Below are 55632 nucleotides of genomic sequence, written 5' to 3' on the forward strand. Positions count from 1 at the left end.
GCATTCGCCCGACCGTCAAGACCACCTGCACCGGCGTGGAAATGTTCCGCAAGCTGCTGGACCAAGGCCAAGCTGGCGACAACGTCGGCGTGCTGCTGCGCGGCACCAAGCGCGAAGAAGTCGAGCGCGGCCAAGTGCTGTGCAAGCCCGGCTCGATCAAGCCGCACACGCACTTCACCGCCGAGGTGTATGTGCTGTCCAAGGACGAAGGTGGCCGTCACACGCCGTTCTTCAACAACTACCGTCCGCAGTTCTACTTCCGCACGACGGACGTGACCGGCGCGATCGAGCTGCCCAAGGACAAGGAAATGGTCATGCCTGGCGATAACGTCAGCATCACCGTCAAGCTGATCAACCCGATCGCGATGGAAGAAGGCCTGCGCTTCGCCATCCGTGAAGGCGGCCGTACCGTGGGTTCGGGCGTCGTGGCAAAGATCCTCGACATCTAAGCCGGACAAAAGGAATCACCATGGCAACCAAGCAAAAAATCCGCATCCGCCTGAAGGCGTTCGACTACAAGCTGATCGACCAATCGGCTGCCGAAATCGTTGACACCGCCAAGCGCACCGGCGCGATCGTCAAGGGCCCCGTGCCCCTGCCGACCCGCATGAAGCGTTTCGACATCCTGCGTTCGCCGCACGTCAACAAGACGTCGCGCGACCAGCTCGAGATCCGCACGCACCAGCGCCTGATGGACATCGTCGACCCGACCGACAAGACCGTGGACGCGCTGATGAAGCTCGACCTGCCGGCCGGCGTGGACGTCGAGATCAAGCTGCAGTAAGCAGTAAGAATTCCTCGCGTCGCGTTTTGACAAAGCCCGCCTGCAGAAATGCAGGCGGGCTTTGTTTTTTGTGGTGCGGCTATGGCATCCTCACGCAGCGCTAATTCTTTCAAGCATCGGCCGCGGCTGAAACGAGGGCAGCACAAGCTATGAGTCACAAGTTCTCTTTTGCGTTGGGCGCGGCGTGCATTGCCGCGGTACTGCTGGCGGGCTGCGGCGGTGGTGGGGGTGGAGGCGGCGGAGGGGGATTCCCGATCCTGCCGCCGCCGGGAAGTTCGGTCACCCTGACCGGCACGGCCACCTATGACTCCGTTCCGAACACGAACGGCCCCCTCGTCTATGCCGCAACAACGGCCAAGCCGGTGCGCGGCGCGATGCTCGAAGTGCTCGACGCGACCTCCTCCGCGCAACTCGCGGTGAGCACCACCGACGACAGCGGTGCGTACTCGGTGTCCGTGCCTGCAAACACGTCGATCGTCGTGCGCGTCAGAGCGCAACTCACGCGTACTGGCGCCGGACCGACCTGGGACGTGAGCGTGCGCGACAACACCCAGAGCAGCGCCTTGTATTCCATGCAGTCATCTGCTTTCTCGTCTGGCGCCGCCGCGTTGACGCGCGATCTGCGCGCCGGGTCCGGATGGGGCGGCTCCAGCTACACCAGCCAGCGCGTGGCCGCGCCCTTCGCGGTGCTCGATACCGTCTATACGGCGATGCAGAAAGTGCTGTCGGTTGCTCCGGCGACGGCGTTCCCCGTCCTGCGGGTGTTCTGGAGTCCCAACAACGTTCCGGCCGGAGGCACCGTCGCCGCGGGCCAGATCGGCAGTACGTTCTTCATCAACCGGAGCACCGGCCGCGAAATTTACGTGCTGGGCAAGGAGAACGTCGACACGGACGAATACGATTCGCCCGTGATCGCGCATGAATGGGGCCACTACTACCAGTCGGCCTTCAGCCGCGACGACTCGCCGGGTGGCTCCCATTCGCTGGACGAGCGGATCGACCGGCGGCTCGCATTCTCGGAGGGCTGGGGCAATGGCTGGTCGGGCATTGCGCTCGGGCGGAACAACTATGTGGATTCGGTCGGCCCCCAGCAGTCGAGGGGCGGCAACGTGAATCTCTCGGCGGGGCCGACGACCAATCCAGGGTGGTATCGGGAGGGGTCAATCCAGACGATCTTCTGGAATCTCAATCAACAGGTCGGCTTCAAGCCCATCCACGACGCGATGACGGGCATCCTGTTTCGCAGTGGCGCTCCGGTCTCGTCGATCCACCCCTTCACCGCGGCCTTCAATACGACTGCGCCGGGGAGTGCTTCCGCGCTGGCCGGCCTGCTCTCGGGCCAGAACATCAGCACGACCGCCAACGATCCCTACGGCGACACCGAGACGAACAGCGGCGGGCTGCCAACGGTTCCGAATGTGGTGCAACCGATGTACCGGCCCGCCGCCGTGGGTGCGACGACCCAGGCATGCGTCTCCAATGTCGAGGGGGACGACAACAAGCTCGGCAGCTTCGCCTACCTTCGCTTCAACGCACCTGCCAATCGCGATTACCAGTTCACGGTCAACGGCGGCCCCGCGGGCGCCAATCCCGACTTCGATATCTTCCGGGGCGGCCTCGTCCCCCGGTCGAGCAACAAGGTCAGCCTGGGTGCCGGCGACTATGTTCTGGCCGTGAGCGATCTCAACAATTCCGGATCACCGACGTGCTTCAACGTCACCATTCAATAGGGAAGGCCGTCATGAACATCCGATCAGGCTCGATGATCTCCATGGCATGCCTCGCCCTGGCTGCGTTGCCGGTACCGGCCATGGCCGACGGCGTACCAAGTGCACGCCATGGCAAATCCACTGCGCACCGTGAGGCGCCCATGACGACTGCCACGCGCAAGCCGAATGACTCCGGCGTGACGCTGAAATTCCGGCTCGATGCCGTGCCGCAGGTGGGCCGCGGCACGCCCGTCGTGCTGCAGTTCGGCGGCGTGACCGATCCGGACGGTGCCACGGTGCGCTTCAGCGCCGACGCCGGCCTGACGATTTCGGGTAGCGACACCCTGTCGCTGCCGACGGCAAGGCGCACTTCCGCGACCGTCACCGTGGTGAGCGAGCGCGAAGGCCTCGCCTACCTGAATGTCTTCATCACGCAGAAGGGCGCCATGAGCGCCATTTCCATTCCCATCCAGACCGGGGCGGCGGCCCCGGCCCTGAAGTCCTCCGGCGAGCTGAAATCCACGCCGGACGGGGAAAACATCATCACGATGCCTGCCAAATAGCCAGAAAAACAGGCGAAAAGGGCCGGAACGCCTCCGAAAATCCGGCCCGCAACACCGCTTGCACGGCGCCCGCATCGCGGGCTATAATCGCTGGCTCTGCCCTTGGTGCGTCCATTCGGGTGTAGTTCGAGCAGAGATTTATCAACCTCCTTCCGCAGGCTGGGAAACCAGCCAAACGCTGTCGCCAATTGAAGTGGCAGCGGCGAAGGGAGCTTCCATTTTTGGAGAAAACAAATGAGTCTGAGCAACTCCCTCGGGTTGCTGGGCCGCAAGGTGGGGATGATGCGTCTCTTCACCGATGACGGGGACGCAGTTCCTGTCACGGTGGTGGATGTGTCCAACAACCGTGTGACCCAGATCAAGTCCCAAGAGACCGATGGCTACGTCGCCCTGCAGGTGACGTTCGGTTCGCGCAAAGCGTCGCGCGTGACCAAGCCCGAAGCCGGCCACCTTGCCAAGGCAGGTGTCGAAGCAGGCGAAATCATCCAGGAATTCCGCGTTACCGCAGAAACCGCAGGTCAGCACAAGGCTGGCGGCGTGATCGCAGCGGGCAGCGTGTTTTCCGTGGGCCAGAAGGTGGACGTGCAAGGCACCTCCATCGGCAAGGGTTTCGCAGGCACGATCAAGCGCCACAACATGAGCTCGCAACGCGCGTCGCACGGTAACAGCCGTTCGCACAACGTTCCCGGCTCGATCGGCATGGCACAAGACCCCGGTCGCGTGTTCCCCGGCAAGCGCATGACGGGTCACCTCGGCGATGTGACCAAGACCACGCAAAACCTCGACGTGTTCCGCATCGACGAAGCGCGTCAACTGCTGCTCATCAAGGGCGCGATCCCGGGTTCGAAGGGTGGCTTCGTCACCGTGCGTCCCGCCATCAAGGCCAAGCCGCAAGCGGCTGAAGGAGCGAAGTAATGCAACTCGAACTCCTGAACGAACAAGGCCAAGCTGCGTCGAAGTACGACGCCCCCGAGACCGTGTTCGGCCGTGACTACAACGAAGACCTGGTCCACCAGATCGTCGTTGCATTCCAGGCCAACGCCCGCCAAGGCACGCGCGCCCAGAAGGACCGCGAACAGGTCAAGCACTCGACCAAGAAGCCTTTCAAGCAAAAGGGAACGGGCCGCGCCCGTGCCGGTATGACGTCCTCGCCGCTGTGGCGCGGGGGTGGCCGGATCTTCCCGAACATGCCTGACGAAAACTTCTCGCAGAAGATCAACAAGAAGATGTACCGCGCCGGCATGGCCGCCATCTTCTCGCAGCTCGCTCGCGAAGGCCGTCTGGCCGTGGTGGATTCGCTGACCGTGGATTCGCCCAAGACGAAGCCGCTGGCAGCCCGTTTCAAGGCAATGAATCTCGAGTCCGTGCTCGTGATCGCCGAAGAAGTCGACGAAAATCTGTACCTTGCCTCGCGCAATCTGGTCAACATCCTCGTGGTCGAACCCCGTTACGCCGATCCGGTGTCGCTGGTTCACTACAAGAAGGTGCTGGTCACCAAGGGTGCCGTCGACAAGCTCAAGGAGATGTTCGCATGAGCCGCGTGAACCCTACCGCCGCTGAACGTACGTTCGAAGAAGGCCGCCTGATGGCGGTGCTGGTCGCCCCGATCGTGTCCGAAAAGGCAACGATGGTCGGCGAGAAGTCGAACGCTGTCACTTTCAAGGTGCTGCAAGACGCCACCAAGCCCGAGATCAAGGCCGCTGTCGAACTGATGTTCAAGGTCGAAGTCCAGGGCGTGTCGGTGCTCAACACCAAGGGCAAGACCAAGCGCTTTGGCAAGTCCATCGGCCGCCGCGACAACGTTCGCAAGGCCTATGTGACCCTGAAGCCCGGTCAAGAGCTCAACCTCGTCGGGGAAGGCGCTTAATCATGGCCGTCATCAAGATGAAACCCACTTCGCCGGGCCAACGCGGCGCGGTGAAGATTTCGCGTGACCACCTGCACAAGGGTGCCCCTCACGCAGCCCTGCTGGAACCCCAGTTCCAGAAGGCCGGCCGTAACAACAACGGCCACATCACGATCCGTCATCGTGGCGGCGGTGCCAAGCACCACTACCGCGTTGTCGACTTCGTGCGCAACAAGGACGGCATCCCGGCCAAGGTCGAACGCATCGAATACGACCCGAACCGCACCGCCCACATCGCTCTGGTCTGCTACGCCGACGGCGAGCGCCGCTACATCATCGCCCCGCGCGGTCTGGAAGCCGGTGCAACGCTGCTGTCGGGCGCCGAAGCCCCGATCCGCGCCGGCAACACCCTGCCGATCCGCAACATCCCGGTCGGCTCGACGATCCACTGCATCGAACTGCAACCCGGCAAGGGCGCGCAGATCGCGCGTTCGGCCGGCACGTCGGCCACGCTGCTGGCTCGCGAAGGCGTCTACGCCCAGGTCCGCATGCGTTCGGGTGAGGTGCGTCGCATCCACATCGAATGCCGCGCGACCATCGGCGAAGTGGCCAACGAAGAGCACAGCCTGCGCCAACTCGGCAAGGCCGGTGCGAAGCGTCACATGGGTATCCGCCCGACCGTTCGCGGCGTGGTGATGAACCCGGTCGACCACCCGCACGGTGGTGGCGAAGGCAAGACTGGCGAAGGCCGCCACCCTGTCGACCCATGGGGCAACCTGACCAAGGGCTATCGCACCCGTAACAACAAGCGCACGCAGGTCTTCATCGTGTCGCGTCGCAAGAAGTAAGGGATAGCCCATGACTCGCTCTCTCAAAAAGGGTCCTTTCGTCGACCACCATCTGGTGGCCAAGGCCGACAAGGCCGTGACGACCAAGGACAAGAAGCCGATCAAGACCTGGTCGCGTCGTTCGATGGTTCTGCCCGAGTTCATCGGTCTGACCATCGCCGTGCACAACGGCAAGCAACACGTGCCTGTGTACATCACCGACCAGATGGTCGGCCACAAGCTCGGCGAATTTGCGCTCACGCGCACGTTCAAGGGGCACCCCGCGGACAAAAAAGTCCAGAAGAAGTAAGGAACGACCATGTCTGAAACACGTGCAGTCCTCCGCGGTGTCCGCCTCTCGGTCGACAAGGGCCGTCTGGTCGCGGACCTCATCCGCGGCAAGAAGGTCGATCAAGCGCTCAACGTTCTGCAGTTCACGCAGAAAAAGGCCGCTGTGATCATCAAGAAGGTGCTCGAGTCGGCGATTGCCAACGCCGAGCACAACGACGGTGCCGACATCGACGAGCTGAAGGTCAAGACCATCTACGTCGAGCAAGGTGCAACGCTCAAGCGCTTCACGGCGCGGGCCAAGGGTCGCGGCAATCGCATCAGCAAGCCCACGTGCCATGTGTACGTGACGGTTGGCAACTAAGAAGGCCTGGAAGAAATATGGGACAGAAAATCCACCCAACCGGGTTCCGCCTTGCGGTCACCCGTAACTGGTCCAGCCGCTGGTACGCAAGCGACCGCGATTTCGCGGGCATGCTGGCCGAAGACATCAAGGTTCGCGAATACCTCAAGAAGAAGCTGAAGAACGCTTCGGTCTCGCGCGTCATGATCGAACGTCCCGCCAAGAACGCTCGCATCACGATCTACTCGGCACGTCCGGGCGTCGTGATCGGCAAGAAGGGCGAAGACATCGAGAACCTCAAGCGCGAACTGGGCAAGCAGCTCGGCGTGCCGGTTGCGGTCAACATCGAAGAAGTGCGCAAGCCCGAAATCGATGCGCAGCTGATCGCCGACAGCATCACGCAGCAGCTCGAGAAGCGGATCATGTTCCGCCGTGCCATGAAGCGCGCCATGCAAAACGCCATGCGTCTGGGTGCCCTGGGCATCAAGATCATGTCGTCGGGCCGCCTGAACGGCATCGAAATCGCTCGTTGCGAGTGGTACCGCGAAGGTCGCGTGCCGCTTCACACCCTGCGCGCCGACATCGACTACGGCACCTCGGAAGCCAAGACCACGTACGGCGTCATCGGCGTCAAGGTCTGGGTCTACAAGGGCGACACGCTGGGTCGCAACGACCTGCCGGCCGTCGAAACGCCGCGTCCGGACGAAGAGCGCCGCCCGCGTGGTCCCCGCCGTGATGGTCGCCCTGGCGACCGTCCGGGTGGCGACCGTCGTGGTCCCGGCCCCCGCGCCGGTGGCCGTGGCCCGATCGGTGGCAACACCGCGCCGGCCGATGGCAGCGACAAGCCCGCAGAAGCCACCGGCGCAGCTCCCGCTGCCCCGGGTGCAGACTCGAAACCCGCCGTTAAGCGCGTCCGCAAAGCCGCGCCAGCTGCAGCAGCTGACGGTGCCAAGACCGAGTGATCGGTCTTAGAACTACGGAGTATTAAAAATGCTGCAACCTGCACGCAGAAAGTTCCGCAAGGAACAAAAGGGCCGCAACACCGGCATCGCAACCCGGGGTAACTCGGTTGCCTTCGGTGACTTCGGTCTCAAATGCACCGACCGCGGCCGCCTCACGGCGCGCCAGATCGAAGCCGCTCGTCGCGCGATCTCGCGTCACGTGAAGCGCGGTGGCCGTATCTGGATCCGCGTGTTCCCGGACAAGCCGATCTCTACCAAGCCCGCCGAAGTGCGGATGGGTAACGGTAAGGGCAACCCCGAGTACTACGTCGCTGAAATCCAGCCTGGCAAGATCGTGTTCGAGATCGTCGGCGTGCCCGAAGAACTCGCCCGCGAAGCGTTCCGCCTGGCCGCCGCCAAGCTTCCGCTGCGCACGACGTTCGTCGCTCGCCAGCTCGGCGCCTGAGAGGAGAACATCCATGGCAACACGTAAGAAAAAAGAAACCGCGGCTCCGGCCAAGGTGACCAAGGCTGCAACCCTTCGCACGAAGGACACCGCAGGCCTGGAAGCCGAAATCAAGGACCTGCAGAAGGCCCATTTCGGTCTGCGCATGCAGAAAGCCACGCAACAGCTGTCGAACACCTCGACGCTGCGCGTGACGCGCCGCGACATCGCGCGCGCCAAGACCATTCTTGCGCAGAAGCAGCAAGAAACCCAAGCCGCCAAGTAAGGAGTGAACATGACGGAAGCTAAAAAATCCCTCAAGCGCACCTTGATCGGCAAGGTGGTCAGCGACAAGCGTGCCAAGACCGTGACCGTGCTGGTCGAGCGCCGTGTGAAGCACGAGCTCTACGGCAAGATCGTGGCCAAGACGAGCAAGTACCACGCCCATGACGAAAAGGGCGAGTACAAGTTGGGCGACACCATCGAGATCACGGAAAGCCGTCCGATCTCCAAGACCAAGAACTGGGTCGTGACCCGCTTGGTCGAGAAGGCCGTGCTGGTCTGATCTTCGAGTCCGACGACTCAACCGGAAACGGCCCACAATGTGGGCCGTTTTTCTTTTTCAGGAGCATTCAATGATCAAAGTCGGTGACACCCTTCCTTCAGCAACCCTGCAGGAATATTCCGAAGTGGAAGGCGAAGGCTGCAGCATCGGCCCGAACGCCGTGGATGTGGCCAAGGCCTCGGCCGGCAAGACCATCGCGCTGTTCGCGCTGCCGGGCGCTTTCACGCCCACCTGCTCGGCCAAGCACGTGCCGGGCTATGTGCAGCACTTCGACGACTTCAAGGCCGCCGGCGTGGACGAGATCTGGTGCGTGAGCGTGAACGACGCCTTCGTGATGGGCGCCTGGGCGCGCGACCAGAAGACCGGCGCCAAGGTGCGCATGCTGGCTGACGGCAGCGCCGATTTCGCCAAGGCCACCGGCCTCACGCTCGACCTCGCGGGCCGCGGCATGGGCCTGCGCAGCAACCGCTATTCGATGCTCGTGAAGGACGGCAAGGTCGCCACGCTCAACGTCGAGGCACCGGGCAAGTTCGAAGTCAGCGACGCGGACACGCTGCTCGCGCAAGCTCGCGGCTGACCGATCAAAGATCGGCCTTGAGGTAGTGAGCCCCGGCTATGGGGTTGTGATAGTAGGGCGGCACTTCCACGAAGCCCAGGTCTTCGTAGAGTGCCCGCGCCGATTCCATGTCGTCGAGCGTATCGAGCAGCACGCAGCCGTAGCCCGCGGCGCGCGCGGCGTCCAGGATCGCTTCGGCGAGCTGCCGGCCCAGCCCGAGGCCCCGGAAACCGGGCCGCACGAACAGCCGCTTCATTTCCGCCGCATTCACATAGTCCGCGTTGTCCAGGGGCCGCAGGGCGCAGCAGCCTGCCACGTGCGCCACCGTGCCATCGGCGCGCTGCAGCGTCGGAGCCTGCCGGCCCGCTTCTTCCTTGATGTTCGCCGGGTCCACGAGCGCCAGCACCAGCGTGCCGCGCGGTTCGGCGTATTCACCCGGCAGGTCGGCCAGTTCGCCGTCGAAATTCTGGAAGTCCAGGTCGATGTTCAGCGAGGCGGCATAGTCGCGAAAGATCGCGCGCGTCGCATCGATCTCGTGGGCTTCATCGGGCGTGAGCAGCACGACGACCGGCGTGTCCGCCAGCGGCAGGGGGCGTGAAACCGAGGAGCTCATATCCGCAACGACGCCACCCAGTACGCCACGCCCGCACACAGCGCGAACAGCACCAGCGCCAGCCCGCGCGAAGCCGCGTCGTCACGGCTCTCGGCGACCTGGCCATTCGCGCTGGAGACCAGCTTGTCGCCCGAGACCATCGGCCGCACCAGGCGGTGGCGCTTGACCAGCACATAGAACAGAACCGCCAGCACATGCAGGCTCACGAGCGTGATCACGATCCACTTGCCCTGCGCCTTGTGCCAGCCGGTGGCGAAACTCACGACCGTGCCCGAGACGAAGCTGGTGAGCGGGCCGGAGGCTGAGATCTCGTCGTCGGCCATCAGCCCGGTGGCGACCTGGAACGCCAGGATCGCCAGCACCGCGAACACCGAGAGTGCCCCGAGCGGCGTGTGCCCGATCAGGTGGTCCGGATGCGCCCGCCCGCGCAGGTAGTTGACGACCGAACCCGGCGCGTAGATGAACGCCGCGAAGCGCGACCAGCGCCCGCCCACGAAGCCCCAGAGCAGCCGGAACAGCAGCAGTGCAAGCACCGTGTACCCGAGGCGGAAATGCCATTCCATGATGCCGCCCAGGCCCGTTCCGATCAGGCCCAGCACGGCGACGGCCAGCGCCCAGTGAAAAAGACGCGTCGGCAGGTCCCAGACGCGCGTGCGGGCCGCGGTGCTGGCGGTCGCCGGGAGGGCGGCCACGGAGGTGTCGGTCATCGATGGGGGCGCGGATGCGCGAGGCTGCGGAAGGCGCAGATTAGCAAAGTCCGGGCGCAAGGCTGCTTCGGGTTGTTGCTATGCGCCCGGCATGGGCTGCCCCTACACTCGGCCGCAGCGCTGCGTTCGACGGCGTTGCCCACCCACAAGGACCCACGATGATCCGACTCGCCTCGTTCGCCCTTGCAGCCGCCTGCGCTGCGATGTCCCTGCCCGCCGCCGCCCAGTTCGCCAAGCCCGAGGACGCCATCAAGTACCGCCAGAGCGCGCTGTTCGTGATGAGCCAGCATTTCGGCCGCCTGGGCGCCATGGCCAACGGCCGGGTGCCCTACGACGCAGCGGCGGCCGCAGCCAACGCCGAAGTCGTCGCCGAGATGGCCAAGTTGCCCTGGGCCGCCTTCGGCCCCGGTACCGAGGGCGGCAAGGCCAAGCCCGAAGTCTGGAAGGAAGACGCCAAGTTCAAGGAACGCCAGCAAAAGCTGATCGAGGAAACCGGCAAGCTGGTGGTCGCCGCCAAGGCCGGCAACATTGATGCCCTCAAGGCCCAGTTCGGCCCGACCGGCGCGAGCTGCAAGGCCTGCCACGACAGCTTCCGCAACCAGTAAGGGCGGCTGCAGAAAGCAAAAAGGCGCTACCTGGTAGCGCCTTTTTTTATAAGGGTTGAAGAAGCTTCAGGCTTCGGCGAGCAGCTTCTCGATGAGCTTGTGCAACTCGGCGAAGTCGGGCTCGCCCACGTAGCGCTTCACGATCTCGCCCTGCTTGTTGACCAGGTAGGTGGTCGGCGTGAGCTTCACGTCGCCCCAGGCCTGGGCGACGCTGCCGGTGTTGTCGATCGCCACCTTGAACGGGAGCTTGCGGGTTTCGGCGAAGTTGACGACGTAGCTGGGCGGGTCGTAGCTCATGGCCACCGCCAGCGTGTCGTAGCCCTTGGACTTGTACTTGTCGTAGGTCGCGATGACCTTGGGCATCTCCCCGACGCAGGTCACGCAGCTCGTGGCCCAGAAGTTGACCAGGGTGACCTTGCCCTTCAGGTCGGCGGTGGTCTTCTGGCTGCCGTCCAGCAGCACGAAGGTGGAGGCCGGGGCCGCCGTGTTGCCGGAGCCGAGGTACACGCCCACGCCGACGGCCAATGCAAGAGCGACGGCGGCGGCAGCGATGTATTTTTTCATGGCAGCGACTGGGAGAGGGAAGCGGTGAGAGGGGGCGGCGCGATTCTAGTTCCGCCTGCGCGACCGTGCTGGCGAGGGCCCATCGGGTATTTTGTGGCTCGATAATCGCCCTCCCATGCCATCGTTCGCTCCCCGCCCCTGGCTTGCACTGACAGCCACGGCCGCCCTTCTCGCCGCCTGCAGCCCGACTTTCAACTGGCGCGAGGTGCCGATCGCCGATGCGGGCCTTGTCGCGCTCCTGCCCTGCAAGCCCGACCGCGCGAACCGCGCGCTGCCGCTGGGCGCCGAATCCGTGCAGGTCGACATGGCCGGCTGCGAGACCGGCGGCGCGACCTTCGCCATTGCCCACGCCTCCGCCGACGGTCCGGCGCAGGCCGAGGCCTGGCTCAACGCCTGGCGCACGGCCACGCGCAATCAATTGGGTGAGGCGAAAGTGACGGAAGCCCCCGCGACCCTGCAGCGCGCGACCGCGACGCCTGCACCGGTGCGGCTCGATGCACAACCGGCGCAGCAAGGCGCCGCGCCCGTCCAGGTCCTCTGGTTCGCCCAATCGCAGAAAAACGGCACCGTGGCGCTCTACCAGGCCACCGTGCTCGGCAAGCCGTCGTCCCCCGAGGCGCCGAAGACTTTTTTTGAGGGCTTGCGCCTTCCATGACCCCGCTCCCGCCAGCCGCAACGGCGGCGGTTGCTACTGTTCTGATAGCTGTGGCGCCGGAGGAACCCCGTGCCGCACTGTCCGTCTTTTCAGGCTGCCGCGTTGTTGTCGTATCGCTACTTCCCCTGGGCGCCCCCGCATAATCGAAGCGTCGTCCTCAGAGCCGCATGAACAGCATCCTCATCATCGCCCACTCACCGTTCGCGCAGGCGCTGCGGCAGTGCGCGCTGCATGTGTTTCCCGATTGCGAGCAGGCCGTCGTCGCGCTCGACGTGCTGCCCAACGTGTCGCCCGAGGAAACGCTGGCTGCCGCACGCATCACGCTCCAGCAGCAACTGCATGCCCCCCGCTCGCAGGTGCTGGTGCTGGCCGACGTGTTCGGCGCCACGCCCTGCAACGTGGCGCAGAAGCTGGTGGACGGCGTTCATTCCAAGCTGGTGGCGGGCGTCAACCTGCCGATGCTGTTGCGCGCCGTCACCTACCGCCATGAACCGCTCGATACGCTCGTGCAGCGCGCCATCGCGGGTGGCACCGCGGGCGTCATGCAGGTGGCGGTGGCGGCTCCCCAGAACCAGGCAAAAAGAAAGCACAGTGATCAAGAAATCCGTGACCATCAGCAATAAGCTGGGCCTGCACGCACGCGCATCGGCCAAGCTGACCAAGCTCGCGGGCAGCTACCCCTGCGAGGTGTGGCTCTCGCGCGGCGACCGCCGCATCAATGCCAAGAGCATCATGGGCGTCATGATGCTGGCCGCGGGCCTGGGCTCCACCGTCGAGCTCGAGACCAACGGCCAGCAGGAAGAAGAAGCGATGAACGCCATCGTCCAATTGATGGACGACAAGTTCGGCGAAGGCGAATGAATGTGGCCCCCACGCTCCGCACTGCGTGTCGTCGCTGCCCCCCGAGGGGGCTCGGCCGCCTTGGGGCGGCCCGGCGGCGACCGATGACCTTCGGTCCACGTCCATGACCTTCGCAGTCCACGGCCTCCCTGTCGCCCGTGGCATTGCCATCGGCCGTGCGGTGCTGGTGGTGTCCAGCCGCATCGACGTCGCCCACTACTTCATCAAGCCCGAGGAAATCGAGACCGAGATCGACCGCGTGCGCACCGCGCGCAACGCCGTCGCCGACGAGCTCGCCAAGCTGCAGACCAGCGTCGCGCAGATGGGCCCGAACGACGCGCCGCACGAGCTCGCCGCGCTGCTCGAAGTGCACCAGATGCTGCTGCAGGACGAGGCCCTCACCGGCGGCGTCAAGCACTGGATCACCGACCGGCTCTACAACGCCGAATGGGCGCTGACCACGCAGCTGGAGATCATCGCGCGCCAGTTCGACGAGATGGAGGACGAGTACCTGCGCGAGCGCAAGGCCGACCTCGAACAGGTGGTCGAGCGCCTCCTGCACCGCATGAAGGGCACGGCCGCCGTTCTCGCGCCCAGCCCGCCGCGCCGAAAGCGCGCCGCCAGCCACGACGAGGACGACGACCCCACCGCGGGCGACGGCATCGACGTGCCGCTGGTGCTGATCGCGCACGATCTTTCGCCGGCCGACATGCTCCAGTTCAAGAAGAGCGTGTTCGCGGGTTTCGTGACCGACGTGGGCGGGCGCACCTCGCACACCGCCATCGTCGCGCGCAGCATGGACATCCCGGCCATCGTCGGCGCGCGCACCGCGAGCCAGCTGGTGCGCCAGGACGACTGGGTCATCATCGACGGCGATGCCGGCGTGATGATCATCGACCCTTCGCCGATCATCCTGGCCGAGTACGGCTTCAAGCAGCGCCAGGGCGACCTCGAACGCGGCCGGCTCGCGCGGCTGCGCCACAAGCCCGCGGTCACGCTCGACGGCCAGCGCGTCGAGTTGCTCGCCAACATCGAGATGCCCGAGGACACCGTGGGCGCCGTCAAGGCCGGTGCGGTGGGCGTGGGCCTCTTTCGCAGCGAATTCCTCTTCATGGGCCGCGAATCGTCGGCGCGCCAGACGCGCCTGCCCGACGAGGAAGAGCAGTACCAGGCCTACAAGCGCGCGGTCGAGGGCATGCAGGGCATGCCGGTCACGATCCGCACCATCGACGTGGGCGCCGACAAGCAGCTGGAGAACAAGTCCGGCAGCAAGCAGGAGCACCTGAACCCCGCGCTCGGCCTGCGCGCCATCCGCTGGAGCCTGGCCGATCCGGCGATGTTCCTTACGCAGCTGCGCGCCATCCTGCGAGCCGCCGCGCACGGCGAGATCCACCTGCTGATCCCCATGCTCGCGCACGCGAGCGAGATCCGCCAGACGCTCTCGCTCATCGATTTCGCGCGCACCGAGCTGGACAACCGCGGTGCCGTGCACGGCACCGTGAAGCTGGGCGCCATGATCGAGATTCCGGCCGCCGCGCTCACGCTCAAGACGTTCCTCAAGCACTTCGACTTCCTGTCGATCGGCACCAACGACCTGATCCAGTACACGCTGGCCATCGACCGCGCCGACGAGTCGGTCGCCCACCTCTACGACCCCGCGCACCCCGCGGTGCTCAAGCTCGTCGCCGACACCATCGCCGAGTGCCGCCGCCAGGGCAAGGGCGTGGCCGTGTGCGGCGAAATGGCGGGCGACGTGGCCTTCACCCGCCTGCTGCTCGGCCTGGGCCTGCGCAGCTTCTCGATGCACCCGTCGCGCATCCTGGCCGTGAAGCAGGAAGTGCTGCGCGCGGACACCAGCAAGCTGGAGCCCTGGGCACGCGGCGTGCTCGAGTCGGACGACCCCTCGGCCGCGCTCACGGGCTGACGGCCGCGGCGGCGCAGCGCAGCGAGTCCGCCACTTCGCGAAACACCGAGGAACCGGCTTTGCCGGGCCTCAGGTGTTGCCCCCGGTAGGGGGTTGGCGAAGCGACACGAAGTGCGCGAAGACTGGGGGCGAGCGAGAAGCCTCGTTGCAATAAAACGAAACACGCCGAAACCGCGGCGAAAGGACTTGCTGCGCCTGCGCAAGCACGATCAGGGCTCCTCAACAACCCCTGAAAGGCCTGCATCATGAAGTCCCTCTCCCTGACCCAAGTCATCACCGTCGGCTCGTTCGTCATGCTCGCCGCCGCCGGCGCCAAGGCCGAGAGCTACAACGGCGTGCAGTCGGCCGTGTCGGCCAAGAGCCGCGCCGAGGTCAGCGCGGAAGCCGTGAACACCGCATCGGCCCCGAACCAGAACGTCGTACGCGGCTCGCGCGGCGCCGAAACCATGGCCGCGTCGACCGATCGCGCCCGCGTCGTGGCCGAAGCCGTGCGCACCGCCGCAGCGCCCGACCAGAACGTGTCCTCCGGCTCGCGCGTGAACAGCAAGGTCATCTCGACCATGCAGAACCCCGTCGACGCACGCGCCGAAGCCGCGCGCAGCAACAGCAGCAAGCTCTGAGCGACAAGGCGACCACATCTCGCGTTGTTGCCTCGCCCGTCGCAATCAAACGAAACACACCGAAACCGCGGTGAGAAGACTTCGGAGCGCGCGAATCGCACCATCGAGTTTCCTCTTCTTCAGACAACACAAGGATCTCCAATGAAACACTGGATCAAGCGCACTCTCTTCGGTTTCGCCGGCGCGGCGATGGTGGCCGGCAGCATCGCCGGCTGTGCAGGGCAACGTCATGGCTGGGGCGGCGACAGCGCCGAGTTCCGCAGCAAGATGGTCGAGCGCGTGGGCAGCAAGCTCGAGCTCGACGCTTCGCAAAAGCAGAAGCTCACCGCGCTCGCCGAGAAGCTGCAGGCGCAGCGTGAAGCCATGCGCGGCGCGGGCGGCTCGGGCGATCCGCGCTCGCAGTTCAAGGCGCTGTTCGCGGGCAACAAGCTCGACCAGGCCGGCGCCACGCGCCTCATCGACGAGAAGACCACGGCGGTGCGCAACGGCAGCCCTGAAATCATCGCGGCCGCTGCCGATTTCTTCGACAGCCTGAACGCCGCGCAGCAACAGAAGGTCCGCGACTTCATGGACCGCGGCGGCCGCCGCTGGAGCCACCGTGGCTGAGTCGGTCTCCGCGCACGGGCTCGTGGCGCAGCGTGCGCCGGCCGCCGTGCCATGGGCGACGCGCATCGCGCCCGCGGCTGACGCGCCGAGCGCGGCCGCAGGCGGCGTTCGCATGCTGCTGCGGCTCGAAGGCGCGTTCGTGCTGGCCGCGGCGCTGGCCGCCTACACGCAGTTCGGCCTCGGCTGGGGCGTGTTCGCGCTCTGGCTGCTGGTGCCCGACCTGTCGCTGCTCGGCTACCTCGCGGGCCCGCGCGTGGGCGCGGCGCTCTACAACGCGGCGCATTCGTACATCGGCCCCGTCGCGCTGCTCGTGCTCGGCGTGCTCGCGGCGATGCCGTGGGCCGTGGCCGGCGCGCTGATCTGGTTCACCCACATCGGGCTGGACCGCGCCCTGGGCTACGGCCTGAAGTACGCCACGGGTTTCGGCCTCACGCACCTGGGCCGCATCGGCCGCGCCGATCCATGGTGACGATGCGCAACCACACCCTCGCGGCGGCTGCGTGCGCCCGGACAGCGATGCCGAAGCCGGCAGTGGCGGTGCGATGCCGACCGGTCTGATGGCCAGCGAAGTCATTCGCCACATGTTTGCCAGGAGGCACAATCCCGCCATGCCGCGCATCCTGCTGATCGACGACGACGAACACCTCGCCGCGCCGCTGACCACCTACTTCGCACGCTTCGGCTGCACGCTGGAGAGCGCCGTGCGCCCGAGCGAGGGCCTGGCCAAGCTGCGCGCCGGCCAGTACGACGCGGCCATCCTCGATGTGATGCTGCCCGAGATGGACGGCTTCGCGCTGTGCCGCGAGATCCGCAAGGAAAGCGACATCCCCATCGTCATGCTCACCGCGCGCGGCGAGGTGATGGACCGCGTGGTGGGTCTCGAACTGGGCGCCGACGACTACGTGCCCAAGCCCTTCGAGCCGCGCGAACTGGTGGCGCGGGTGCAGACCATCCTGCGGCGCCAGCGCAGCACGCCGGCGGTGGCGGCGGCGAATGGTCATGGCAACAGCACGCAACTGCGCGTGTTCGACGGCCTCTCGATCGACCTCGACCGGCGCCAGGTGCTGCGCCAGGGGGAGCGCATCGAGCTCACCGGCACCGAGTTCGAACTGCTCGCGCTGCTGGCGGCCGAGCCGGGCAAGGTCTTCAGCCGCGACGACATCCTGAACCGCCTGCGCGGCCACGAGGCCGAGCTCTACACGCGCGCGGTCGACATCGTGGTGAGCCGCCTGCGCAAGAAGCTGGAGCCGCTGGACTGCATCAAGACGCTGCGCAACGCGGGCTACGCGCTGGCCGTCGCACGCAGCGAGCCTGCATGAGGTTCGGCGGACGGGACCACCGCGAGGCGTGGCGCGAGATGGCCTGCCGCCGCGCCGAAATGCGCAAGCAGTGGCACGCCCAGTGGCACGAAAAGGTGCAGGGCAAGCGCCGCTGGCGCCGGTCGCTGCGCATCCGTCTCGTGATGATGTTCGTGCTGCTCGCGCTGGTGATGGCCGGCGTTTTCATGGGCGGCATGAAGAAGGCGTTTTCCACCGGCTGGGCCGAGGCCGCCAAGCCGATGCTGGTGGACTACGCCGACCGGCTCGTCGCCGAAATCGGCACACCGCCCGACGTGACGCGCGCGCAGGCGCTGGTGGCGCGGCTGCCGATCACCATTCGCATCGTCGGCCCCACGGTCAACTGGGACTCCAACCCCGGCGGCTCGAACAGCCCCGGTGGCTGGATGCACGACCGCGAAGACGTGTTCGGCGGCGAGAAGTGGTTCATCCGCCCCACGCCCGACGGCCACCGCGTGATCTTCGGCTGGGCGCCCAAGCTCTGGCAGCTCGCGCCGCGCGCGACCGGCTGGGCCACGCTCGGCCTGCTGCTGTCGTGCGTGCTGCTGGGCTATGCCTACGTGAGCCGCCTGCTGCGGCCGCTGATCGACATCCGCGAAGGCGCGCAGCGCTTCGGCCGGGGCGAGTTCACCGAGCCGATCCCGGTGCGCCGCAACGACGACCTGGGCGACCTCGCGCAGCGCATCAACACCATGGCCGACGACATCCAGGCCATGCTCGATGCCAAGCGCGGCCTGCTGCTGGCGCTCAGCCACGAGCTGCGCTCGCCGCTCACCCGCGCGCGCCTCAACGCCGAGCTGCTGCCCGCCACGCCCGAGGGTCAGGCCGAGCGCGAGGCGCTGCTGCGCGACCTGAACGAGATGCGCGACCTCATCAGCGACCTGCTCGAGAGCGAACGCCTCGCGAGCCCGCACGCCGCGCTGCAGCGCGAGCCGGTCGACCTCGCAGCGCTCGTGCGCCAGACCGTGGCCGAGATGCCCGGCGCCGAGAAGGTGCACCTGGACCTGGCCGAAGGCCTGCCGCCGCATTCGATCGACCGCATGCGCATCCGCCTCCTGGTGCGCAACCTGCTGGACAACGCCATGCGCTACAGCACCGAGGCGCCCCGGCCGCCGTGCGTATCGCTGCGCGCGGTGGTGGACGGGCAGGTGCAGGGCATCGAGCTCGAGGTGCGCGACCATGGCCCCGGCGTCGACGAAACGCAGCTCGGGCGGCTGACCGAGCCCTTCTACCGCACGGACGGCGCCCGGGCGCGCGCCACCGGCGGCGTGGGCCTGGGCATGTACCTGTGTCGGCTGGTCGCCGAGGCGCACGGGGGCTCGCTGACCGTGCGCAACGCCAATCCAGGTCTGCAGATCGTCGTGCGGCTCTGAGTTTTTCCCCGATGCCGGCCCTGTCGCCTGCGCTACCAGGCGCCGCGGGGTGCGCGGCTACGATGCGCCTCCAGGCCAGCGTCGGTCAATCAAGGAGACACCATGAGCAGCTCGATCACCAACCACCAGGTCCGCCTCGCCAAGCGTCCCGAGGGCACGGCCACCCGCGAGAACTGGAAGTTCACCACCGAGCCCGTGGGCGAGCCGGCCGAGGGCGGGGTGCTGGTCAAGACGCTGTCGCTGTCGCTGGACCCCGCGATGCGCGGCTGGCTCAACGACGCCAAGAGCTACATCGCGCCTGTGGCCATCGACGAGGTGATGCGCGCGGGCGGCGTCGGCCGGGTCATCGCCTCCAAGAACCCGCAGTTCGCGGTGGGCGACACCGTCTACGGCACGCTGGGCGTGCAGGAATACATCCTCATCCCCGAAGACCAGCTCAAGCGCAACGGCCTGGTCAAGATCGACCTGCGCGTGGGCACGATCACGCAGTGGCTCAACGTGCTGGGCATGCCGGGCATGACCGGCTACTTCGGCCTGATGGACGTGGGCCAGCCCAAGGCGGGCGAGACGGTCGTCGTCTCCGGCGCGGCCGGCGCCGTGGGGCAGACGGTGGGGCAGCTCGCCAAGATCAAGGGCTGCCGCGTGATCGGCATTGCCGGCGGTGCGGCCAAGTGCGACTGGGTGGTCAAGGAGCTGGGCTTCGACGCCTGCATCGACTACAAGGCCGGCGCCGGCGCGGTGCGCGAAGGCCTGAAGACGCATTGCCCGAAGGGCGTGGACATTTATTTCGACAACGTCGGCGGCGAGATTCTCGATGCGGTGCTCGCGCGGCTCGCGCGCAAGGCCCGAGTGATCATCTGCGGCGCGATCAGCCAGTACAACAACGCCAACAGCATGCCGGGCGCCGGCCCGAAGAACTACCTGAGCCTGCTGGTGAACCGGGCGCGCATGGAAGGCATCGTGGTGTTCGACTACGCCGACCGCTACCCCATCGCCATCGCGGAACTCGCCGGCTACCTCAAAGAGGGCCGCATGAAGAGCAAGGAAGACGTCGTGCAGGGCCTGGACACCTTCCCGGAATCGCTCAACAAGCTGTTCGCCGGGGAGAATTTCGGCAAGCTGGTCCTGCAGGTCGCCCAGGACTGAGGGCGGCTCAGGATTCGCTGGGGCGCATCGGGATGTCGCCCAGCGCGTCGTCATCGCGCAGGCCCCGCGCGGCCTTCAGCAGTTCGATCGACAGGCCGTCGCCATGGCCCGCGAAGCCCTTGGCGATGCCCTCCAGCACCGTCGAGAGGCCCGCCTCGCCATCGGCGCGGGCGTCCATGCTGATGTTGAGCACCCGGGCCGCCATCTGGCGGTAGGTGATGGCGCCGGCGCCCTCGAGCGCGGCCACCAGGTCCAGGTACAGCGCCAGGTTCAGGTCGAACACCAGCTTGGGCGTGATTTCGAAGTCGTCGTTCTTGTTCTTGTCGTCCATGGGTTCGGCTCCTTTTTTCTGAGCCTCCACTCTAGCCAGAAAATGCGCGCCGATCCGTCGGACATGGGCGTGATTCGCGCCCTCGGCGCCCTTCAGCGTGCACGAGTGCCCATGATGGCCGCCGCGATGATCAGCCCGGCCGCGAGCGCGATGCTCCAGGTGAGCGGGCGGCCGGTCACGGTCAGCAGCAACGCCGTCGAGGCGAGCGGCGTGATGTAGCTCAGGATGCCGATCTGCCGCGCATCGCCGCGCTTGAGCGCCATGTCCCAGAGGAAGAAGGCCGCGCCCAACGGGCCGAGGCCGCAGAGCGCGAGCAGTAGCCAGTCGCGGGCCGACAGCGCCACCGAGGGTTCCAGCAGGGCGTGACAGACCAGCGCCAAGGCGCCCGAAACCAGCCCGAAGAGGCCGATCGCCGAGGTCGGAAACGCCGGCACCCGCTTCGTCCACAGCGAATAGCTCGCCCAGATGAACGCCGAGCCCGCCGCAGGCACGAAGCCCCAATACGTGGCAGAGGCCCCCGCGGCCGGCGCCGCACCGCCGCGCGCCCCGAGGATCGCCATCGCCGCGCCCGCGAACCCCAGCAGTGCCGCGATCACGTGCAACGGCCGCAGCGACATGCGCGGCAGCAACACCGGCGCCAGCACCACCATGAGCAGCGGCCAAAGGTAATTGACGAGATTGGCCTCGACCGGCGGCGCATACCGCAGCGCGATGAACAGCAGGAAGTGATAACCGAAGAGGCCGTAGATGCCCAGGGCCAGCGTGCGCGGCGGCACCTTCCACGCGCGGCGGTCGCGCAGCACGAGCGGCCAGCTGGGCACGCTGCCGATGATCAGCGCAAGCCCCGTGAGCAGGAAGGGCGGCAGGTGCGACAGCGCCGTGCCGAGCGAGGCAAGGCTGGTCCACAGCGCGATGGCGAGCAGGGCGTAGACGGTGGAAGACATGGGCGGCGAGCCTACGCGATGGCGTCGTCGCGCAACGCCGGCCCGTCGTCGCGCGGCGACGGTCTTGTCAGACGCCCCGGCGGCGCAGCGCGGCCGTGAGCGCCGACGGCGAGCGGTAGCCCGTGCGCCGTGCCGTTTCCGCGACGCTCACGCCGTCCAGCCGCAGTTCACGCGCATGCGCCAGCCGCAGCCCGCGCAGCCAGTGCATCGCGCTCGTGCCTTGCTCCTCGCGGCAGCGCTGCGCGAACTGGCTGGGGCTCAGGCAGGCGACCTCGGCGAGGTCGGCAACGCCCAGCGGCTCGTGCCAGCGCGCCCCGGCCCAGGCCGTGAGCGCCTGCCAGTCGATGCGGCGGCGGCGCGTGTCCGTCAACGGCGAGTGCACGGGACTCCACGCTTCCAGCAGCAGCGCGGGACCGTGCTGCAGGGCGAGCGCCGCATGCTGCGGCTGCTTCATGCAATGCGCCAGGTAACGCGCCAGCGCGTGCAGCCGCGGCGCGTCGGCCGGTGCGCGCTCGGCGCAACGGGCCCATGGCGCATGCGTGGTGTCGAGCACCAGGCACACGCTGCCCTGGCCGCGCGCCGCGAAGTCGTGGCGATCGCCCGGCGCGACCACCTGCGCCTGGCCGACACCGATGCCCGTGCCCCGGCCTTCGACTTCGATGTCGAGCACGCCATCCAGGCCGATCAGCACCTGGAAGTGATCGTGCGCATGGCTGCGGCGCGACGTGCCGTAGTCGCGCAAGGAAAGGGTGTGGGTGGCGGATGCGTGCATGCGGGAAAGCGCGATGGTCCGCCCGTCACGCGAGCCGCAGCAGCAGCGCCGAGGCCGCGCACACCAGCAGGAACGGAATGCTGATGCGATGGAACTCGCGCAGCCCGTTCGGCAGCTTCGCGAGCCGCAGCGCGATCAGGTTGGCCAGCGAGCCCAGCACGCAGCCAAAGCCACCCACGCTCACCCCCGCCGCCAGCGCGGGCAGGTCGCGTACGTGGCCGTCCAGAAGGATGGCAGCCGGCACGTTGCTGATGAACTGCGAAGTGACGATGGCCGCGAGGTAGGCGCGCCATCCCTCGGTGATCGGCCAGTGCCCAAGCAGCGCGGTGATGGTGGGCAGCTCGGCCAGCTGCCGCAGGTCCACGAACATGAGCGCGATGATCGCGAGCAGCGCCCAGTCGATGCCCTTCAGCACGCGCGGGTACGTCACCAGCAACACACCGAACACCACGCCCAGCCCGGCCAGCAGCCAGTGCCGGTCGAGCGCGACCACGAAGCCGATGAAGAGCACCCCCGCCAGCGCCAGGAGGCGCGGCTGCACCGGTGCCGCCTCGGCCGCGGGCTTGAGCGCGATGGGCGTGCGCGGCACCAGCAGCCACACCGCGACGAAGAGCCAGAACAGCATCACCGCCACCGTCGGTCCCATCATCCCCATGAACGCGAAGAAGCTCTCGCCCGAGCGGTGCCACAGATAAAGGTTCTGCGGATTGCCGATCGGCGTGAGGGCCGAGCCCGCATTCACCGCCAGCGCCTCCAGCACCACGAGCCGCGCGAGCGGCAGGTGCGCTTGGGTTGCGAGCACGCGCGTGAGCGGCACCAGGAGAAACAGGCTCACGTCGTTGGTCACCAGCGCGGAGAGCAGCGCCGCGCTCGCCGTCAGCAGCATCGCCAGGCTGCGCTGGTTGTGCGTGCGCGCGAGCAGGCGCTGCGCGGTCGCCTGCAACATGCCGCTCTTCTCCACGCCCTGCGTGATGGCCAGCAGGCCGGCGAGAGCGCCGACCGTCTGCCAGTCGACCAGCTGGAGCCACGCCATCGGCGCGCGCGGGCGCAGGAACGCGAACAGCACCGCGACGGCGACCAGCACCCACAAGAGGCCGTTGCCGCCGCCCTGTTCCTCGGACGGCGACGCCGCTTTGGCTTCAGCGGCCGACAAGGTCACGCAACTCGCGCTTGAGCACCTTGCCGATCGCGCTGCGCGGCAGCTCGTCGATGAAGTGCAGACGCGCCAGGCGCTGCGTCTTGCCGAGCTGGTCGTTTGTCCATTGCAGCAGTGCGTCTTCGCTGGTGGCATCGCCTTCGCGGCGCACCACGAAGGCCATCGGCGTCTCGCCCCATTGCTCGGAGGGCACGCCCACCACCGCCACGTCGGCCACCGCCGCATGGCCGCGCACCACGGCTTCCAGGTCGCTCGGGTAGATGTTGAAGCCGCCGCTGATGATCATGTCCTTCTTGCGATCGAACAGCGTGAGAAAGCCCTCGGCATCGAAGCGCCCCACGTCGCCCGTGCGGATGAAGCGCTTGCCCGTGGCGTCGAACCACTCGGCCTCGCGTGTCTTCGCGGGCTGGCGGTGGTAGCCGGTCATCATGCCGGCCGAGTGGCCCACCACTTCGCCGGCCACCTCGGTGTCGCCGCGCGGCAGTTCGTTGCCTTCCTCGTCGATCAGGCGGATGTCGCTGCCCGGCGCGGGCTGGCCCACGGTGTGCAGCTTGGTCGGGTGCAGATGCGCTTCCAGGATGCAGGTGCCGCCGCCCTCGGTCATGCCGTAGAACTCGATCAACCCGCCGGGCCAACGCTTCAATACGTCGGCCTTGAGCGCGGCGCTGAACGGCGCGCTGGTGCTGAACTTGAACTGGAACGAGGCGAGGTCGTGCGCATCGAAGCGCGGGTGCGCCATCAGCCGCTGGTACTGCACAGGCACCAGCATCGTGTGCGTCACGCGCCGCTGCTCGGCCAGCTGCAGGTAGCCCGCGGCGTCGAACTTGGGCATCAGCACCACGCAGCCGCCGAAGGCGATGGTGGGGAAGAACACCACCAGCGTGGTGTTGGAATAGAGCGGCGTCGACAGCAGCGTGACCGTGTCGGCGCTGTATTCGTACTTGGCGCCGCGCTGCACGTGCGACCAGCGCATGCCGTGCCCCTGCACGATGCCCTTGGGCTCGCCGGTGGTGCCCGAGGAATAGATGATGTTGAAGGCCCACGAGGGCTGCACCTCGACGGCCTCGGGCCGGGCGCCGACCGGTGCGAGCCAGGCGGCGAAGTCGCGCCCCGCCGAAGAGCCGTCAAGCGCGACGCGCACAATGCCGCCTTCCGTTGCGGGACCGACCACGTCGGCGGCCGAGGCATCGGTGAACAGGATGCGCGCATCGGCGTCCTGGATCATGCGGGCCAGGCTCGCGGGCGTGGAGCCGGGCGCGAGCGGCGCGACGGCGACGCCCGCGCGCAATGCGCCGATGAACACCGCCGCGTAGTTCACCGACGACGTGGCGCAGACCGCGATGGCGTCGCCGGCCTTGAGGCCGTCGCGCTGCAGGCTGGCGGCGATGCGGTCCATCAGCGCGTCGAGCGCGCCGTAGTTCAGCGCGGATTGCGCGTCCGCGAGCGCAGGGCGATCGGGGGTGTGTTGGGCGTGGAGGCGAACCAGGTCGGCAATGGCGCCGAAATCGCGTTCCATCGCGGCTTGAAAGGCGGGGTGCGTTTGCAAAATCGAATCCTTCGTCTTGGCCAGACGGCAGGATAGCGAAGAAGCCTCGCAGCCGGTGAGCCGTGCGCGACGGCCGGGGCGCAGCCATCCATTCATTCAGTCAGTCAGTCAGTCGGTCAGCCACCGCTCAGGGGTGCAGGCCGAGGATCGGCGTTTCTTCTATACCCAGGAAGGAGCTCCGACATGGGACTGCTCGACATTCTTCAAGAAGCCATTGGCGGCGACACCGCTGCGCATGTGGACCAGGTCGCGCAACACGCCTCGCCCGACGCGATCGGCGCGGGGCTCGCAGCGGCAATGCGCTCGGACCAGACGCCGCCGTTCGGCGACACGGTAGGGCGCCTGTTCGGCCAGTCTTCGCCGATGCAGCAGGCCGGCGTGCTCAACCAGATCCTGGCAACGCTGGGCCCGGCCGCGGCATCGATGCTGGCGGGCGGGGTGCTCGGGCGGATGCTGCAGCCCGGCCAGACGCAACTCACGCCGGAGCAGGCCTCGCAGCTGTCACCCGCGCAGGTGACGGAGATCGCGGCGCATGCGGAAGAGCAGCATGCGGGGGTGATCGACGAGGTGAGCCGGTTCTATGCGCAGCACTCGGGGTTGGTGAAGACGCTGGGTGGGGCTGTGTTGGCGATTGCGTTGGCGAAGATGAAGGAGAACGCGACGCGGGGGTGAGGACGGCAGATGGGCTCGGCAGCGGTGCTCATTCCGGGAGAGTCCCTTGTTTCTCGTATTCGATCAACTGTTGACTGATTTCTCAAGGAAGCTTGTCTTGCGCGCTCATTGGATAGCGCGGATGTTCGATGCCTAACGGGCAACAACGACCTTGACTTGGTGGTTCTTGTAGAAGTGCACGTGAACGTTGCCAGGCCGCCTGTTGGATACTCTGGAATTTCCACCACGGCTTCGTGGATTGGCGGTTCCAACCCGTCTCGGTCGGCCATCTCAGTTCGACGGCTTCACCGGATAGGCGGGACCGGGGTAATCTTTGGCGCCCGCGCCCTTGTTGGAGATGATCAGCTGGATCTCACCTCCGGGAAGAAAATGCACATTGAGCGCGCCACCCGGCATGTCGTACCTATCGATCGGTACAGTCTTTTCGTGCCAATGTTCAACGGCTGCTTGCGGGCTTGTATCTCTGGGGTTTCCGCTGGACGTCGTCCACTTCACCTGGGCGCTGAGGCCAGGATGCCATTGGGCCGGATAGGCAATGCAACAAACAAAGCTGCCTCCGCCGCCATACGGCCGCGAGTTGCCACCGCCCGCCCCGTCTACGTAGAACTGATGGATGTAGTCACCGGTGTGGTTGTAGGGACTGATGTTGGCGCTGTAGCTTTCGGGTGCTCGTTCCTTGTTGATACAAGCCGTCAGCGGCAGGATGAGCAGCGTTGCCGTGCAAAGTGCCAGACCGGAGATTCGCTTCATTCGTCCAGGCAATACCGTAACTATCTATTGGCAACCGAATCGGGATACGCCCGGCTGGCCATCGGGTCGAAGTCGAAGGCCTTGAAGAAATCCTCTTCACGCTTCCAGCGCACCGTGCCGTCGGGCAATCCGAAAGCCAGTTGTGCGAGGTCCAGGGGCTCTTCGCGCATGGCCGAGGCGAACCTGGTGTCCCAGCCGATGGCTGCCAAGCTGGCGTTGCCTCCCGCGTCGTAGTCCCACACCCGGTACACGAGCGTGTTGTCCTTGAGTTTGAGGCCGACTTTGCCGCGCAGATCTTCTGCGTAGAAGCCGCCGTCTTTCTTGTTCAACCCGACGAAGCCCAGATTAATGGCGCGCTTGAGCTTGCCCGTGTCGTCGTACTGTTCCTGGCGGAGGGTTCGGCCGGCCGCGATGTAGAAGCGGTCGCGCGGTTGGTGCGCGCCAGCGGGGTAGAACTCGACCAGCTTGATGCCCGAGAGCACCTGTGTCTCGCGCCGGCGGTCATGGCGGTACATCTGGTCGACGTCGTCAAGGATCGAGACCGGCACCGGGGGCTTGGTGAAGTAGTACTCGATCGGCTTGCTGCTTGCGTCGGTGTACTTCAGCGCGGGGCCGTCGCTGCGGTCTCGCAGGCCGATGTTGAAGCCACCGAGAATTTGCGTGACGCCTTTGCTGGAGTCGACGCTCGCATTGCCGCCATGGCGCTCAGGGCTGGGCTTGGGTGAGTCGCGAAACACGATGGACTCGCTCCAGCGGCCGTCCTCCTTGCCGTAGTGCCACTGAATCCAGAGGCTGCCGTTTTCGGTCTGGTCACGGTCATTCTTGAATGCACCGTAGCGGAACCTGCGCCACGTGTCCCTCGGATCGGGATCGCCAAGCGGGCAAGCGTTGGTCGTGGTGGCGGAGACGTACAGCTGCAGCAAATTCTGATCGTTGAAGCGGAAGCACTGACGCTCGTGCGTTGTCACGCGCTCGCTCTTCTCCGGCTCATAAACAGCCGCCGCGAACGTTTCTTGAACTCTTCCTTTCGGGTCATAGAGATAGACCCGTGCGGCTCCCATCACATGGGATCGCAAAAGGGGCGCGACGCTGGCGTTGCGTGACTGGTTTTTTTCGGTCCTGGCGATGCTGGCCGGACGAGTGCCTTCGTTGCGTCGGAACCAGTCCTCCTTGCGGCAAACGCGCCAGCCACCCTTGGCGTCGGGCTCGTAGTACGACACGACGCTTTTGTCTTCACCTTTGGGCAAGGTGCCTTGTCCGCTCTTGGCCTGCATGTCTTGCGGCAGGGGCGGTGCGAAAGCAGGCGTGTCGAGTCCGTTGGCTGGTTGCGATGCGAAGCGTCCTCCCAAGTCTTGCTCGTAGCCGATCAAGACCTTGACGCCGTCTTTCGGTGATTCGAGCCAGTTCGTTGGGTTGTTGCAGGCGGCGTGGGCCACAACTGCACAAGCCCCAGCAAGTGTTATCGCTGCTGGCTTACAAAGTAGCATCGTGCGTGGCGTTGACCAGCTTGCAGCTCAGGAGTGGTTATCACCCTTTACCGCATACCGCTGAATATGTCCCCGATGCCCTTGGTACTCATGATCTGCCGCATCCCTTCTGCATCCATGGGTGGCGGCTCCATCGGCGGTTGAGCCGAAATGTAGGCGTCAAGACGTTCCTTGTTCGTCAGTGCCACGCCGTTTCGGTACAGCGTGCGCCAGCGCAGGTAGCCCCAGATCGAACTGGGTTCGCGACTGCCCGTTTCGGTTGGAAGGGTCTTGTCCTTCCGATAGGCCGTCAGATCGGCAAGCTCTTGCTTGGTTAGAGCCGGTGGCGGCGGCGAAAGCATGGGGGCATAAACTGGGCGGCCCTTGCGTGCTTCTTCTTGCAAGGTATTGAGAATCTCGCGGTTCTTGCGCTCCCCCTCCTTGTTGGCAGCGTCCTTGGCTTCGAGTTGCGTCATGCGCTCTGTCTCCTTTGCGCGCCAAGTCGACTCATTGGTTTCTCCTGTCGGCTTGAACCAAGCACGTGAGTCATGGGCATAGTCGTCCAGCAATCGAACGACGGCTGACGGCAGAGGATCTGGGCTGTTCCAGTGTCGTCGAACGTCGTTCCATTGCCGCACTTTCTCTCCCCACACCCAGTCGGTCAGGTATGTCGAGACAGAACTGTTCCTCAAGAGCTTGCCTAGCCAAGTGTCCTCATACAAAGGGTTGTTCTCGTCCTTCTTGACGGCTTTCCATTCGTCCCGGAGTTCGGCGTTGGCAAGCGTCAAGTCGGTGTAGTCCTGGCCATACTTGAACTGTTTGGCGCGCTTGAGAAAGTCTTGTGTCTCGAGTGCCTCCGCTCCCGTCGGGCCCAAGCGTAGACGACGCCAGCGTACATAGAGCCCGTAGTGGGTTTGCATGGCTGCTGGTGTACTAATGCCGTCACCAAGCAGCGGCTTGACGGCGGATACGTAGGCATTGAATGCGTCACGCAAAGCGGGCGCCACCTTGAAAGCGTCGCGCATTTCCTGTGTCACGCCCGGTGCATTGGGATTCAATGGCACCCCGGCAGTGACCGCCTCGCGAAACATATGACATAGCGGCGCCTGTGAGAGTTTTGCATTGTCGTTCGCTTTAAGCGTTGGGCCTGTCGCGCAACCTCGACCCTGTTCTCCGGGTGGATAGCCGCCACCGACGTCCGAATGCACTCCCGGGTAAACCACTTCAATGCCGTCGCCGCCCGCCAAGTCCAGCGGAAACGAGCCGCGCACTTCATGCCCTGATACGAGGTGCACACACCGTTTCACATAGCTCGGAACGGCAAGATCCTTGGGGCGACCCCACCCATCATGCCCGTCGCGGATCAACGCGCTTTGCGCCAATCCGACCGATGCAACCGTGTCAAAAATGCCAAGAAAAACGATCTCGACCTTGAGTCCGGCGAGAGTGAAATCGGGGTCTACCGCGTCATTCAACCAATTGCAGAAGGCGCGCGCTTCGGCCGCGCCACGCGAAAAGCCGAAAACCGAGATCTTTAGCTTCTCCAGTTTTGGTTTGCGTTGCACCAAACTGCTCAGCTTGCTCCACAGCTGTTGGCGACGCTCCCGCAGGACGTCACCGCGCACCGTGTCTCGCACCGGCGTGACGGTCGTATCAAAAATATTCCCTAACTTATCGGTCAGCCCCACGTCGCGCAACATCTGCACTTCGCTCTTGCCGAGATTGCGGATGGCGCCGGGAGACATGTTGATGTCGGCGGACATCTTTTTGACCGTAGCGATGTCGCTGGTGCCAAGTGATGCACTGAAGTTCGCACCGAAGAAGTGCCTGTACAGGGAGTCATGCAGTTGCAGTAACGCCCAGTTGATGCGGGCTTCGCCCCCCCATCCCGCACCGAGTCCCGCGTTGGCTGCCGCGCCCAAGCCGCTGTCGCCGACTTCGGCCAGGAATGGCGTGCCCACGCCAGCAACGTAAATGCGGCGATGTTCTGCGGGGTTGGCGTCAAAAACATCGTGCAGCCGTGCGACATTGCTCTGGCTCTGGTTCGGTGTGTCGCGCAAGCGATTGTTATTGGTGCCGTCGAAGAAAAAGCTGTAGTGCAATTCCTTGCTGCACGGGAGACTCGCCGTCGAAGACTGTTGTGCCAGACAAAGCGCTTTTTGCGCATTGGTCAGGGCCAACGGGTCTTCACCAATAGGTTCTAGTACTTTGCTGGTAGTCATCGCGCGGGTCTTTCTTCACGTTCTTTCGACGGCGCAGTGACCGCAGCAGGAACTGGAGGAGGCGAGGGCTGTAATGCAATTGGCAAGGTCTCCCACGCCTCGGGAACGCGCTCTTCCGGGTAAAACTTGTCGTGGCAATCCGGACGGATCAGGCAGTACTGACGCGGATTGATGAGTTCCCGGTCCGGAAACTGCGGATGCCCCGGCGCATATTGCGACGCAAAGACTTTGATTTGGTCGTTGGGCAAAAACGCGACCCAGAAAACGCCCCCCTTCAACCCGTCGTACCTAGGAATGTCAATGACATTGGTGTATAGGCCTTTTGGGTCCTTTGCATACAACACGTCATTGCGCCATTTTATAGTTACCTTCAAATCAGGACGCCAAAGCGCGGGCAAGCCAATGGCGGTCGCGGTTCCACCTCCACCGGCATAGGTGCCGACGTTCCCACCCCACTGGTCGTTAACATAGAACACGCCAATCGGGGTGCCCGAGTAGTTCAGTCCCTCGACCTGCAAGCCGATGATTTCGCTCTCCGCAGATTGCGGAGGCGACGTGTCCTTGGCATCGCAACCCGCGATTGAAGCACCAATTAAAAGCGCGGCGAGCAACATGCGTAGCAACGTTTTCAACGCTTGGATTTTCCGCATGAATCAGACCACTTCATCCACAATCAGCCGTTGTTCGGATAGAGCTGAGATCACTGCGCCATAGAGTTTTGCGTCGTGAAGATCGATCGTCGTTGGCAATCGTTTCAACGCGTCTTCAATGCACGCATGCGCAATAGAGACCTGCCCGTGCAACTGCCCGAACAGATCGGGGCGCCGTACGATGTTGAAGAGCAGAGTATCTGGGAGCGCGATGCGTTGTAATCGCTGGTGCTGGCGATTGTCCAATTCGTACGGCTTCGTATCTGACACCGTATTTGAAAATGTGCCGGGGACAGACACGAGTTTCCCATCGCGTCCGAGGTAATGCCAGCAACTCATTCCCGCAAGCAGCCTTTCGCGCTGAGACGGGGTGAATACCTCGAGTAGCGAGTGCAACGACCGCGTGTCTGCCAAGCGCAGCATCCAGGCCTTTTCGTCCGATGTCACGGCTTCCATCTGCTGCTGCAGATGCAGAGCGAGCGCTTCTACGGGTAGATCGGAGGCGATGATGCTCAACATTGGCTTGCCACTGGTCAGACGCAGGAGCCGTTGCAGCAGCGAAAGCCGATCATCGTTATTTGCAGGGAGCACCAACAAAACCGGTGCAATGGCATCGAGGCCCGGCCCGCTGTACAGATCCGCGTAAAGCGAAACACGTGATTGTTCGCTGGCCACTTGCTTCAATTGCGGCGCCAGTTCTGGAGCAAAAGCCATGTCCAGTAGCGCGTAGGCGCCCGATGCCAAGGGCTCCGTAGCCAGCCGCTGTTGGATCAGCGCGGCCGAGCCGTTCTGCGGCGGATCTATCCATTCCACGCTAGCCATTCTTCGCCGCCAACGCTTGTCCTGATTGCATCGCATGGAGCAAGCACTCCACGCACACACTGCTCGGAAACTGCGGAAGCGGATAGCTCTGCTGCACTGGGCCTGCCAGCTTCCGTTGAATCGTGTGATACGTGATCTTTCCTGGACACTCGAACGTGATGTCTCCGTTCTGCAGCGTGATCGAGGCACCCTGTGCAGTCGCGAAGCGAATCTTCTTTTGCGCCGCAAACTCCACCGTCTTGTCCGTACTCGCGATCTTCAGCGCATCCTTGGCCTGCACCCGCAACTCATCGTGCTGCGCCTGAAAGTCCAGATCGTCGCTGCCCGCAATGATCGACAGGCCCGACTCCGCATCCGCCTTTTGCGCGCCAGCCAACAGGCCAATAGCCTGCCCGCTGTGCACCCTCAGCACATCCGCCAACGCAAGGTTGATATCCCCGCCACTGGCCAACGTCGCAGTCTCCCCCGCCACGATCTGCAATTGCTGCCCCGCTACCATCGCGAGCCCGCCGCGCGCGGCCAGCGCAACGACGGCATCGGTCGTGTGCGGCACCTTGCCATCGCCGGTCGCAATCGATTTGTCCGACGCATCCGAATAAGCCGTCTCCAGCACATCGCCCGTCACCATGCCACTCGCCGCGTGCTCCATCGCCGCGTACGGCGCGCGCTCCTTGTCGAGCTGTGAGGCGTTGGCCTTGTCAGCGCCGATGTGCCCGGCCAGATGCACGGTCTCGTGTTTCATCGCAGCCTCGCTCAGCGCCTGCCCCAGCTGCTGCACTTGCTTGAGCAACGCCATGCCCGCGGCAAAGTCGCCAACAGGTTCGAGTTGCTTCCCGCCCGTCCCGTGGTACGTGCTCAACAGCACGCCCTTGCCGCCACGCAACGCAGCGTAGCCATCGGTACGCAACTCAAGCCCCTGCCCGCGAAAGCTGCCGCGGAAGTTGTCGGCCTGATGAATCAGATGCCCCAGGTTCAACTGGCTGTGCGCGGTGCTCGCATGCAACTGCACGCGCAGCTGCTGGTTCGAATCGTCGAACACCAACTGGCTGAACCCCTCGCCGCCGAACTCCTTCGTCTTGAAGCCGCTCAGCGCAGCTGCGTTGCGGTGCCCCTTGTCGTCCGCGCTCGAACCGTGCCAGGCCGGCGCGTGGCCGGCGGCAAGGTTGGCCTGCGCGCTCGGCGATGCGTTGCGCGCCTGCGCGAAGACATCGGCCTCCTGCCCTTGGCCCGAGCGTTCCTGGCTGCGCGATGCACCGCCGGGCGTCGGTTCGATGCCGCCGTCGCCGCGCCCGTTGTAGAGCGCGCCGACGATCACCGGCTGGTCGACATCGAGGTCGACGAACTTCACCAGCACTTCCTGCCCGATGCGCGGCAGCCACTGCCAGCCCATGCCGGGGCCGGCCTGGCGCTGGGCCACGCGAATCCATCGCGTGCTGCGGTTGTCCTTCGCATCGCTGCCGCCGCTGTTGTTGTTCTGCGCGTCGCCGCCGGCCGACTCGGTCTGCCAGTGGAATCGCACGCGCACGTCGCCGCGGTCGTTGCAATACAGCTCGTCCGCACCGTTCGGCGAAGTCTCGCCCGAGGGTCCGACGACGATCGCGCTGTGCACGCCGCTGGCCGTGGGTCTCGCATGCAGCCGCGCGCCGTCGGCAGCCGCGAGCACGGGCCGCCATGGACGATTCACGTGCACGGCCGAGAAGCTGTTGGCGTACCCGAGCGTCTTCGCGGCGGCAAGGCTCTGCGCCTGCGGGCGGACATCGTTCACGCCGTCGTGCGAACCCGTGGCCGTCGGCACCAGTCCGAACACATCGTCTTCGGCAATGACGGACGCACAGGGCCTGTCGAACACGAGGTGCTCCGACAGGTCGCCCAGCTGCGCGGCAATCGATGCCGCCGTGTCCTTCGGCAAATTGTTGATGCCCACATGCTCGACGGTGTCCAGCAGCAGCGTGGGCTTGGCCTGCAAGCCGAGCGCGGGCGCGTCGTCGACATCGATGCGCGTGCCCGCGCGCAGCGTGCGCACGGTGCTGTGGCCGAGCATCACGTCGGCGCGGCACTCGGCCGCTTCCATCATGAGGCCGGCATAGCGTTCGAGCGTTCGGTTGCTGTCCCAGCCGCGGCTGCGGTCGTTCAGGCCGAGCACGTCGTCGTACTCGATGCGCGGCGCGTTCTTGCCGCCGACCGCAAAGCGCGCGGCGGCGCTGCCCGCCAGCTGGCGCTTGCCATCGACGTTCCATGCGCTCAGGTGCACCTGCGCCACCGACTGCCGCATGCGGCGCACCAGCGCCTGCACGGCGTCGCTGCGCTCCTGCGAACTCTTGCGGTGAAAGCGGATGGGCGAGCCCGGGTCCGCGGGCTGCGCATCGTTCGCCGAGAAGATCACGAGCTTGTGCCCCATGGGCGCGGCCTGGTCTTCCTCGATGCGCCAGGCCAGGCCTTCTTCGGCGAGCAGGCGCGAGAAGAAATCGAAGTCGCTCTCGCGATACTGCGTGCAGTAGGTGCGAACCGGCGCATCGGCCAGGAAGCCGCTCGCCTCGGAAGAAAAAGCCCAGTTGCCCGCATCGGCATACGGCGCGAGCACGCGCTCGATGATGTCGGCCACCGAGCGTTGCTGGAACACCTGGCTGCGCCCCTGCTGCGTGGCGAGCCAGAGCCACGGCACGAGCGTGAGGCGATAGCGCGCGAGGCCGCCGTCCGAGCCGAGCGACTCCACCGCGCGGATGAGGCCCGTGCGCTTGCCGGTCGCGCCGTTGGCCAGCACGGTGACGAGCGTGAGGGGCTGGTCGATCATCGACGAGAGCGCAAGGTCGGCGCGCAGGCTCAGGCAGACGATGCGCATCTCGAAGAGCTGCGACACGGCCTCGCGCTGCACCCAGCCTTCGACGCGCAGGGCGTCGATGCTGGGGTTGGCCGATGTGCCTGGAGCCTCGAGACGGTAGAGCCGGTTGGTCTGGCTGAGCTCGGCCCAGAGCGTGCTGCGGTCAGCGGATGGCATCGTGATTCGCGTTGGCACGGGGGCTCATGGTTTGCATCGCTGGCCGGACTTGCAGTCCGCCGAGACCTCGGCCAGCGCCGCAGGTTGCGGTGCGGGGTCGGGCGCCTTGCTGCGCCGAAGGAGGGCGGTCAGCAGGTCGGTGTCGGGGTCGGGCTTGCCCGAGCGGGCCGCGGTCTGCGTGTTGTCGTTGGCGCGCCGCGGCGTCTTCGATGCGTTGGCGGCGGTCTTCACGGGCTTGCTGTTCGCGGCGCGTGCGGGTTGCTTGGACGACGCGACATGCTCCGGCTTCTTCGCCGCGGCAGTCGTTGTCGTCTTCGTCGACATCTTCTCGGCGCGTGGTGGATTCGCAGCCGCGACACGCGCCGGCTTGGCCGCGGGCGGCACCGCCATGGGCTGCGCGCCGATCGCTGCGAACGGCGTGGATTGCTGTTGAGGAAGCGGGGCGGTATCGCCTTCGACGATGCGCGCGGTTGCCGGCTCGGGCATCGCAGGTGCCGTCGCAACGATCGCGGGCGCTGGCGTCTCGGGCGCCGGTGGCGCGACAGGCGCGGCGGCGACGGCAAGTGCGGGTTTGGCGGGCGCGGCGGCCGCGATGTTCATCGACGCATCGGTGCGCCTGGCTTGCAACTGGTAGGTCGTGGCACCCGCAACGCCGATCAGCAATGCCAGTGCTGCCCACACGCCGGGCCTTTTGATGAAAGAGCGTTTGCCGTTATCGCGGCCGCCGAACTGTGCAAGCACGCGCGTGGATTCCCCACCGGCTGCAGCGGACGACGCGGCCGCGTCGGGTGCGCTCGAACCGAGCAGGCTCGGCCGTCCCTTGTTGGCATCTGGCGCGCCCATCATGGATGGGTGGTCCCGAAAGCAGGCATGTTTTTTCTCCCCGCGGCTTTATGGTGTGACCGACGCAACGTTGCAACTTGGATGCAGTTGTTGCGTACGAGTGGTTCGAATTGTTGTGCCACTCATACAATGAATTGCACTCTTCGAACACCGTTGATCTTCTTTGCTCTCTTTTGTTATTTTGCCTTGATGGTGGTCGCGCTTGCCATCTTCTTGTTCCCTTCTTTTCGCGAGCGTGTGTTGCGAACCACGATCGCTTTGACGACTGCAACTGCAGTCTTTTTCATCAAGATCGGTCATCGATTCGGCCTGGTGTCCGAAGCAAGTTTTCAGTTGGTGCGCGATGGCGGATCGGGTGTGCGTACTTTCGCGGTACGTCATCGCTATCTGTTGTTGTCGGGCATGGGCCTGCTGGTCGTTCCGGTGATGTTGAGCGTGGCCTTCGGAACCGGCCGCGTTCTTTTTTTCGACGACTGGGCACCGACGAGCGACCCGAAGATCGAGGCGCTGTTGAAGGGCGAGCAGCTCGTGCCGCCGCCTGCACTGCCGCCTGAAATCTTCGCGACGGCAGAGGTCGAGCAGGTGCGTCCGCTCACCAAGGAAGGCAGCCGCGACTGGGCCGTGCTCGATGCGGACTTCCGCAATCGGCTGCTGCTGGTCTACAAGATCATGAAAGAGAAACACGGCTACGACCTCGCGTTGCTCGAGGGTTATCGCAGCCCCGAACGGCAGGCCAAACTCGCCGCGTTGGGCAACACGGTGACGCTCGCCAAGGCGAATCAAAGCTATCATCAATATGGACTTGCGGCAGACAATGCGTTCTTTCGCAATGGCAAGCTGGTGATCTCGGAAAGAGACCCGTGGGCCATGGAGGGCTACCGTCTTTATGGCGAAGTGGCCGAGTCCGTGGGGCTGGTGTGGGGTGGTCGATGGTCCTTCAAGGATTACGGTCACGTGGAGTACCGCAAGCCCGGTTTCAAATTGCCACGCGACTGAATGAATGCCTGCACGGCATCGGTCGCATCGACAAACCAACGAGGCAAGCAAGGGGGAGTTCGAATGGAAGAGGATCAACCCGCCGCGGACGACGATCGTCCGTGGATCGTCCTGCACGACAAGACCGACCACGGCGGCCGCGTGATCACCGCGTCCGAGAACACGAGCATCGACGAGCGCCGCGTGGCACGCGTCGGTGACCTGGTGTCGTGCCCGCGGATCGGCCACGGCATCAACCCGATCGTGACCGGCAGCCGCTACGTCACGCTCGATGGCCGCTACGTTGCGCGGCACGGCGACAAGGCCCGCTGCGGCTGCACGTTGCTGTCCAGCCAGATCGCTTCCGCATCCGAATGACAAAGGCCAACCGATCGGCTGCACGCACGGCATGCGGCACGGCAGCCGCGTGCGCCGTCGCATGACGAAGGCATCGACGAACTCCTGATGCTCGCGCGACTGGTCAAGCCCACCCTCATGTTCTCTGCCGTGTTCATCACGGTGTGGGTGATCGTGGTCGTCTACTGGAACTACACGGCGCGCATGCCGAGCACGAGCGACATCGCGCTCTACCTGGTCGTGCTGCCGCTGGCGCTGGTGGTGTTCTATCTGCTGCTGCGGCGGATCTTCACGGGCGCGCCGCCTTCCGCTGCACTGCCTTCGTCCGCGCGCGGTGCGTCCGCTGCAACGGGTGGTGCCGCATCGACGGGAGCAACGCCCGATGCGCCGCAAGAGCGCCTGCAGATGTCGGTGCTCGCATTCGCGCTTCGCACGCCGCGCGGCAGCGATGCCGATGCGGTGGCCGCCGCCGTCGGCCAGGCGCAGGCGCCCGACCTCGTGCCCGAGCTTCGCGACGGCGAAGGCTTCCCCATGCTCGCGGGCTGTGTCGCCGGCATCGATCCGAACGAGCTTCGCGAGCACCTGCGCGAGTCGCTGCGGCCCGCGCCGGACGCCTTCAATGCCGACGCGCTGACCGACGACCGGCTGCGCGCCATCCATCTCATGTCCGACGTGCTGCAGGAGCTGCTCGCTTCGGCGACCGATGCGTTGCTCCATGCCGGCGACGCGCTCTCGGTGCGCGCGCCCGGGCGCTTCGTGTCGAGCGGCACGATCGTGCCCGGCTCCGCATCCGCGCCGCAGCTGTGCATCTCGCTGCTGTTGCCGGGGGCGTGGAGCGAGAGCGAGCGTGCGATCGCCACGCAATGGGTGCAGCAGCTGGCGCGCGAAGCCGACCCGTCGCAGCACTGGAGCGTCGACTGCTTCAAGAGCGAGCCCGGCGTCTGCGCAATGGCGCTGCTCGACCGCATCAATGTCTCGCTCCATCGCGAGCAACGTCCCGCGCTGTGGATGGCGCTGGCCGCCGACTCCGCGATTTCCAGCGAGTGCGTCGCGCGCTGGGACGCCGAAGGCCTCCTGTATTCGTCCGCGCGCCGCAACGGCCGCGTGCCCGGCGAAGCGGCCGCGGGCCTGCTCCTGGCGCGCGCCGGCGACGCGCTGTTCGCGCAGCCCCACGGCGTGCTGCTCTCGCGCAGCGCGAACGGCCAGCGCGACGGGTCCGCCGACACCGCGCGCGTGCCCGACGCGAGCCTGCTCGACCTCTTCGCCCAGCGCCTGATGTCGGCGTCGGCGCTGCAGCCCGAGGCGGTCGACTGGGTCGTGAGCGATGCCGACCACCGCACGAGCCGCGTCACCGAAGTGGCCCAGCTCGTGCAGCAGCGGCTGCCGCACCTGCCCTTCGAAAACAACCTTTCCGTCTGCGCGAGCCTGGGCCACCTGGGCGCCGCCGCGGACATGACCGCCGTGGCACTCGCGTGTCACCTGGCCGTGCGAGATTCACGGCACGTGCTCGCGCTGTCCGTGCAGGACGCGCGCGCCCGGACAGCCATGCTGGCCGGCCTCCCGAGCCCCGCGAGCCCTGTGCCACAAGCCACTTAAAAACCGGACCGACTCCAGAAACATCTATGCGGCGATTCTTCAGTTTCCTGGCCGATCCGCGCACCCTCTCGGTGATCGGCGCCATCGCGCTCGGCGCGTTCCTCCTGATCGGCGCGCAGACGCTCGAGATCGGCGCGATCTGGGCGGTCGGCATCTTCGCCGTGCTGCTGCTCCTGTGGCTCGTCGTGTGGTTCGTGCGGCGCATGCGCACCCGCTCGGCCAACCGCAAGCTCGGCGACATGCTCGAAGACCAGGCCGATGCCGCCGTGCGCGACAGCGACCCCGAGCGCAAGGCCGAGATCGACGAGCTGCGCGGCCGCATGGTCGAGGCCGTCAAGACCATCAAGACCTCCAAGATCGGGCAGATGTCGGGCAGCGAGGCGCTGTACGAGCTGCCCTGGTACATGGTCATCGGCAACCCGGCGGCGGGCAAGAGCAGCGCCATCCTGAACTCGGGCCTGCAGTTCCCGTTCGCCGACAAGGGCAACGCGGTGATCCAGGGCATCGGCGGCACGCGCAACTGCGACTGGTTCTTCACCACCGAAGGCATCGTGCTCGACACCGCGGGCCGCTATTCCATTCACCAGGAAGACCGCAAGGAGTGGTTCGGCTTTCTGGACCTGCTCAAGAAGTACCGCCCGAAGGCGCCCATCAACGGGATCATCATCACCGCGAGCATTCCCGAGCTGATCGGCAGCCGGCCCGACTTCGCGATCCAGCTGGCAAAGAACCTGCGCCAGCGCATGCAGGAGCTGACCGAGCGGCTGGAGGTGTTCGCGCCGGTCTATGTGATGTTCACCAAGGCCGACCTGATCACCGGCTTTGCGGAGTTCTTCGGCGACAGCGACAAGATGGAGCGCGACCGCGTGTGGGGCGCGTCGCTGCCCTACGACGGCGACGAGAAGCAGGACGCCGTCGCCCAGTTCGACAAGCGCTTCGACGAGCTCTACATGGGCCTGAAGGAAATCAGCGTCTCGCACTTCGCGAACCACCGCAGCAGCGATCCGTCGCCCGAGCTTTTGATCTTTCCGCTCGAGTTCGCGGCCATCAAGCCCGCGCTGCGCGCGTTCCTGGCCACGTTGTTCGAGAGCAATCCGTTCCAGCACAAGCCGGTGTTCCGCGGCTTCTACTTCACCAGCGCGCTGCAAGAGGGCACGATGCGCAGCCTCTCGACCGAGCGCATCGCCAAGCGCTTCGGGCTCACGCTGAACAACGCGGCCACCAAGTCCAAGGAAATCTATTCGCAGAACGGATTCTTCCTGCGCGACCTGTTCTCCAAGGTGATCTTCGCCGACAAGAAGACGGTGCGGCAGTTCTCCAGCCCCGTGAAGGCGCGCGTGCGCTACGTGAGCTTCTTCGCCTTCGTCGCCGTGCTGGGGCTGCTGCTCGGCGGCTGGACCTGGTCTTATCTTGGCAACCGGCAGTTGGTGGAGAACGTGCAGGCCGACCTGGACAAGGTGGTCAAGCTGCAGGCCAGCGACAACGGCCTGCGCACGCGCTTCGAGGCGCTGGGCATCCTGCAGGACCGCATCGAGCAACTCGAAAAATTCCGCAATGACCGGCCGCTGTCGCTCTCGCTAGGCCTCTACCAGGGCAACCAGCTCGAAGACAAGCTCGTGGCCGAGTATTACGGTGGTGTGAAGCAGCTGATGCTGGCGCCGGTGTCCGACAACCTGCAGGCGTTCCTGCGCGAGGTCAACGCGCATCCGGAGCGCCTGAAGCGTGCCGACGCGGCGGGCAACCCGGCCGCGCCGGTCGCCGTGTCGGCCGCCACGCCGGCAGCGCCGCCCGCGGCGGAGAGCGGCGGCCTCTATGCGGGCTCGTCGCCGGCCGATGTGCAGGACACCTACAACGCGCTCAAGACCTACCTCATGCTGTCCGACAAGCGGCAGGTGGAAACGGCGCACCTCACCGACCAGATCTCGCGCTTCTGGCGCGGCTGGCTCGAGAGCAACCGCGGCGACATGCCGCGCGCGGCGGTCATCCGCGATGCCGAACGCATGATCACCTTCTACCTGCGCCGCGTGGGCGACGACAACTGGCCCGCACTGGCCGACACCAACCTCGCGCTGGTCGAGCAGACGCGCGACAACCTGCGCCGCGTGGTGCGCGGCATGCCGGCGCGCGAGCGCGTCTATGCCGAGATCAAGGCGCGCGCCTCCACGCGCTTCGCGCCGATGACGGTGGCGCGCATCCTGGGCGCCACGGCCGGCGCCGAGAGCGAGGGCACCATCGCCGGCAGCGTCGCCATCTCGGGCGCCTTCACGCGCGAGGCTTGGCAGCAGTACGTGGACGACGCGATCCGCGATGCCGCCAACAAGGAAACATCGAGCAAGGACTGGGTGCTCAACGTCGCGGGCAACGACGACCTCACGCTCGAAGGCAGCCCCGAGCAGATCCGCAAGACGCTGGCCACCATGTACAAGCTGGAGTACGCCAAGGAGTGGCAGCGCTTCCTGCAGGGCATCGCGGTCAAGGACATGGGCAGCTTCGAGCAGGCCGTGGTGGCGATGAACCTTCTGGGCGATCCGCAGAATTCGCCGATCCGCAAGGTCTTCGACACCGTCTACGACCAGACCTCATGGGACAACCCGTCTTTGGTCAACGCCGGCCTGCAGCAGGCGCGCACCGGCGCATTGAACTGGTTCAAGAACCTCTTCAGCCGCGCCACGCCCTCGCAGGTCAACGTGAACATCGACGCGAGCGGCAACCGCACCGAAATTCCGATGGGCCCGATCGGCCGCGAGTTCGCGGGCGTCGCGCGCCTGGTGGTCGAGCGCGACAACACTTCGCTGCTGCGCGGCTACCTCGCGACGCTCTCGAAGCTGCGCGGGCGCTTCAACCAGATCAAGAACCAGGGCGACCCCGGTCCGGGCGCGCGCCAGCTCATGCAGCAGACGCTGGAGGGCAATGGCTCGGAGCTGGCCGATGCGCTCAAGTATGTCGACGAGCAGATGCTCACGGGCATGGACGCGTCGCAGCGCCAGGCCCTGCGGCCGCTGCTGGTGCGGCCGCTGCTGCAGGCCTATGCGGTGACGATCCAGCCGACGGCGGTGGAGGTCAACAAGATCTGGAGCGCGCAGGTGCACCAGCCGTTCCAGCAGTCGCTCGCGACCAAGTACCCGTTTGCCGCGGGCGCGAAGATCGAGGCTTCGCCCGCGGAGATCGCGCAGTTCTTCGGACCCGAAGGCGCCATCGGCAAGTTCGTGACCACGACGCTCGGCTCGCTGGTCATCCGCCGCGGCGACCTGCTCTCGCCGCGCGCCTGGGGCGACCAGGGCCTTACGTTGAGTCCCGATTTCGTGAACGGCTTCTCGCAATGGGTGGCGCCGCTCTCGGGCGCCGCGGCCAGCGGCGGCGGCGGTGCCGCGCAGCCGCAGACGCTGTTCCAGATCCTGCCGCAGCCCGTCTCGGGCCTGACCGAATACATGGTCGAAATCGACGGCCAGCAGCTGCGCTACCGCAACACGCCGCCGCAGTGGTCCAACTTCGTCTGGCCCAACGCGCAGGGCACGCCGGGCGCGCGGATCACGGCGGTGACCTTCGACGGGCGCACCGTCGAGCTCATCAACGAGCCGGGCAACTTCGGCCTGGAGCGCCTGCTCAGCACGGCGCAGCGCACGCGGCTGCCCGACGGCAGCTTCGAGCTCACCTGGGCGCGCGACAACGCGAGCGTGACGGTCAAGCTGCGCGTGATCCAGAACACCCAGTCGGGCGGCTCGGGCGGCGATTCGCCGCAGGGCAAGGGGCTGCGCGGCACGGTGCTGCCTTCGACGGTGGCGGAGATCGGCGTGCCCGCGGCATCGCGCGCGGCGGCCGCAACCACAGCACCAGTGGCACCAGCATCGGGAGTCGGCAAATGAGCGCGCTGCAGACACAACAGCTGTGCTACTTCGGCAAGTTGCCCGGCCGCGGCGACTTCGTGAAGGGGCTCTACAACCCGCAGCTCATCAAGGTGTTCGACAACTGGCTGTCGCAGACCATGGAGATGCTGTCGGAAGACCCGCGCTGGAAGATCATCTACGACAACGCGGCGCCGATCCATTTCGTGTGCCTGGGCTCGCGCAGCCGCGTGGCGATCGCGGGGCACCTGAAGGCCAGCCGCGACGAGTCGTCGCGCCGCTACCCGTTTCTCGCGGCCACCTCGGTGGAAGTCGACGAGGCGCTCGATTTCATGCGCGGCGCGCCGATGCTCGTCGGCCCCTACTGGGACCGCATGGCGGTGCAGGTCAACGCGCTGGCCGAAGGCACGGACCTGGACAGCGAACTCAAGCGCTTCGAGGCGCTCGACCCGGGCATCGAGACGGGCTTCAAGAAGTCGGCCTCGCGCGCCACCTACGCGGCCTTCACGCGCGACACGAGCCTCTTGCGCATCGAGCAGATGCTCAATTTCGACGGCCACAAGGTGTCGCTGCGCCGCGCGATCCTGGCGCTGGGCCTCCTGCTGCAGCCGGTGATGGCCAGCGCGGTGTCGCACCTGGAGAAGGGGCTCACGCTGCCGCTGCCGCGCGACCCGATCGACCGCTCGCTCATCGCCACCTTCTGGCTCGAGCTGGTGTCGCAGTTCCTCGCGAAGGCCGACTTCGAACTGGTGCTGATGGCCACCGAGATCGACGGCCGCTCGCGGCTGGTGATCGGCTTCAACGGCCTGTCGCCGCGGAGCCTGCAGAGTGTGCTGCACCCGCAGGTCTACACCGAGCACAACATCGACATCGACAACCCGGAGTGGGTCGAGGACACCATCCACAGCAACTACGCGATGTTCAAGCTGGTGAGTTATCTCGACCAGCCGCAGCTGCCGCTGGACATCGTGCTCACCGCCTTTCGCGAAGTCTTCATCGGGGAATGACACGGTCATGAAAAGTTCTTTGCGCGTTCTGTCGCTCGGCCTCGGCTTCGTATTTGGCGCCGCCACCGCACAGGCCCAGACAGCGGGCGCCCCCGGCGCCCTGGTCGAAACCACGCCCGCGGCCGGTGCCAGGGGCGAGCAGGTGGTGGCCGGGGGGCAGGTGCCCGACGAGGCCACGCGCGTGGCCGTCATCGAAGCGCTGCGCCGCATCTACGGCCCCGCCAGCGTGATCGACAAGATCGAGGTGGTGAACAGCGTGAGCATGCCGGCCAACTGGGCCGCCAACGTGCAGCGGCTGATCACGCCGTCGCTCAAGGACATCCACCGCGGCCAGTTCCAGATCGAAGGCACGCAGATGGCGCTGAGCGGCGAGGTCGGCAACGAGGCGCTGCGCCAGAAGATCGTGAGCGACATGGCGAGCGCGCTGAACCCGACCTACACCATCAAGAACAGCCTGCGCGTGCCCGTCTCGGAGCAGATCACGGTGGACCAGGCGCTGGCCAACCGCACCATCGAGTTCGAGCTGGGCAGCGCGACGCTCACGCGCAAGGGCCGCGACATCCTGGACGAGATGGCGCCGATCCTGCAGCGGCTCACGAACAAGTCGGTGGCGGTGGTCGGCCACACCGACAACGCGGGCAGCCGGGCGTCGAACCTGGCCCTGAGCCAGTCGCGCGCCGAGGCGGTGAAGGGTTATCTCGTGGGCAAGGGGATCGATCCGATGACGCTCACGACATCGGGCGTCGGGCCGGACCAGCCGGTGGCGAGCAACGCGACCGACGATGGGCGCTCCCGCAACCGGCGCATCGAGTTCCGGGTCGGGCGCACCTGACCAATTGAGCGAGCGCCTGGCCTGCGCGCGTAGGCCGTTCGCCGTGCTTCAGCGCGATTCGTCGTCGCTCTTGGGCAGGTCGAGCAGGTCCACCAGCTGGGCCAGTTCCTGCTCGTTCTTGATCACGTTGCGCAGCCACGCGTGCAGCGGCATGTCGGCCCAGCGCGCGGCCTTGTTCGCCATGTAGGCGGCGGGGCTCGAAGGCTCGGTCTTCTCGAAATATGCCGCCACTTCCTTCAGCTGCGCGATGGCCTGCGCGCGGCTGTGGATGCCGGGCGGCAGCGCGGCGGGCGCGGCCGCTGCCGGCGCGTGATGGTGCGGCACTCCCGAGTCGAACACCGGCTCGATGCGCGAGGGCGAGGGCGAGGGCGCGGGCGTGCCTGCCACCGGCGCGGCGGCGGGCGCTGCCGGTGCGCCGCTGTCCATCGGCACGCCGGCCTCGCGCGCGAAGCGCTCGACCGTCTGGCGGATGGCCGCGGCCGCATCTTTCGCGGCGCGAAAGCTCGGGCCGTTCGATGCGGTGCGCTCGTCGAACACGGCTTCGAATTCGGCCAGTGCCTGTTCGCAGGCCTGCACATCGCGGTGCGTCTTCTGCAAAAACTTCGCCGGCGTCGCGCGGCGGATGCGGTCGAACTGTTCGACCGTCACCTTGTTGCGCTGCAGCTCGTCGGCCTGCGCGGGCGTGCGGCGGATGCTCTGGTCGAGCGCGAGCGCCGTCTCCCAGACCAGCGCGCTGTAGCCGGTGTTGGCATCGCTCACGATCGGCGCGCGCTGCAGGAGCTCGACCGAACGCGCGATCAGCCACGCGACGTTGCCCACGCGCATCTCGATGTCGCCGCCCTCGGGCAGCGGATGCAGGTGGTCCCAGTACTGCTGGCAGAGGCCCGTGAGCAGGCGGTAGCCGTCGGCCAGTCCCTCGAAGCCGCGCTGGCTGGCTGCGGCATCGGTGAGCCACACGCCCAGGCGCAGGTCCTTGGTGGATTCGCGCAGCAGCTTCTCGCACTCGGAAATCACGAAGGGCCAGTTGGCCTCCTTCAACTCGATGACCCACTCGCCCTGTTCGAGCGACGGGTCGTCGTGCTTGCGTGCTTCCTGGATGGCGTCGAACTGGCGCGAGAACAACATGTCCTCGCCGCAGGGCGAGGCTTCCGAAATCGGGGCCAGGAGGGCCGGCAGGTCGAGCCGCGTCGTCATGGCAGCGAGATCGTGAGGTTGGCCTGGCGCGGGCCGAGCTTCACGATGTCCTGGTAGCTCGCGAGCGTGCCCTGCGTCGTGCTGCCCAGGTGCGCCGACAGGCCGATGAAGCCGAGCAATCCGATGAGCGCGAACAGCGCCGCCACCACCCATTGCGGCGCCTCGCGCTTGAGCGAGTGCGAGATCAGGTCGGGCAGCGGCCAGTGCGGCGCGAACGGCGTGCGCTTGCCGCGGGCATTGGCAATTTCGTCGCCCACGCGCGCGGTGAGGTAGGCCAGCTTCTCGGTGCCGTCGATGGCATAGCGCCCCTGGAAGCCCAGCAAGAGGCACATGTAGAACACCTCCAGCGTCTGGATGCGCGTGGCGCCGTGCGCCCGCTCCACTTCCAGCATCTTGAAGAAGTTCTCGCCCGCCAGCTGGTCGCCGAAGAGCGTGAGCTGCAGCGGCCGGCGCTCCCACTCCGAGCGGATCGCGAACTCGGGCGCCGAGAGCACGAACTCGTCGATGGTCGCGCAGAAGGCGTACTTGGCCGCGTGGATCTGCTCGGCGGTCGCATCGAGCTTGCGCGCGTTGCGCTCGAACTCGCCCAGGTAGTTGCGGATGCCGGCCAGGAACTGCTCGGTGGTGGCGGGCTGCTGCTTTTTCTTCAGCAGGAACAGCATCACGAAGCCGTCGTACAAGAGATCGAGCAGGCTCGCATCGGCATCGGGCGCCACGCCCGTGGGCGTGAACGACGCGGCGGGCGCGTCGGCGCCCAGCAGGGAAGGGGCCTTGTTGATGGTGGTGGTGTTCATTGCGATCAGGTGATCAGCCGGTCACGGCAATCAGTTCGAGCTGCATGTCGGGAATGCCGGCCGGCGCATAGATGGTCACGCTCTGCGCCTGCAGCATGCGGTCGTACAGCTGGCTCTTGCTGTCGATGGAGAAGTAGCACGCGCCCGCGCGGATCGGAATGGCCGGCGGCACCTGCGGCGCGTAGACGATGCGCACGCCCGGCATGGCCGAGAGCACCAGCTTGTCGACGTCTTCGGGCGCGCCGATCTTGAAGCGCTGCGGCACCGCCTCGGCCAGCTCGGCCGCCGGCATGCTCGCGGTGACCGACATGTAGAACACGGTCTTCTCGTCGATCTTTCCGGAGTCCAGGCGCCCCAGGTAGAAGGCGTTGCGCGTTTCGGTGAGCGCGATCGCGAAGTAGCGCGTCGAGATCACCGTGTCGAGCAGGTCGCGCACGATGCGGTCGAGCTCGGCGAACGCGGGGCCGGGCTTCTCGTGGTCGTACACCGGCAGGTCGTTGAGCGAATAGGTTTTCGCGAACGTCATCAGCGCGCCGGCCAGGCTCAGCAGCTCCTGGAACAACCGCTCCGGATGCAGCGACGGGTGATGGAACAGGTGCGAGAGCGACGCGAACGCCGAGTTGGCCGTGTGCAGCAGCCAGAACGAGGCGATGTCGCCCGAGCGGAATTCGATGATGTTCTTGCTCGGCTCGCGGTGGATGCCGTAGAGCGAATTGACCTTGGCCTGCAGCACATCGAGCAGGCGCCGCAGCTGCTGGAAGATCGTGGCCGAGGCATCGATGGAGGTGCAGGGCGGCACGAAGCTGCGGTCGATCTCGAAACCGCCCGCGGCGGTGCGGCGGATGCGGATCACCGGGATCGAGACGAACTGCTCGCGCGGCTCGGTGTCGGCCAGGAGCTTGACGCTCTTGCGCAGGAACACCACCTCGGCGCTCACCGCGTTGGTGTACAGGTCCAGCGACTGCGTCGCGTCGCTGGTGTAGCGCGCGGCAAAGCCTTCTTCGTTGGGGTCGGTGTAGTTCTTGCCCAGTTCCTTCACCGGATGCAGCACCAGGTAGAAGGTGATCTCGTTCTGGCCCGGGTTGAGCGTGTCCAGCGAGATGGGCGGGGGCAGCGCGTCGGCCTGCGGCGCCGAGTAGGGCTCACCGTCGGGGAACACCAGCGAGAGCTGCGAGGCGCGGAGCATGCCGCTCGCAAGCGCGTCCAGGTCGAAGCTGATGGAGCGCACGCCCCAGAAGTACGGATGCAGCGTCTGCGCCGTGGCACGCAGGCGCGCCTCGTGGTACGCGTCCTGGCGCTGGAAATGCTGGGGGCGTAGAAACAAGCCCTCTCCCCAGAGGACCTTGGCGGCATAGCTCACGTCGGATCAGCTCCCCTAAATTTTTCGGCAGTATCGCATCGTCGTCCGCGCACGGACAAGGGCGAATGCACCCCGTGCATCGGACGCATCACGCGGGCGAGGGCCGGCAGGTCACCGGGCCCAGCAGGTTGAGCGCGCCGCCGCTCGCGGCGCCGCCTTGCGCGTTCTGCTGGCCGACCACCGCACCCTGCGTCACCGTCAAGGCGCAGGCGTGCGCGCCCATCACGATGCCGGTCTTCTCCGCGTCCACGGCGTTGAAGGCGAAGCGCCAGCGCTGCGCGTCGGGCGAGTGGAACAGCACCACCACGCCCACCGCGTTGGCCGTGCGCGGCACGGTCTCGGTCCAGGTGTATTGCTGGTCGGGAATGAGCGTGATCTCGCGGCTCTCGACGAGGTCGTCGCCCAGCTGCGTCTTGTCGCGGCCGGGGGTGACGAAGGCATCGAACGACGACTGGTAGAAGCCCGTCGTTTCCTTCAGCTTGTAGATGCGCACCACCACGGCGAGCGGGCGGTTGCGGCTGTCGGCGTTGAGGTTCTTGCCCGCCGCGATCGACATGGACACCTTGCGCGGCGGCTTCTGCGATTCGGGCAACTCGGGCTTCTTCAGGCCGCTCGCCTCCAGGGCGATGTTGGCGATCGTGAGGGCTGGAGAACTGCATCCGCCAAGCAACAGCGTCATCAGCAAGGCGCTAATTGTGATTAATATTTTCATTGGAACAGCGGATGTAACCGAATTCAAATAGTTGTCATTAGGCTTAAATAATTGGCCGTGGAATTTGCCAATTAAGCAGTTCGCATTACATGACTTCTGTTATTGAACGTAAGCGAATATGTAGTATCGTGTATTGTCATTGGTCGCAACTTAATGAATGATTGCGACCTGCCAAAAAAAGTCAGATCCAAGCGGAGGGATTGTGTTGATTCGAAAGTACATGACTTGCACGATGATTGCTGGTGCCATTGCGGCCACCACCTTTCTGTCGGGCTGCACCACCACACCGGACGCCGCCGTCGCGCAGTCCACCGAAGCCTTCAACAAGAGCCTGGCGGAAGCCGATGCCGCCGCCGCCGCTGCCACCGGCGACAAGTCCGCCGCCATCCGCCAATACCAGAAGATCGCCACCGACAACCCGACCCGCGGTGAGCCGTGGTCGCGCATCGCGCAGATCTATTTCAACGAAGGCCGCTACAGCCTGGCCATCTCGGCCGCCGAGGAGACGCTCCGCCGCGACCCCGCCAGCCGCCAGGCCAAGAGCATCACCGCCGTGGGCGGCCTGCGCCTGGCAGCCCGCTCCATCGAGGACCTGGGCAAGGACAGCACCCTGAGCGGCGATGCCAACGCCGACGCCTACCGCCTCGCTGCGCTGCTGCGCGAAACCCTGGGCCTGTCGGTCCTGGTGCCCGGCGGCGCCGAAGCCAAGACGACGCCAGCGCGCCGTCCCGTGGCGTCCAACCCGTCGCCCGCACCGTCGCCTTCGACCTCGAGCGCCTCGCAGCCGACCCCGGTTGCCGCCGTGCGCCCGGCGCCGGCACCCGCGGCCCGCCCGGCACCTGCCCCGGCCCCGCGCGCAGGCGGAAGCGCCAATCCATTCGACGCGCTCAAGTAATTCTTTTTGACGCTTTGAATTGGTTGATTAAACCAAAGTAGTAATTCAAATGCGTGCGTCCTTCCCAATAGGACGCACAAAGTAGTAATTCGTCTCGCAGTCTTATTCGGAAGGTATCGAAGCCATGGCGACCAAAAGACAGAGCGTGCAAAAGCGCCTCCAGAAAGTGCGCCCCCCGCGCGTGCAGCTCACTTATGACGTCGAACTCGGTGACGCCATCGAGAAAAAGGAATTGCCGTTCGTCGTCGGCGTGGTCGCCGACCTGGCCGGCCAGTCCGAGGTGGAGCAGCCCAAGCTGAAGGACCGCAAGTTCGTCAATGTCGACCGCGACAACCTGGACGACGTGATGAAGGGCCTGGCCCCGCGCGCGGCCTACCAGGTGGAGAACAAGCTCGATGCGCGCGGCGGCACCTTCGCCGTGGACCTGACCTTCAACTCGATGGACGCCTTCTCGCCCGAGGCCGTGGTCGACCAGATCGAGCCGCTCAAGCGCCTGCTCGATGCGCGCACGAAGCTGGCGGACCTGCGCAACAAGATGGCCGGCAACAGCAAGCTGGAAGACCTGCTGGCCGACGTGCTGAACAACACCGAGCAACTCCAGCGCCTGGGCCACGGCGCCGGCAAGAAGGACGAAAGCTGAACATGACTGCGCAAGCACTATCGGCATCGAGTGGTGCCTCGCCCGAGGCTTCGGTCGACCTGCTCGACCAGATCGTCGAGAAGAGCAAGGTCGCCAAGTCCGACGCCGAGCACACGCGCGCCAAGGACTTGATCGGCGAGCTGGTGAGCCAAGTGCTCGAAGGCTCGGTGATCGTCTCGGACAACGTCTCGGCCATGATCGACGCCCGCGTGGCCGACCTGGACGCCGTCATCTCCGCGCAGCTGAGCGCCGTGATGCACGCGCCCGAGTTCCAGAAGCTGGAGAGCACCTGGCGAGGCCTGGAATACCTCGTGAAGGAAACGCCCACCGGCACGATGCTCAAGATCAAGGTCATCAACGCCACCAAGCGCGACCTGATCCGCGACTTCAAGGCGGCCGTCGAGTTCGACCAGAGCGCGATGTTCAAGAAGGTCTACGAAGAAGAATTCGGCACCTTCGGCGGTGCGCCGTTCGGTGCGCTGGTGGGCGACTTCGCCGTCACGCGCCAGCCCGAGGACATGTACTTCCTCGACCAGATGGCGCACGTGGCGGCTGCCGCGCACGCGCCCTTCATCGGCGCCGCCTCGCCGGAGCTGCTGGGCCTGGAGAGCTTCGACGACCTGGGCAAGCCGCGCGACATGGCCAAGGTGTTCGACACCGTCGAATACGCCAAGTGGAAGTCGTTCCGCGATTCCGAAGACTCGCGCTACGTGGGCCTCACGCTGCCGCGCTTTCTCGGCCGCCTGCCGTACCACCCGCGCGAAGGCACGGTGGTGGACAGCTTCAACTTCGTGGAAGACGTCGACGGCACCGACCACTCCAAGTACCTCTGGTGCAACGCCGCCTGGGCGTTCGCCACGCGCCTGACGGCCGCGTTCGACGACTTCGGCTGGTGCGCCGCGATCCGCGGCGTGGAAGGCGGCGGCCTGGTCGAAGACCTGCCCACGCACACCTTCAAGACCGACGAGGGCGAGATCGCGCTGAAGTGCCCGACCGAGATCGCCATCACCGACCGGCGCGAGAAGGAACTGAGCGACCTGGGCTTCATTCCGCTGGTGCACTGCAAGAACTCCGACTACGCGGCCTTCTTCGGCGCGCAGTCGCTGCAAAAGCCCAAGAAGTACAACACCGACAGCGCCAACGCCAACGCGGTGCTCTCGGCGCAGCTGCAGTACATCTTCTCCGTGTCCCGGATCGCGCATTACCTCAAGGCCATGATGCGCGACAAGATCGGCAGCTTTGCCTCGGCACACAACGTCGAACAGTTCCTCAACCGCTGGATCGCGCAGTACGTGCTGCTGGACGACAACGCGACGCAGGAACAGAAGGCGCAATTCCCGCTGCGGGAAGCGTCCATCCAGGTGGGTGAAGTGCCCGGCCGGCCTGGTGTCTACCGTGCGGTCGCGTTCCTGCGCCCGCACTTCCAACTGGATGAGCTGTCGATTTCACTGCGCTTGGTCGCCGATCTGCCGAAGTCAGTGAATAAGTAAGAAGAGTCAGTCGAGGCGGATCGCGAAGCGCGGCCGAGGGGCCGCGCATCAACACGTTAACTGTCGTTTCAATCAATCAAGAAGGGGAAGAAACATGAAAGATATCTACGTCAAATTCGGTAGTCCAGCCATCAACGGCGAGTCGCAGGACAAGGACCACAAGGACTGGGTCGAAGTGAGCTCCTGGCAGCACAGCATCGTGCAGCCGCGCTCGGCCACCGCATCGACCGCCGGCGGCCACACCGCCGAGCGCTGCGAGCACGGCGAAATGATCTTCACCAAGGACATGGACGTGGTGAGCCCGCTGCTCTATCAGCACGCATCGGGTGGCACCACCTTCGACGAGGTGACGGTGCAGTTCTACCGCGCCGACGGCGAAGGCAAGCGCGTGCAGTACATGGAGATCAAGCTCAAGTACGTGCTGATCGCCAGCGTGAACCCCAAGGTCATGAGCACCGACGTGGCCAGCGTGCCGAGCGAGACCTTCTCGCTGAAGTACGCCGCCGTGCAGTGGAAGTACACGCAGCAAAAGATCGGTGGCAACCAGGGCGGCAACTCGCAAGGCGCCTGGAGCCTCACCAAGAACGACAAGACCTACTCGGTCTGACGCCCGTCGGGCAATGTCGACCGCGGCGCGAGGCCGCGGTTTCTTTTTGGCGCCGCGCCCCCGCGCGCGGCGTCCTTGCCCGATATCCAATGCACGAGGCGGCAGACCCATGAATGGATTCGAACCGGGCTTGCTCGACAAACTGTTCGATGACGACTGGCGCGGGCCGGCTTCGCCGGTGCTTCGCCACCTGTCGCTCGAAGAGGTCAAGAACATGGTCGCGCGCGACCTCGAATCCCTGCTCAACACGCGCATGGTCTTCGACGACGCGAAGCTCGCCGCGTTTCCCGAGTGCCGGCGCTCCGTCATGACCTACGGCCTGAGCGATTTCTCGGGCCTGAGTCTGGCGAGCCACTACGACCGCTCGTTCATCTGCCGCTCGCTGGAGCAGGCCATCGCCCGCCACGAGTCGCGCCTGCGCGACGTCGTGGTGTCGCTCGAGGTGGACGGCCAGACCAGCACCAACATGCTCTATTTCGGAATCACCGCGCTCCTCGTGCTGCCCGAGCTCGCCGAGCCGGTGAACTTCGACGCCATGCTGCAGCCCACGACGCTGCAGTACTCGATCACGCGCGGCACCGGCAAGAGCCGCTCCGCCTAGGACACCATGGACGAACTGCTGCCCTTCTACGAACGCGAGCTCGCCTTCCTGCGCAGCTACTCGCAGGAGTTCGCCAAGGGCTACCCGAAGATCGCCGCGCGCCTCGCAATCTCCGCCGACAGCAGCGAAGACCCGCACGTCGAGCGGATGATCCAGTCGTTTGCGCTGCTCACCGCGCGCATCAGCAAGAAGCTGGACGACGATTACCCCGAGCTCACCGAAGCGCTGCTCGAGGTGCTGTATCCGCACTACCTCCGGCCCTTTCCGTCATGCTCCATCGCGCAGTTCGATGCCGGCGGCGCGGCGCTCGCCAAGCTGAGCAAGCCCGTCACCATCGCGCGCGGCACCGAGCTCACCTCGCAGCCGGTGCGCGGCGGCGCGTGCCGTTTTCGCAGCGTCTACGACGTGACGCTGGCGGCGGTGCAGGTGTCCAACGTGGTGTTCCATTCGGTGGTCAACGCGCCCGCGCATGCCTCGCTGCCGCGCAACGCCACCGGGTGCCTGTCGGTCACGCTCGAAGCCACCGGCGAGCAGAAATCGCTCGGCACGCTCGCGCTCACCATGGCGCGCCTTCGCACCTTCATCGATGCCGAGCCTTCGCTGGCCACCGCGCTGGCCGATGCGATCTTTTTGAAGACGGCCGCCGTCTTCGTGGAGCCCGAGCGCAGCGGCAAATGGACGCTGGTGCAGGGCGAGGCGCTGCACCCCGTCGGCTTCGAGGAGGCCGATGCGCTCATCGAACTGCCGCCGCGCTCGCACCCCGCGTACCGCCTCCTGAGCGAGTACTTCGCGTTCCCCGAGAAGTTCAACTTCGTGGACATCGACCTGGCGAACGCGCTGCGCCACATCGGCTCGTGCCGCTCGATCACGCTGCACCTGGTGATGACTGGCGTGCGCGCCGATTCGCCCGCGGCGCGGCTGCTCGAAGGCGTCTCCAGCCGGAACCTGCGCCTGGGCTGCACGCCCGTCATCAACCTCTTCAAGCAGCGCAGCGATCCGATCCGCGTCACGCATGCCGCGGCCGCCTACCCGGTGGTGGCCGATGCGCGCCGCGCCTTCGGCTTCGAGGTCTACAGCATCGACGCGGTCAAGCTCGTGAAGCAGACCGCCGAGGGCGACGCCTACATCGAATTCCGCCCCTTCTACTCGCTGCACCACGGCGAGCATCCGAAGGAGGCCGAGCACTACTGGTTCGCGCGGCGCAACGAACTTGTCGCGCAGAGGAGCCCCGGCTACGAGACCGAGCTCTCGATCGTGGACATCGACTTCCAGCCTTCGCTGCCGCAGACCGAAACGCTGAGCATCGACCTCACCTGCACCAACCGCGACCTGCCGCATTCGCTGACCTTCGGGCTGCCGGGCGGTGACCTCTTCATCGAAGGCAACTCGGTGGCGCGCTCGATCCGCATGCTGCGCCGCCCGACGCAGACGCTGCGCATGCCGCGCGGCAAGGGCGTGCAGTGGCGGCTGGTGTCGCACCTGTCGCTCAACCATCTGTCGCTGGCCACCAGCGGGTTGCCGGCGTTGAAGGAAATGCTGCGCCTGTACGACCTCGGCCGCTCGGCCGTCTCGGCGCGGCAGATCGAGGCCATCACCGGCATCGACCAGCAGGCCACCACGCAGTGGCTGCCGGGCAAGCCTTTCGCCACTTTCGTGCGCGGCATCGAGCTCAAGCTCACGGTCGACGAGGCCGGCTTCGTGGGCAGCAGCCTGCAGGCTTTCGCGCGCGTGATGGATCATTTCTTCGGTCTCTATGTGCACCTGAACAGCTTCACCCAGCTGGTGATCGTTTCGGCGCGCGACAAGGAGGAGCTGGTGCGATGCAAACCCCGCAGCGGCGAATCGATCCTGCTGTAGCCGACCGGCTGCTGCGCGAACCGTACCGCTTCGAGTTCTTCCAGGCGGTGCGGCTGCTCGAGCTCGTGCTGCTGCGAAGGCAGGAGCGCGACGTGCACCAGCGCCTGGTGCCCGGCGAGCGCATGGTGCCGCGCTGGCTGCGCTTTCGCAGCTCGACGAGCCTCACCTTCCCGCCCAGCGAGATCGAGGCGCTGGCCGTGCGCGATGCGGTGGGCCAGCTGGTGTCGAGCGCCGAGCTGTGCGAGCCCTCGGCGCAGGGCGAAGACGCGCATGGCCTCGGCCGCATCGAGCTCACGCCCGCCTCCTTCGGCATGCTGGGCGTCTCGGGTGCCTTGCCCATCGTCTACACCGAGATGCTGATGCGCCGGGAGCAGCACCTGCGCGACAGCTCGGCGCGCGCGTTCCTCGACGTCTTCACCAACCGCGCCACCGCGCTCTTCTATGCGGCCTGGCGCAAGTACCGCCTGCCGCTGCACTACGAGCACGAACGCAGCCGCGCCTACCTGCCGGTGCTGCTGTCGATGGCGGGGCTGGAGCACACCGCGCAGCGCGATCCGCTCACCGACGGCACGGGCACGGTGTTCGACGAAACCGTGGCCGGCTATGCGGCCGCGGTGCGGCATCGGCCGATGTCGGCCGCCTATCTGCAGCGCGTGCTGTCCGATTACTTTCGCAGCAACATCCGCATCGAACAGTTCCTGGGCAAGTGGTACGACATGCCCGTGCAGCAGCGCTCGCGCCTGGGCGAAGGCAACGTGAGCCTCGGGCAGAACGCGATGGCGGGCGAGCGCATCTGGCAGCGCGACCTGCGCATCCGCCTGTGGATCGGCCCGCTCAAGCGCAGCGCGCTGCGCGAATTCTTTCCGGGCCGCGCGCATGCGAAGGCGCTCGAAAAAATGCTGGCGCTGCTGGCCGGCGTGACCTGCGAATACGAAGTGCGCCTGATCCTCGCGCGCGAGGAAGTGGCCGCCGTGCAGCTGAGCGACAGCGGCGGCAGCCACCTCGGCTGGGACAGCTTCATCGCCACCGGCGAGGCCGAGAGCGACCGCAGCGACACCCAGTACGAACTGCAGCCCCTGCAGTAGCCGCAGTGCCGTTTCAACGAAGACAAGACCGACAGAAGACAACCACCGTTCATGAGCACATCGCTGAAAACACTGATCACCAAGCTCAACGGCAGCGCACGCATGGCCACGCAGCGCGCGGCCAACCTGTGCTTGGCCAACGGCCACTACGAAGTGGACCTGGAGCACCTGTTCCTGGCCCTGCTGGAGCAAACCGACAACGACCTCGCGCGCGTGCTGCGCGCCAACCGCATCAGCGCGAGCGCGATCCAGTCGGACCTGGAGCGAGAGATCCAGACCTTCAAGAACGGCAACACGCGCACGCCCGTGTTCTCGCAGCACCTGCAGCAGTTGTTCCAGCAGGCGTGGCTGCTGGCCTCGCTCGATGCGCACGTGGCGCAGATCCGCTCGGGCCACCTGCTGCTCGCGCTCCTGACCGAGCCCGACCTCGCGCAGCTCGCACAGCGCGGCTCGCCGCTGTTCGCGAAGATCCGCCTCGAAGACCTGAAGCACGACTTCGACAAGCTCACCGACGGTTCGAGCGAAGCGGCCGAAGCCGGCGCCTCGGGCGCGGCCGCCGACGGCGACGCGCAGCAGCCGCCGGCCGATGCATTGGCCGCGGGCGTACCGGGCAAGACGCCGGCGCTCGACCAGTTCACCACCAACCTCACGCAGCGCGCGCGCGACGGCGCGCTGGACCCGGTGATCGGCCGCGACACCGAGATCCGCCAGGTCATCGACATCCTGATGCGCCGGCGCCAGAACAACCCCATCCTCACCGGC

Annotated in this window: 60 protein-coding genes (1 of these 60 only partly in view); 41 read left to right on the top strand and 19 right to left on the bottom strand. The window is 66.0% G+C overall.

Translation table 11 applies throughout. The features are described 5' to 3' along the window. From JC881_RS30455 to JC881_RS30525, 15 genes are all read left to right on the top strand, one after another. Positions 1-449: EF-Tu/IF-2/RF-3 family GTPase (locus JC881_RS30455; RefSeq protein WP_269823227.1), on the top strand; the 449-nt coding region annotated here is incomplete at its 5' end. A 20-nt stretch (positions 450-469) separates the two neighbouring features. Beyond that, a complete protein-coding gene (rpsJ, locus tag JC881_RS30460; RefSeq protein ID WP_007838118.1) occupies positions 470-784 on the top strand; it encodes a 30S ribosomal protein S10 in 315 nt (104 codons plus the stop codon). Positions 785-933: 149 nt separating this feature from the next. After that, positions 934-2514: a hypothetical protein gene (locus tag JC881_RS30465; RefSeq protein ID WP_198789521.1), complete on the top strand. Its 1581-nt coding sequence runs from the start codon at positions 934-936 to the stop codon at positions 2512-2514. Positions 2515-2525: 11 nt separating this feature from the next. Continuing rightward, complete coding sequence (locus JC881_RS30470) at positions 2526-3056, top strand: hypothetical protein (RefSeq protein WP_198789522.1); 531 nt, start codon at positions 2526-2528, stop codon at positions 3054-3056. 234 nt (positions 3057-3290) lie between these two features. Beyond that, positions 3291-3971 (top strand): 50S ribosomal protein L3, encoded by a 681-nt coding sequence (gene rplC, locus JC881_RS30475; RefSeq protein ID WP_013543943.1) that lies wholly within the window; start codon positions 3291-3293, stop codon positions 3969-3971. Then, positions 3971-4591, top strand: coding sequence for a 50S ribosomal protein L4 (rplD, locus tag JC881_RS30480; RefSeq protein ID WP_013543942.1), 621 nt, complete (start codon positions 3971-3973; stop codon positions 4589-4591). The genes rplC and rplD overlap by 1 nt, the downstream gene beginning before the upstream one ends. Next, positions 4588-4923 (top strand): 50S ribosomal protein L23, encoded by a 336-nt coding sequence (gene rplW / locus JC881_RS30485; RefSeq protein WP_007838129.1) that lies wholly within the window; start codon positions 4588-4590, stop codon positions 4921-4923. Before rplD ends, rplW begins: the two co-directional genes overlap by 4 nt. A 2-nt stretch (positions 4924-4925) precedes the next feature. Beyond that, positions 4926-5750, top strand: a complete 825-nt coding sequence (gene rplB, locus JC881_RS30490) for a 50S ribosomal protein L2 (protein WP_093443822.1) — start codon at positions 4926-4928, stop codon at positions 5748-5750. A 10-nt stretch (positions 5751-5760) separates the two neighbouring features. Further along, positions 5761-6039 carry a 30S ribosomal protein S19 gene (gene rpsS / locus JC881_RS30495; RefSeq protein ID WP_007838132.1) on the top strand — a complete coding sequence of 93 codons (279 nt, stop codon included), beginning with the start codon at positions 5761-5763 and terminating at the stop codon, positions 6037-6039. 9 nt (positions 6040-6048) lie between these two features. Then, positions 6049-6381: a 50S ribosomal protein L22 gene (rplV, locus tag JC881_RS30500; RefSeq protein ID WP_007838134.1), complete on the top strand. Its 333-nt coding sequence runs from the start codon at positions 6049-6051 to the stop codon at positions 6379-6381. A 17-nt stretch (positions 6382-6398) separates the two neighbouring features. Continuing rightward, positions 6399-7322: a 30S ribosomal protein S3 gene (rpsC, locus tag JC881_RS30505; protein ID WP_093247293.1), complete on the top strand. Its 924-nt coding sequence runs from the start codon at positions 6399-6401 to the stop codon at positions 7320-7322. Between the two features lie 28 nt (positions 7323-7350). Next, the gene (rplP, locus tag JC881_RS30510; RefSeq protein WP_021012789.1) at positions 7351-7767 is read left to right on the top strand and encodes a 50S ribosomal protein L16; all 417 of its coding nucleotides are present in this window, start codon (positions 7351-7353) and stop codon (positions 7765-7767) included. Between the two features lie 55 nt (positions 7768-7822). Beyond that, positions 7823-8032, top strand: coding sequence for a 50S ribosomal protein L29 (gene rpmC, locus JC881_RS30515; protein ID WP_198789560.1), 210 nt, complete (start codon positions 7823-7825; stop codon positions 8030-8032). 9 nt (positions 8033-8041) lie between these two features. Beyond that, entirely contained in the window at positions 8042-8311 is a 270-nt protein-coding gene (gene rpsQ / locus JC881_RS30520; RefSeq protein ID WP_015867662.1) for a 30S ribosomal protein S17, read from the top strand. A 70-nt stretch (positions 8312-8381) separates the two neighbouring features. Continuing rightward, positions 8382-8888 (top strand): peroxiredoxin, encoded by a 507-nt coding sequence (locus tag JC881_RS30525; protein ID WP_198789523.1) that lies wholly within the window; start codon positions 8382-8384, stop codon positions 8886-8888. A gap of 4 nt (positions 8889-8892) precedes the next feature. Here the strand turns inward: JC881_RS30525 and JC881_RS30530 are convergent, their stop codons facing one another. Beyond that, the gene (locus tag JC881_RS30530; protein WP_198789524.1) at positions 8893-9480 is read right to left on the bottom strand and encodes a GNAT family N-acetyltransferase; all 588 of its coding nucleotides are present in this window, start codon (positions 9478-9480) and stop codon (positions 8893-8895) included. Then, positions 9477-10187, bottom strand: a complete 711-nt coding sequence (locus JC881_RS30535; RefSeq protein WP_198789525.1) for a cytochrome b/b6 domain-containing protein — start codon at positions 10185-10187, stop codon at positions 9477-9479. Before JC881_RS30535 ends, JC881_RS30530 begins: the two co-directional genes overlap by 4 nt. Before the next feature lie 158 nt (positions 10188-10345). On the opposite strand from JC881_RS30535, the gene JC881_RS30540 reads away from it, so the two are divergent. Further along, positions 10346-10792 (top strand): c-type cytochrome, encoded by a 447-nt coding sequence (locus JC881_RS30540; protein ID WP_198789526.1) that lies wholly within the window; start codon positions 10346-10348, stop codon positions 10790-10792. Positions 10793-10858: 66 nt separating this feature from the next. On the opposite strand, the gene JC881_RS30545 is transcribed toward JC881_RS30540, so the two are convergent. Next, the gene (locus JC881_RS30545; protein ID WP_042578715.1) at positions 10859-11356 is read right to left on the bottom strand and encodes a TlpA disulfide reductase family protein; all 498 of its coding nucleotides are present in this window, start codon (positions 11354-11356) and stop codon (positions 10859-10861) included. 115 nt (positions 11357-11471) lie between these two features. On the opposite strand from JC881_RS30545, the gene JC881_RS30550 reads away from it, so the two are divergent. From JC881_RS30550 to JC881_RS30595, 10 genes are all read left to right on the top strand, one after another. After that, entirely contained in the window at positions 11472-12011 is a 540-nt protein-coding gene (locus JC881_RS30550; RefSeq protein ID WP_198789527.1) for a hypothetical protein, read from the top strand. A gap of 167 nt (positions 12012-12178) precedes the next feature. Beyond that, a complete protein-coding gene (locus JC881_RS30555) occupies positions 12179-12634 on the top strand; it encodes a PTS sugar transporter subunit IIA (RefSeq protein ID WP_042578717.1) in 456 nt (151 codons plus the stop codon). After that, positions 12603-12872, top strand: coding sequence for an HPr family phosphocarrier protein (locus tag JC881_RS30560; protein WP_013543930.1), 270 nt, complete (start codon positions 12603-12605; stop codon positions 12870-12872). The genes JC881_RS30555 and JC881_RS30560 overlap by 32 nt, the downstream gene beginning before the upstream one ends. Before the next feature lie 103 nt (positions 12873-12975). Then, a complete protein-coding gene (gene ptsP, locus JC881_RS30565; RefSeq protein WP_198789528.1) occupies positions 12976-14775 on the top strand; it encodes a phosphoenolpyruvate--protein phosphotransferase in 1800 nt (599 codons plus the stop codon). Between the two features lie 245 nt (positions 14776-15020). Beyond that, positions 15021-15395, top strand: coding sequence for a DUF4148 domain-containing protein (locus tag JC881_RS30570; protein WP_198789529.1), 375 nt, complete (start codon positions 15021-15023; stop codon positions 15393-15395). A gap of 141 nt (positions 15396-15536) precedes the next feature. Beyond that, positions 15537-16001: a Spy/CpxP family protein refolding chaperone gene (locus JC881_RS30575; protein ID WP_198789530.1), complete on the top strand. Its 465-nt coding sequence runs from the start codon at positions 15537-15539 to the stop codon at positions 15999-16001. After that, positions 15994-16470 (top strand): DUF4260 domain-containing protein, encoded by a 477-nt coding sequence (locus JC881_RS30580; protein ID WP_332875317.1) that lies wholly within the window; start codon positions 15994-15996, stop codon positions 16468-16470. Before JC881_RS30575 ends, JC881_RS30580 begins: the two co-directional genes overlap by 8 nt. A 139-nt stretch (positions 16471-16609) precedes the next feature. Then, positions 16610-17320, top strand: coding sequence for a response regulator transcription factor (locus JC881_RS30585; protein ID WP_198789531.1), 711 nt, complete (start codon positions 16610-16612; stop codon positions 17318-17320). Beyond that, entirely contained in the window at positions 17317-18711 is a 1395-nt protein-coding gene (locus JC881_RS30590; protein ID WP_233102130.1) for a HAMP domain-containing sensor histidine kinase, read from the top strand. The genes JC881_RS30585 and JC881_RS30590 overlap by 4 nt, the downstream gene beginning before the upstream one ends. A 102-nt stretch (positions 18712-18813) precedes the next feature. Next, entirely contained in the window at positions 18814-19857 is a 1044-nt protein-coding gene (locus JC881_RS30595) for an NADP-dependent oxidoreductase (RefSeq protein ID WP_198789532.1), read from the top strand. Between the two features lie 7 nt (positions 19858-19864). Here JC881_RS30595 and JC881_RS30600 read toward each other — a convergent pair whose 3' ends face one another. From JC881_RS30600 to JC881_RS30620, 5 genes are all read right to left on the bottom strand, one after another. Beyond that, a complete protein-coding gene (locus JC881_RS30600) occupies positions 19865-20188 on the bottom strand; it encodes a hypothetical protein (protein WP_198789533.1) in 324 nt (107 codons plus the stop codon). A 92-nt stretch (positions 20189-20280) separates the two neighbouring features. After that, a complete protein-coding gene (locus tag JC881_RS30605; RefSeq protein ID WP_198789534.1) occupies positions 20281-21132 on the bottom strand; it encodes a DMT family transporter in 852 nt (283 codons plus the stop codon). A 67-nt stretch (positions 21133-21199) separates the two neighbouring features. Further along, positions 21200-21904, bottom strand: a complete 705-nt coding sequence (locus tag JC881_RS30610; protein ID WP_198789535.1) for an AraC family transcriptional regulator — start codon at positions 21902-21904, stop codon at positions 21200-21202. A gap of 25 nt (positions 21905-21929) precedes the next feature. Further along, the gene (locus JC881_RS30615; RefSeq protein WP_198789536.1) at positions 21930-23063 is read right to left on the bottom strand and encodes an SLC13 family permease; all 1134 of its coding nucleotides are present in this window, start codon (positions 23061-23063) and stop codon (positions 21930-21932) included. Beyond that, on the bottom strand, positions 23044-24576 hold the full coding sequence (locus JC881_RS30620; protein ID WP_198789537.1) for a class I adenylate-forming enzyme family protein: 1533 nt from the start codon (positions 24574-24576) through the stop codon (positions 23044-23046). Before JC881_RS30620 ends, JC881_RS30615 begins: the two co-directional genes overlap by 20 nt. A 213-nt stretch (positions 24577-24789) precedes the next feature. Between JC881_RS30620 and JC881_RS30625 the strand changes: the two genes are divergently transcribed. Beyond that, the gene (locus JC881_RS30625) at positions 24790-25278 is read left to right on the top strand and encodes a hypothetical protein (protein ID WP_198789538.1); all 489 of its coding nucleotides are present in this window, start codon (positions 24790-24792) and stop codon (positions 25276-25278) included. 270 nt (positions 25279-25548) lie between these two features. Here JC881_RS30625 and JC881_RS30630 read toward each other — a convergent pair whose 3' ends face one another. The 7 genes from JC881_RS30630 to JC881_RS30660 all read right to left on the bottom strand — a co-directional run bounded on the left by JC881_RS30630 (position 25549) and on the right by JC881_RS30660 (position 34864). Beyond that, positions 25549-26028, bottom strand: coding sequence for a DUF3304 domain-containing protein (locus tag JC881_RS30630; RefSeq protein WP_198789539.1), 480 nt, complete (start codon positions 26026-26028; stop codon positions 25549-25551). Positions 26029-26048: 20 nt separating this feature from the next. Next, entirely contained in the window at positions 26049-27464 is a 1416-nt protein-coding gene (locus JC881_RS30635; protein ID WP_198789540.1) for a hypothetical protein, read from the bottom strand. Between the two features lie 98 nt (positions 27465-27562). Next, positions 27563-29716, bottom strand: coding sequence for a T6SS phospholipase effector Tle1-like catalytic domain-containing protein (locus JC881_RS30640; protein ID WP_198789541.1), 2154 nt, complete (start codon positions 29714-29716; stop codon positions 27563-27565). Continuing rightward, positions 29713-30366, bottom strand: coding sequence for a DUF3304 domain-containing protein (locus JC881_RS30645; protein ID WP_198789542.1), 654 nt, complete (start codon positions 30364-30366; stop codon positions 29713-29715). Before JC881_RS30645 ends, JC881_RS30640 begins: the two co-directional genes overlap by 4 nt. A gap of 3 nt (positions 30367-30369) precedes the next feature. Further along, on the bottom strand, positions 30370-31179 hold the full coding sequence (locus JC881_RS30650) for a DUF4123 domain-containing protein (RefSeq protein WP_198789543.1): 810 nt from the start codon (positions 31177-31179) through the stop codon (positions 30370-30372). Position 31180: 1 nt separating this feature from the next. After that, positions 31181-34183 (bottom strand): type VI secretion system Vgr family protein, encoded by a 3003-nt coding sequence (locus JC881_RS30655; RefSeq protein ID WP_198789544.1) that lies wholly within the window; start codon positions 34181-34183, stop codon positions 31181-31183. 24 nt (positions 34184-34207) lie between these two features. After that, positions 34208-34864: a hypothetical protein gene (locus tag JC881_RS30660; protein ID WP_198789545.1), complete on the bottom strand. Its 657-nt coding sequence runs from the start codon at positions 34862-34864 to the stop codon at positions 34208-34210. A 315-nt stretch (positions 34865-35179) separates the two neighbouring features. Here JC881_RS30660 and JC881_RS30665 point away from each other — a divergent pair, with 315 nt between their 5' ends. From JC881_RS30665 to JC881_RS30690, 6 genes are all read left to right on the top strand, one after another. Then, positions 35180-36022, top strand: a complete 843-nt coding sequence (locus JC881_RS30665; RefSeq protein WP_198789546.1) for a M15 family metallopeptidase — start codon at positions 35180-35182, stop codon at positions 36020-36022. Positions 36023-36085: 63 nt separating this feature from the next. Beyond that, complete coding sequence (locus JC881_RS30670; protein WP_198789547.1) at positions 36086-36379, top strand: PAAR domain-containing protein; 294 nt, start codon at positions 36086-36088, stop codon at positions 36377-36379. Positions 36380-36466: 87 nt separating this feature from the next. Next, positions 36467-37954 (top strand): hypothetical protein, encoded by a 1488-nt coding sequence (locus JC881_RS30675; protein ID WP_198789548.1) that lies wholly within the window; start codon positions 36467-36469, stop codon positions 37952-37954. A gap of 26 nt (positions 37955-37980) precedes the next feature. After that, positions 37981-41817: a type VI secretion system membrane subunit TssM gene (gene tssM, locus JC881_RS30680; RefSeq protein ID WP_198789549.1), complete on the top strand. Its 3837-nt coding sequence runs from the start codon at positions 37981-37983 to the stop codon at positions 41815-41817. After that, on the top strand, positions 41814-42803 hold the full coding sequence (gene tagF / locus JC881_RS30685) for a type VI secretion system-associated protein TagF (protein ID WP_198789550.1): 990 nt from the start codon (positions 41814-41816) through the stop codon (positions 42801-42803). The genes tssM and tagF overlap by 4 nt, the downstream gene beginning before the upstream one ends. Positions 42804-42810: 7 nt before the next feature. After that, positions 42811-43635 (top strand): OmpA family protein, encoded by an 825-nt coding sequence (locus tag JC881_RS30690; RefSeq protein ID WP_198789551.1) that lies wholly within the window; start codon positions 42811-42813, stop codon positions 43633-43635. Positions 43636-43683: 48 nt separating this feature from the next. Here JC881_RS30690 and tssA read toward each other — a convergent pair whose 3' ends face one another. From tssA to tssJ, 4 genes are all read right to left on the bottom strand, one after another. Continuing rightward, the gene (tssA, locus tag JC881_RS30695; protein ID WP_198789552.1) at positions 43684-44829 is read right to left on the bottom strand and encodes a type VI secretion system protein TssA; all 1146 of its coding nucleotides are present in this window, start codon (positions 44827-44829) and stop codon (positions 43684-43686) included. Beyond that, positions 44826-45608, bottom strand: coding sequence for a type IVB secretion system protein IcmH/DotU (icmH, locus tag JC881_RS30700; RefSeq protein ID WP_198789563.1), 783 nt, complete (start codon positions 45606-45608; stop codon positions 44826-44828). Before icmH ends, tssA begins: the two co-directional genes overlap by 4 nt. A 28-nt stretch (positions 45609-45636) precedes the next feature. After that, positions 45637-46983, bottom strand: coding sequence for a type VI secretion system baseplate subunit TssK (gene tssK / locus JC881_RS30705; protein WP_176661955.1), 1347 nt, complete (start codon positions 46981-46983; stop codon positions 45637-45639). Positions 46984-47071: 88 nt separating this feature from the next. Beyond that, a complete protein-coding gene (tssJ, locus tag JC881_RS30710; protein WP_198789553.1) occupies positions 47072-47695 on the bottom strand; it encodes a type VI secretion system lipoprotein TssJ in 624 nt (207 codons plus the stop codon). Positions 47696-47927: 232 nt separating this feature from the next. Here tssJ and JC881_RS30715 point away from each other — a divergent pair, with 232 nt between their 5' ends. The 8 genes from JC881_RS30715 to tssH form a co-directional block, all read left to right on the top strand. Further along, positions 47928-48590 (top strand): hypothetical protein, encoded by a 663-nt coding sequence (locus tag JC881_RS30715; RefSeq protein WP_233102133.1) that lies wholly within the window; start codon positions 47928-47930, stop codon positions 48588-48590. 124 nt (positions 48591-48714) lie between these two features. Further along, complete coding sequence (gene tssB, locus JC881_RS30720) at positions 48715-49230, top strand: type VI secretion system contractile sheath small subunit (protein WP_198789554.1); 516 nt, start codon at positions 48715-48717, stop codon at positions 49228-49230. A gap of 2 nt (positions 49231-49232) precedes the next feature. Next, positions 49233-50720, top strand: coding sequence for a type VI secretion system contractile sheath large subunit (gene tssC / locus JC881_RS30725; RefSeq protein ID WP_443083383.1), 1488 nt, complete (start codon positions 49233-49235; stop codon positions 50718-50720). Positions 50721-50814: 94 nt separating this feature from the next. After that, positions 50815-51327, top strand: coding sequence for an Hcp family type VI secretion system effector (locus tag JC881_RS30730; RefSeq protein WP_042578745.1), 513 nt, complete (start codon positions 50815-50817; stop codon positions 51325-51327). 109 nt (positions 51328-51436) lie between these two features. Next, positions 51437-51928: a type VI secretion system baseplate subunit TssE gene (gene tssE / locus JC881_RS30735; RefSeq protein ID WP_198789555.1), complete on the top strand. Its 492-nt coding sequence runs from the start codon at positions 51437-51439 to the stop codon at positions 51926-51928. Between the two features lie 6 nt (positions 51929-51934). Continuing rightward, positions 51935-53785: a type VI secretion system baseplate subunit TssF gene (tssF, locus tag JC881_RS30740; RefSeq protein WP_198789556.1), complete on the top strand. Its 1851-nt coding sequence runs from the start codon at positions 51935-51937 to the stop codon at positions 53783-53785. Then, positions 53749-54870 (top strand): type VI secretion system baseplate subunit TssG, encoded by a 1122-nt coding sequence (gene tssG / locus JC881_RS30745; protein ID WP_198789557.1) that lies wholly within the window; start codon positions 53749-53751, stop codon positions 54868-54870. The genes tssF and tssG overlap by 37 nt, the downstream gene beginning before the upstream one ends. Positions 54871-54921: 51 nt before the next feature. Next, on the top strand, positions 54922-55632 hold the 5' portion of the coding sequence (tssH, locus tag JC881_RS30750) for a type VI secretion system ATPase TssH (protein ID WP_198789558.1). It continues 2010 nt past the right edge of the window; the window shows 711 of its 2721 coding nt (coding positions 1-711); it begins with the start codon at positions 54922-54924; the stop codon falls past the right edge of the window.

This window comes from Variovorax sp. IB41 (genome assembly GCF_016405905.1).
Classification (GTDB): domain Bacteria; phylum Pseudomonadota; class Gammaproteobacteria; order Burkholderiales; family Burkholderiaceae_C; genus Variovorax.

What these genes read in the sequence shown, in the direction of transcription:
- ptsP (WP_198789528.1), top strand. Translation starts at nt 12,976, where the DNA reads ATGACCTTCGCAGTCCACGGCCTCCCTGTCGCCCGTGGCATTGCCATC.
- JC881_RS30555 (WP_042578717.1), top strand. Translation starts at nt 12,179, where the DNA reads ATGAACAGCATCCTCATCATCGCCCACTCACCGTTCGCGCAGGCGCTG.
- JC881_RS30620 (WP_198789537.1), bottom strand. Translation starts at nt 24,576, where the DNA reads ATGGAACGCGATTTCGGCGCCATTGCCGACCTGGTTCGCCTCCACGCC.
- JC881_RS30570 (WP_198789529.1), top strand. Translation starts at nt 15,021, where the DNA reads ATGAAGTCCCTCTCCCTGACCCAAGTCATCACCGTCGGCTCGTTCGTC.
- JC881_RS30645 (WP_198789542.1), bottom strand. Translation starts at nt 30,366, where the DNA reads ATGCGGAAAATCCAAGCGTTGAAAACGTTGCTACGCATGTTGCTCGCC.
- JC881_RS30600 (WP_198789533.1), bottom strand. Translation starts at nt 20,188, where the DNA reads ATGGACGACAAGAACAAGAACGACGACTTCGAAATCACGCCCAAGCTG.
- JC881_RS30575 (WP_198789530.1), top strand. Translation starts at nt 15,537, where the DNA reads ATGAAACACTGGATCAAGCGCACTCTCTTCGGTTTCGCCGGCGCGGCG.
- JC881_RS30540 (WP_198789526.1), top strand. Translation starts at nt 10,346, where the DNA reads ATGATCCGACTCGCCTCGTTCGCCCTTGCAGCCGCCTGCGCTGCGATG.
- rplD (WP_013543942.1), top strand. Translation starts at nt 3,971, where the DNA reads ATGCAACTCGAACTCCTGAACGAACAAGGCCAAGCTGCGTCGAAGTAC.
- JC881_RS30585 (WP_198789531.1), top strand. Translation starts at nt 16,610, where the DNA reads ATGCCGCGCATCCTGCTGATCGACGACGACGAACACCTCGCCGCGCCG.
- JC881_RS30590 (WP_233102130.1), top strand. Translation starts at nt 17,317, where the DNA reads ATGAGGTTCGGCGGACGGGACCACCGCGAGGCGTGGCGCGAGATGGCC.
- JC881_RS30690 (WP_198789551.1), top strand. Translation starts at nt 42,811, where the DNA reads ATGAAAAGTTCTTTGCGCGTTCTGTCGCTCGGCCTCGGCTTCGTATTT.
- rplV (WP_007838134.1), top strand. Translation starts at nt 6,049, where the DNA reads ATGTCTGAAACACGTGCAGTCCTCCGCGGTGTCCGCCTCTCGGTCGAC.
- JC881_RS30715 (WP_233102133.1), top strand. Translation starts at nt 47,928, where the DNA reads ATGATTGCTGGTGCCATTGCGGCCACCACCTTTCTGTCGGGCTGCACC.
- rpsC (WP_093247293.1), top strand. Translation starts at nt 6,399, where the DNA reads ATGGGACAGAAAATCCACCCAACCGGGTTCCGCCTTGCGGTCACCCGT.
- JC881_RS30675 (WP_198789548.1), top strand. Translation starts at nt 36,467, where the DNA reads ATGCTCGCGCGACTGGTCAAGCCCACCCTCATGTTCTCTGCCGTGTTC.
- JC881_RS30605 (WP_198789534.1), bottom strand. Translation starts at nt 21,132, where the DNA reads ATGTCTTCCACCGTCTACGCCCTGCTCGCCATCGCGCTGTGGACCAGC.
- tssA (WP_198789552.1), bottom strand. Translation starts at nt 44,829, where the DNA reads ATGACGACGCGGCTCGACCTGCCGGCCCTCCTGGCCCCGATTTCGGAA.
- JC881_RS30525 (WP_198789523.1), top strand. Translation starts at nt 8,382, where the DNA reads ATGATCAAAGTCGGTGACACCCTTCCTTCAGCAACCCTGCAGGAATAT.
- JC881_RS30535 (WP_198789525.1), bottom strand. Translation starts at nt 10,187, where the DNA reads ATGACCGACACCTCCGTGGCCGCCCTCCCGGCGACCGCCAGCACCGCG.
- rplW (WP_007838129.1), top strand. Translation starts at nt 4,588, where the DNA reads ATGAGCCGCGTGAACCCTACCGCCGCTGAACGTACGTTCGAAGAAGGC.
- tagF (WP_198789550.1), top strand. Translation starts at nt 41,814, where the DNA reads ATGAGCGCGCTGCAGACACAACAGCTGTGCTACTTCGGCAAGTTGCCC.
- rpsQ (WP_015867662.1), top strand. Translation starts at nt 8,042, where the DNA reads ATGACGGAAGCTAAAAAATCCCTCAAGCGCACCTTGATCGGCAAGGTG.
- rplB (WP_093443822.1), top strand. Translation starts at nt 4,926, where the DNA reads ATGGCCGTCATCAAGATGAAACCCACTTCGCCGGGCCAACGCGGCGCG.
- rplP (WP_021012789.1), top strand. Translation starts at nt 7,351, where the DNA reads ATGCTGCAACCTGCACGCAGAAAGTTCCGCAAGGAACAAAAGGGCCGC.
- tssC (WP_443083383.1), top strand. Translation starts at nt 49,233, where the DNA reads ATGACTGCGCAAGCACTATCGGCATCGAGTGGTGCCTCGCCCGAGGCT.
- rpsJ (WP_007838118.1), top strand. Translation starts at nt 470, where the DNA reads ATGGCAACCAAGCAAAAAATCCGCATCCGCCTGAAGGCGTTCGACTAC.
- tssE (WP_198789555.1), top strand. Translation starts at nt 51,437, where the DNA reads ATGAATGGATTCGAACCGGGCTTGCTCGACAAACTGTTCGATGACGAC.
- JC881_RS30530 (WP_198789524.1), bottom strand. Translation starts at nt 9,480, where the DNA reads ATGAGCTCCTCGGTTTCACGCCCCCTGCCGCTGGCGGACACGCCGGTC.
- tssG (WP_198789557.1), top strand. Translation starts at nt 53,749, where the DNA reads ATGCAAACCCCGCAGCGGCGAATCGATCCTGCTGTAGCCGACCGGCTG.
- rpsS (WP_007838132.1), top strand. Translation starts at nt 5,761, where the DNA reads ATGACTCGCTCTCTCAAAAAGGGTCCTTTCGTCGACCACCATCTGGTG.
- rplC (WP_013543943.1), top strand. Translation starts at nt 3,291, where the DNA reads ATGAGTCTGAGCAACTCCCTCGGGTTGCTGGGCCGCAAGGTGGGGATG.
- tssB (WP_198789554.1), top strand. Translation starts at nt 48,715, where the DNA reads ATGGCGACCAAAAGACAGAGCGTGCAAAAGCGCCTCCAGAAAGTGCGC.
- JC881_RS30630 (WP_198789539.1), bottom strand. Translation starts at nt 26,028, where the DNA reads ATGAAGCGAATCTCCGGTCTGGCACTTTGCACGGCAACGCTGCTCATC.
- JC881_RS30625 (WP_198789538.1), top strand. Translation starts at nt 24,790, where the DNA reads ATGGGACTGCTCGACATTCTTCAAGAAGCCATTGGCGGCGACACCGCT.
- tssJ (WP_198789553.1), bottom strand. Translation starts at nt 47,695, where the DNA reads ATGAAAATATTAATCACAATTAGCGCCTTGCTGATGACGCTGTTGCTT.
- JC881_RS30730 (WP_042578745.1), top strand. Translation starts at nt 50,815, where the DNA reads ATGAAAGATATCTACGTCAAATTCGGTAGTCCAGCCATCAACGGCGAG.
- JC881_RS30670 (WP_198789547.1), top strand. Translation starts at nt 36,086, where the DNA reads ATGGAAGAGGATCAACCCGCCGCGGACGACGATCGTCCGTGGATCGTC.
- JC881_RS30550 (WP_198789527.1), top strand. Translation starts at nt 11,472, where the DNA reads ATGCCATCGTTCGCTCCCCGCCCCTGGCTTGCACTGACAGCCACGGCC.
- JC881_RS30470 (WP_198789522.1), top strand. Translation starts at nt 2,526, where the DNA reads ATGAACATCCGATCAGGCTCGATGATCTCCATGGCATGCCTCGCCCTG.
- JC881_RS30655 (WP_198789544.1), bottom strand. Translation starts at nt 34,183, where the DNA reads ATGCCATCCGCTGACCGCAGCACGCTCTGGGCCGAGCTCAGCCAGACC.
- JC881_RS30465 (WP_198789521.1), top strand. Translation starts at nt 934, where the DNA reads ATGAGTCACAAGTTCTCTTTTGCGTTGGGCGCGGCGTGCATTGCCGCG.
- JC881_RS30640 (WP_198789541.1), bottom strand. Translation starts at nt 29,716, where the DNA reads ATGACTACCAGCAAAGTACTAGAACCTATTGGTGAAGACCCGTTGGCC.
- tssM (WP_198789549.1), top strand. Translation starts at nt 37,981, where the DNA reads ATGCGGCGATTCTTCAGTTTCCTGGCCGATCCGCGCACCCTCTCGGTG.
- JC881_RS30545 (WP_042578715.1), bottom strand. Translation starts at nt 11,356, where the DNA reads ATGAAAAAATACATCGCTGCCGCCGCCGTCGCTCTTGCATTGGCCGTC.
- JC881_RS30610 (WP_198789535.1), bottom strand. Translation starts at nt 21,904, where the DNA reads ATGCACGCATCCGCCACCCACACCCTTTCCTTGCGCGACTACGGCACG.
- tssF (WP_198789556.1), top strand. Translation starts at nt 51,935, where the DNA reads ATGGACGAACTGCTGCCCTTCTACGAACGCGAGCTCGCCTTCCTGCGC.
- JC881_RS30595 (WP_198789532.1), top strand. Translation starts at nt 18,814, where the DNA reads ATGAGCAGCTCGATCACCAACCACCAGGTCCGCCTCGCCAAGCGTCCC.